Annotated in this window: 45 protein-coding genes and 1 tRNA gene (2 of these 46 cut by a window edge); 10 read left to right on the forward strand and 36 right to left on the reverse strand. The window is 41.8% G+C overall.

All coding sequences use genetic code 11. The features are described 5' to 3' along the window. The 3 genes from gyrB to KTR06_RS08585 form a co-directional block, all read right to left on the reverse strand. A protein-coding gene (gene gyrB, locus KTR06_RS08575) for a DNA topoisomerase (ATP-hydrolyzing) subunit B (RefSeq protein ID WP_004315406.1) crosses the window boundary here: on the reverse strand, positions 1 to 784 show its beginning. Its footprint begins 1175 nt before the window's first position; 784 of the gene's 1959 nt are visible here — the first part of the coding sequence; its start codon is at positions 782 to 784; the stop codon falls past the left edge of the window. A 198-nt stretch (positions 785 to 982) separates the two neighbouring features. Further along, positions 983 to 1237, reverse strand: a complete 255-nt coding sequence (rpsT, locus tag KTR06_RS08580) for a 30S ribosomal protein S20 (protein WP_217290205.1) — start codon at positions 1235 to 1237, stop codon at positions 983 to 985. 41 nt (positions 1238 to 1278) lie between these two features. Then, a tRNA-Glu gene (locus KTR06_RS08585) sits at positions 1279 to 1350 on the reverse strand. A 519-nt stretch (positions 1351 to 1869) separates the two neighbouring features. Here KTR06_RS08585 and recO point away from each other — a divergent pair. The 3 genes from recO to KTR06_RS08600 all read left to right on the forward strand — a co-directional run bounded on the left by recO (position 1870) and on the right by KTR06_RS08600 (position 4889). Further along, positions 1870 to 2598 (forward strand): DNA repair protein RecO, encoded by a 729-nt coding sequence (recO, locus tag KTR06_RS08590; protein ID WP_008770428.1) that lies wholly within the window; start codon positions 1870 to 1872, stop codon positions 2596 to 2598. Between the two features lie 94 nt (positions 2599 to 2692). After that, the gene (locus KTR06_RS08595) at positions 2693 to 3640 is read left to right on the forward strand and encodes a hypothetical protein (RefSeq protein ID WP_217290206.1); all 948 of its coding nucleotides are present in this window, start codon (positions 2693 to 2695) and stop codon (positions 3638 to 3640) included. A 22-nt stretch (positions 3641 to 3662) separates the two neighbouring features. Further along, positions 3663 to 4889, forward strand: coding sequence for an acyloxyacyl hydrolase (locus KTR06_RS08600; RefSeq protein ID WP_217290207.1), 1227 nt, complete (start codon positions 3663 to 3665; stop codon positions 4887 to 4889). Positions 4890 to 4924: 35 nt separating this feature from the next. Here the strand turns inward: KTR06_RS08600 and KTR06_RS08605 are convergent, their stop codons facing one another. The 26 genes from KTR06_RS08605 to KTR06_RS08730 all read right to left on the reverse strand — a co-directional run bounded on the left by KTR06_RS08605 (position 4925) and on the right by KTR06_RS08730 (position 36017). After that, positions 4925 to 6664, reverse strand: a complete 1740-nt coding sequence (locus KTR06_RS08605) for an AAA family ATPase (RefSeq protein WP_217290208.1) — start codon at positions 6662 to 6664, stop codon at positions 4925 to 4927. Positions 6665 to 6900: 236 nt separating this feature from the next. Continuing rightward, positions 6901 to 8148 carry a C10 family peptidase gene (locus tag KTR06_RS08610; protein WP_049701642.1) on the reverse strand — a complete coding sequence of 416 codons (1248 nt, stop codon included), beginning with the start codon at positions 8146 to 8148 and terminating at the stop codon, positions 6901 to 6903. A gap of 19 nt (positions 8149 to 8167) precedes the next feature. Beyond that, positions 8168 to 8752: a hypothetical protein gene (locus tag KTR06_RS08615; protein WP_254306408.1), complete on the reverse strand. Its 585-nt coding sequence runs from the start codon at positions 8750 to 8752 to the stop codon at positions 8168 to 8170. Between the two features lie 157 nt (positions 8753 to 8909). Then, complete coding sequence (locus KTR06_RS08620; RefSeq protein WP_217290209.1) at positions 8910 to 9659, reverse strand: hypothetical protein; 750 nt, start codon at positions 9657 to 9659, stop codon at positions 8910 to 8912. A gap of 80 nt (positions 9660 to 9739) precedes the next feature. Further along, positions 9740 to 10465: a DUF5036 family protein gene (locus tag KTR06_RS08625; protein WP_217290210.1), complete on the reverse strand. Its 726-nt coding sequence runs from the start codon at positions 10463 to 10465 to the stop codon at positions 9740 to 9742. Positions 10466 to 10493: 28 nt separating this feature from the next. After that, a complete protein-coding gene (locus tag KTR06_RS08630) occupies positions 10494 to 11081 on the reverse strand; it encodes a hypothetical protein (RefSeq protein WP_008642761.1) in 588 nt (195 codons plus the stop codon). 54 nt (positions 11082 to 11135) lie between these two features. Next, positions 11136 to 12245 (reverse strand): S1 family peptidase, encoded by a 1110-nt coding sequence (locus tag KTR06_RS08635; RefSeq protein ID WP_217290211.1) that lies wholly within the window; start codon positions 12243 to 12245, stop codon positions 11136 to 11138. 94 nt (positions 12246 to 12339) lie between these two features. Then, positions 12340 to 13989, reverse strand: coding sequence for an MAC/perforin domain-containing protein (locus tag KTR06_RS08640; RefSeq protein WP_217290212.1), 1650 nt, complete (start codon positions 13987 to 13989; stop codon positions 12340 to 12342). A gap of 6 nt (positions 13990 to 13995) precedes the next feature. Further along, entirely contained in the window at positions 13996 to 15336 is a 1341-nt protein-coding gene (locus KTR06_RS08645) for a hypothetical protein (protein WP_004309501.1), read from the reverse strand. A gap of 55 nt (positions 15337 to 15391) precedes the next feature. Next, positions 15392 to 15760, reverse strand: coding sequence for a DUF3244 domain-containing protein (locus KTR06_RS08650; protein WP_004309503.1), 369 nt, complete (start codon positions 15758 to 15760; stop codon positions 15392 to 15394). Between the two features lie 160 nt (positions 15761 to 15920). Next, positions 15921 to 17615, reverse strand: coding sequence for a lipopolysaccharide assembly protein LapB (locus KTR06_RS08655; RefSeq protein ID WP_118219548.1), 1695 nt, complete (start codon positions 17613 to 17615; stop codon positions 15921 to 15923). A gap of 754 nt (positions 17616 to 18369) precedes the next feature. After that, positions 18370 to 18819 (reverse strand): GatB/YqeY domain-containing protein, encoded by a 450-nt coding sequence (locus tag KTR06_RS08660; RefSeq protein ID WP_004324390.1) that lies wholly within the window; start codon positions 18817 to 18819, stop codon positions 18370 to 18372. An 86-nt stretch (positions 18820 to 18905) separates the two neighbouring features. Continuing rightward, on the reverse strand, positions 18906 to 20216 hold the full coding sequence (ftsZ, locus tag KTR06_RS08665; RefSeq protein WP_004309506.1) for a cell division protein FtsZ: 1311 nt from the start codon (positions 20214 to 20216) through the stop codon (positions 18906 to 18908). Positions 20217 to 20341: 125 nt separating this feature from the next. Further along, complete coding sequence (ftsA, locus tag KTR06_RS08670) at positions 20342 to 21799, reverse strand: cell division protein FtsA (RefSeq protein WP_004315397.1); 1458 nt, start codon at positions 21797 to 21799, stop codon at positions 20342 to 20344. 99 nt (positions 21800 to 21898) lie between these two features. Then, positions 21899 to 22636 carry a cell division protein FtsQ/DivIB gene (locus tag KTR06_RS08675; RefSeq protein ID WP_217290213.1) on the reverse strand — a complete coding sequence of 246 codons (738 nt, stop codon included), beginning with the start codon at positions 22634 to 22636 and terminating at the stop codon, positions 21899 to 21901. 75 nt (positions 22637 to 22711) lie between these two features. Beyond that, the gene (gene murC / locus KTR06_RS08680; RefSeq protein ID WP_004315394.1) at positions 22712 to 24112 is read right to left on the reverse strand and encodes a UDP-N-acetylmuramate--L-alanine ligase; all 1401 of its coding nucleotides are present in this window, start codon (positions 24110 to 24112) and stop codon (positions 22712 to 22714) included. A 113-nt stretch (positions 24113 to 24225) separates the two neighbouring features. After that, the gene (gene murG / locus KTR06_RS08685; protein WP_217290214.1) at positions 24226 to 25344 is read right to left on the reverse strand and encodes an undecaprenyldiphospho-muramoylpentapeptide beta-N-acetylglucosaminyltransferase; all 1119 of its coding nucleotides are present in this window, start codon (positions 25342 to 25344) and stop codon (positions 24226 to 24228) included. 60 nt (positions 25345 to 25404) lie between these two features. Further along, positions 25405 to 26727, reverse strand: a complete 1323-nt coding sequence (locus tag KTR06_RS08690; RefSeq protein ID WP_217290215.1) for an FtsW/RodA/SpoVE family cell cycle protein — start codon at positions 26725 to 26727, stop codon at positions 25405 to 25407. A 32-nt stretch (positions 26728 to 26759) separates the two neighbouring features. Continuing rightward, positions 26760 to 28094: a UDP-N-acetylmuramoyl-L-alanine--D-glutamate ligase gene (gene murD / locus KTR06_RS08695; RefSeq protein ID WP_004298208.1), complete on the reverse strand. Its 1335-nt coding sequence runs from the start codon at positions 28092 to 28094 to the stop codon at positions 26760 to 26762. A gap of 186 nt (positions 28095 to 28280) precedes the next feature. Further along, on the reverse strand, positions 28281 to 29549 hold the full coding sequence (locus KTR06_RS08700) for a phospho-N-acetylmuramoyl-pentapeptide-transferase (protein WP_004315389.1): 1269 nt from the start codon (positions 29547 to 29549) through the stop codon (positions 28281 to 28283). Positions 29550 to 29638: 89 nt separating this feature from the next. After that, positions 29639 to 31087: a UDP-N-acetylmuramoyl-L-alanyl-D-glutamate--2,6-diaminopimelate ligase gene (locus KTR06_RS08705; protein WP_217290228.1), complete on the reverse strand. Its 1449-nt coding sequence runs from the start codon at positions 31085 to 31087 to the stop codon at positions 29639 to 29641. 29 nt (positions 31088 to 31116) lie between these two features. Beyond that, the gene (locus KTR06_RS08710) at positions 31117 to 33243 is read right to left on the reverse strand and encodes a penicillin-binding protein (protein ID WP_004315385.1); all 2127 of its coding nucleotides are present in this window, start codon (positions 33241 to 33243) and stop codon (positions 31117 to 31119) included. A gap of 72 nt (positions 33244 to 33315) precedes the next feature. Continuing rightward, the gene (locus tag KTR06_RS08715; RefSeq protein WP_004315383.1) at positions 33316 to 33672 is read right to left on the reverse strand and encodes an FtsL-like putative cell division protein; all 357 of its coding nucleotides are present in this window, start codon (positions 33670 to 33672) and stop codon (positions 33316 to 33318) included. A 6-nt stretch (positions 33673 to 33678) separates the two neighbouring features. Continuing rightward, complete coding sequence (gene rsmH, locus KTR06_RS08720; RefSeq protein WP_049702259.1) at positions 33679 to 34593, reverse strand: 16S rRNA (cytosine(1402)-N(4))-methyltransferase RsmH; 915 nt, start codon at positions 34591 to 34593, stop codon at positions 33679 to 33681. Next, the gene (gene mraZ, locus KTR06_RS08725) at positions 34580 to 35050 is read right to left on the reverse strand and encodes a division/cell wall cluster transcriptional repressor MraZ (RefSeq protein ID WP_004315379.1); all 471 of its coding nucleotides are present in this window, start codon (positions 35048 to 35050) and stop codon (positions 34580 to 34582) included. Before mraZ ends, rsmH begins: the two co-directional genes overlap by 14 nt. Before the next feature lie 463 nt (positions 35051 to 35513). Next, positions 35514 to 36017 (reverse strand): RNA polymerase sigma factor, encoded by a 504-nt coding sequence (locus tag KTR06_RS08730; protein WP_217290216.1) that lies wholly within the window; start codon positions 36015 to 36017, stop codon positions 35514 to 35516. A 258-nt stretch (positions 36018 to 36275) separates the two neighbouring features. Here KTR06_RS08730 and KTR06_RS08735 point away from each other — a divergent pair, with 258 nt between their 5' ends. Both KTR06_RS08735 and KTR06_RS08740 read left to right on the forward strand, forming a co-directional pair. Continuing rightward, a complete protein-coding gene (locus KTR06_RS08735; RefSeq protein WP_008642784.1) occupies positions 36276 to 37094 on the forward strand; it encodes a 1-acyl-sn-glycerol-3-phosphate acyltransferase in 819 nt (272 codons plus the stop codon). Positions 37095 to 37120: 26 nt separating this feature from the next. Then, on the forward strand, positions 37121 to 38137 hold the full coding sequence (locus KTR06_RS08740; protein WP_004315373.1) for a GNAT family N-acetyltransferase: 1017 nt from the start codon (positions 37121 to 37123) through the stop codon (positions 38135 to 38137). Here the strand turns inward: KTR06_RS08740 and KTR06_RS08745 are convergent. Beyond that, the gene (locus KTR06_RS08745; protein ID WP_008642786.1) at positions 38109 to 39455 is read right to left on the reverse strand and encodes a deoxyguanosinetriphosphate triphosphohydrolase; all 1347 of its coding nucleotides are present in this window, start codon (positions 39453 to 39455) and stop codon (positions 38109 to 38111) included. The genes KTR06_RS08740 and KTR06_RS08745 overlap by 29 nt on opposite strands. Before the next feature lie 124 nt (positions 39456 to 39579). Here KTR06_RS08745 and dut point away from each other — a divergent pair, with 124 nt between their 5' ends. From dut to KTR06_RS08770, 5 genes are read left to right on the forward strand one after another with little or no spacing between them, the layout of a single operon-like run. Beyond that, a complete protein-coding gene (dut, locus tag KTR06_RS08750; RefSeq protein ID WP_004309527.1) occupies positions 39580 to 40011 on the forward strand; it encodes a dUTP diphosphatase in 432 nt (143 codons plus the stop codon). A 24-nt stretch (positions 40012 to 40035) separates the two neighbouring features. Beyond that, the gene (locus KTR06_RS08755) at positions 40036 to 41808 is read left to right on the forward strand and encodes a tetratricopeptide repeat protein (protein ID WP_008024135.1); all 1773 of its coding nucleotides are present in this window, start codon (positions 40036 to 40038) and stop codon (positions 41806 to 41808) included. After that, positions 41805 to 42383 (forward strand): DUF4292 domain-containing protein, encoded by a 579-nt coding sequence (locus tag KTR06_RS08760; RefSeq protein ID WP_217290217.1) that lies wholly within the window; start codon positions 41805 to 41807, stop codon positions 42381 to 42383. The genes KTR06_RS08755 and KTR06_RS08760 overlap by 4 nt, the downstream gene beginning before the upstream one ends. Further along, positions 42380 to 43681, forward strand: coding sequence for a murein hydrolase activator EnvC (locus KTR06_RS08765; RefSeq protein WP_217290218.1), 1302 nt, complete (start codon positions 42380 to 42382; stop codon positions 43679 to 43681). The genes KTR06_RS08760 and KTR06_RS08765 overlap by 4 nt, the downstream gene beginning before the upstream one ends. A gap of 20 nt (positions 43682 to 43701) precedes the next feature. Further along, the gene (locus KTR06_RS08770; RefSeq protein ID WP_217290219.1) at positions 43702 to 47718 is read left to right on the forward strand and encodes a two-component regulator propeller domain-containing protein; all 4017 of its coding nucleotides are present in this window, start codon (positions 43702 to 43704) and stop codon (positions 47716 to 47718) included. A 121-nt stretch (positions 47719 to 47839) separates the two neighbouring features. On the opposite strand, the gene KTR06_RS08775 is transcribed toward KTR06_RS08770, so the two are convergent. The 6 genes from KTR06_RS08775 to KTR06_RS08800 all read right to left on the reverse strand — a co-directional run. Next, positions 47840 to 49525, reverse strand: coding sequence for an arylsulfatase (locus KTR06_RS08775; protein ID WP_022200115.1), 1686 nt, complete (start codon positions 49523 to 49525; stop codon positions 47840 to 47842). 37 nt (positions 49526 to 49562) lie between these two features. Next, positions 49563 to 50915, reverse strand: a complete 1353-nt coding sequence (locus KTR06_RS08780) for a sulfatase-like hydrolase/transferase (protein WP_217290220.1) — start codon at positions 50913 to 50915, stop codon at positions 49563 to 49565. Between the two features lie 240 nt (positions 50916 to 51155). Further along, entirely contained in the window at positions 51156 to 52097 is a 942-nt protein-coding gene (locus KTR06_RS08785) for a hypothetical protein (protein ID WP_212133890.1), read from the reverse strand. Positions 52098 to 52131: 34 nt separating this feature from the next. Next, positions 52132 to 53841: a RagB/SusD family nutrient uptake outer membrane protein gene (locus KTR06_RS08790; RefSeq protein ID WP_217290221.1), complete on the reverse strand. Its 1710-nt coding sequence runs from the start codon at positions 53839 to 53841 to the stop codon at positions 52132 to 52134. Between the two features lie 19 nt (positions 53842 to 53860). Next, a complete protein-coding gene (locus KTR06_RS08795) occupies positions 53861 to 56977 on the reverse strand; it encodes a TonB-dependent receptor (RefSeq protein WP_217290222.1) in 3117 nt (1038 codons plus the stop codon). Positions 56978 to 57009: 32 nt separating this feature from the next. Next, positions 57010 to 57671 carry the final stretch of a RagB/SusD family nutrient uptake outer membrane protein gene (locus KTR06_RS08800; protein ID WP_217290223.1) on the reverse strand. 1093 nt of this gene lie beyond the right edge of the window, so only the last 662 of its 1755 coding nucleotides appear in the window; its start codon lies beyond the right edge, outside the window; the stop codon is at positions 57010 to 57012.

Raw genomic sequence — 57671 nt, forward strand, 5'->3', positions numbered from 1 at the left:
TTCCCTGCTTTTCGGAGTTCAGATAGATCACATCGTTAATCAAGTGCTCGCGTGATGACTCGATAAAACGTACGAACTCTCTCAAACCTTCTTCTGAATAGAACTGTTCGCTCTTGAAACTTCCATCTTCGTTCACCACCCGACGGTCAGTCAGAGAGATGCGAAGACCGGCGTTCAGATAAGCCAATTCGCGCAGACGTGAAGCCAGAATCTTGTAGTCGTATACCGTTTCAGTAAAGATGGTACCATCCGGCCAGAATTGTTGGCGGGTTCCCGTAATGTCGGCTGTACCGACTTCCTTTACAGAATAAAGCGGTTTACCGATCTCGTATTCCTGCTGATAGATTTTGCCATTACGGAATACTTGTGTAGTCATGTGGGTAGACAGCGCGTTTACGCAGGACATACCTACACCGTGCAAACCTCCGGATACTTTGTAAGAACCCTTGTCGAATTTACCTCCGGCGTGCAATACGGTCATGGCTACTTCCAGTGCCGACTTCTTTTCTTTCTCGTGATAGTCAACCGGAATACCGCGTCCGTTGTCCTGTACTGTGATTGAATTGTCTTCGTTGATTGTTACTTCGATATGGTCGCAATAGCCGGCCAATGCTTCGTCGATAGAGTTGTCAACGATTTCGTATACCAAGTGGTGAAGTCCCTTGACGCTGATGTCACCAATGTACATCGCAGGGCGTTTTCTTACTGCTTCAAGACCTTCCAATACTTGGATACTATCCGCAGAATAAGACCCGTTATTGGGAGTGATTTGTTCTTCGCTCATAATTGCCTTTCTAACTTTAATAACAGAGCAAATATAGTGAAAATTGTCGACTTGACGAAGAATAATCAGTGAAAAATAAAGAATGCGGGCGGTTTCTCTGTATTCTTGATAGGCTTGATATTCAGTGGGTTATAAACAAGAAAGGCCGAACTTAAAAGTTCAGCCTGGATGCTATATAGAATTGTTAAATTCTTGTTATTAAGCGAGCTTGTTGATGTAAAGAGCCAACTTAGATTTCAGATTGTTAGCTTTGTTTTTGTGAATGATGTTCACCTTAGCCAACTTATCCAACATCTTTGTAATGTCTGGGTACATTGCAACTGCTTCTGCTTTATCAGTAGTTGCACGAAGCTTTCTAACAGCATTTCTCATGGTCTTGCCATAATATCTGTTGTGAAGTCTTCTTGTCTCTTCTTGTCTGATTCTTTTCAGTGATGATTTATGATTTGCCATCTCGACTAATCTATTTTTTAGTTCTTTATTCTTTTAACTTGTAGCCCGTGGGGGAATCGAACCCCCCTTTCAAGAATGAAAATCTTGCGTCCTAACCGATAGACGAACGGGCCATCCTGTTGTAGCATTTCTGCTTTTTGCTTTCTCGAATCTGTGTTTGTTTCTCGATTGCGGATGCAAAGGTAGGAACTTTTTTGAAACTGGCAAATGATTCATAGAAAAATTTTCAATGAATATGTGTTTTTTTCACAGATGTCTCTCTTTTTGGCTGATATTCAGTAAAATATATGGTTGTGATTTTTATATAAAAAAATCTCTCCTGTGAAAAACAGTAGGAAGCATGTTTTCTTACCACCTTATTATATATAGAGAAATAAAAAAGCTGCTTATTGGTAACTTCTTTTGTAACTAAATGATTCTTTAGGCGACTAACGGAACAAATACCGGAGACGATGAATGATAACAAAGAATTTATAGGCATACTGCTACAAAATAAGCGTATCATTTATAAGGTTTGTTTCATGTACGCACAAGATAAGGAAGTGGAAGCGATATTTAACGCCGTATGTCTCCGATTATTTTGTGTTTTTTTGTAGCTTTGCTTCGGATTGGAAACGAGATAAATATCGGTTATGCTGCAAAAAACGAAAGGAATAGTTCTTCATACATTGAAATACAATGATACATCTATCATTGTGGATATGTATACAGAGTTGTCCGGCAGGGCTTCTTTTCTTGTAACAGTGCCCCGTTCGCGGAAAGCGGCTGTGAAATCCGTACTTTTCCAGCCCTTGTCTTTTATTGAGCTCGAAGCCGACTATCGCCCCAACGCAACTCTCTATCGTGTGAAGGAAGCGAAATCTTTTTATCCTTTTTCTTCCATTCCATACGATCCGTATAAGTCTTCGATGGCACTTTTTCTGTCGGAGTTTCTTTACAGGGCTATCCGGGAGGAGGCGGAGAACCGTCCGTTATTTGCTTATCTGCAACATTCCATCATTTGGCTGGATGAGTGTGGAGACGGCTTTGCCAATTTCCATCTGGTGTTCCTGATGCGTCTTTCCCGTTTCCTGGGACTTTATCCGAATCTGGAGGATTATCATACCGGCGATTACTTTGATTTATTGAATGCCTGCTTCACTTCTATTCGTCCCCAGCTGCATTCTTCCTATATCAATCCCGAAGAGGCTGCCCGTCTCCGTCAACTGATGCGCATGAACTATGAGACAATGCATCTCTTTGGCATGAGCCGTGCGGAGCGTACCCGTTGCCTGACGATTATGAATGATTATTACCGCTTGCATCTGCCCGACTTCCCGGCATTGAAATCATTGGAGGTGTTGAAAGAACTGTTTGATTAATTAGTAACTTCTTGCGGGTTTGTATGCTGTTTCTGAAAATATATGTTACTTTTGTCCGTAGAGAACAAAAGAGAATGAACAAGCGAGAAACAATATGAAAAGATTCCTGTACCTGACGGTCTGTTTTCTTATCCTTGGGAAGTTTTATGGTTGTAACGGAGACGTGTTTGTCGACGACTTCCGTTCTTCCGATTCCGAACTGACGCTGGACGGGAACGGGGATGTTGCCACTATTCAATTTGCAGCTGCCAATTGGGATTGGATGTATATAGCCTTCGATTTTCCCATTCAATATAAAATATATGATGCGGACAATCGCCTGATAACAACAGACCAAGGTCCATCGCTGAATGGGTTTGGAAAGATTGTGTGCACCGGAGAGATGATTGATTTCACCATCGAACGCGTTCATCCCAAAGAAGTGAAGATAACGGTGGGCGAGAATGCCCTTTCCGCTCCTTTTCAATTCCAGCTCAGGGCGAGCAACGAGTATGAGTGGCAGGAAATACGCGTCGAGATTTCTCCGACAGACAGATATGTGATGGATAGCATCACTTATTCTTTGAATGCATATTCTTACAATCCGGAAAACAGGACAGAGAGGAAAGAAGGCGTCTCCTTTCATAACTTTACAGATGTTTTCTCTACATACACGTTTTCCCCTTTCGAGTCTTTTTACCATTTTATGAGATTCAAAAGCGATGTGCCCGAAGCTTTTCAACTACTGGGCGAAGCCGGTCTGACGGTGGAAATACCAAGCATGAAAGACGGATATTTAGGGATGAACGGCAAGCGGGCGCCGTTCATTTCTGCGCAACAAATGTTGCCTTGCTCCAGTACGGAGCAGGAAGAAGACATAATTCCTCCCCGGACTGCTCGAATCTATACCTTATGGATGGTGTATGATTGGTTGGAAACGCGGTATACCCTCTATGTTTCTCACCCCAAAACCAAGAAACAACGAATCGTAACCGGCACGTTGCATAGCGAAATGCCTGTAAAATATCACATAACACACAGGGATGTCTCTCTCAAAAACTAACCTTTCAACAACTAATATATCAATGATTGGAAATAGAAACGCCATACGGTTGCTGTGCCTCTTTTGCATCCTGGTACATCCGGCAATCAACGCAAATCTGGAAGCCCGGACAATCATCGGGCAACGGAACGACAGCGTCAGCCATCCCCTGATCCGCCATCAGCTTGGCTTCGACATCCGTCCGGGATATATCGTCTCCACCCATAGTTTTTTGCAAGGAGACAATGCGCAGCAAAAGAAAATCGACCAATCGCTTTCCTTCCATTTCAAGTACGCTTTCAGATTCAGCAAAGAATCCAACCTCGGCAGGCTCTTTCCCCATACCTATCAGGGTATTGGCATTTCCTACCATACTTTCTTTAGTCCCGCTGAATTGGGAAATCCCGTGTCGGTATACGCTTTTCAAGGGTCACGTATCGCGCAACTGTCCCCCCGTCTGTCGTTCGATTACGAATGGAACTTCGGGGCTTCTTTTGGCTGGAAGAAATATGATGAACTATCCAATCCGCAAAACGTGCTGATTGGCTCCAAGATCAATGCGTACATCAATTTCGGCTTTTTGCTGAACTGGCAAGTTCACAAGTACTGGAAACTGGCGGCAGGTGTAGATCTCACCCATTTTTCCAATGGAAACACGCATTATCCTAATGGCGGCCTTAATGTTATTGGAGGAAGAATCGGCATCGTACGTACTTTGGGCGTGGATGAGGGACCCGGTCCCATCACTTCCGGACGGCTCTTTATAAAACCTCACGTCAGCTATGACCTGGTGATCTACGGAGCCACCCGCAAAAGAGGACTGATTGGAGACGATGTGTCGAGTATGATTCCCGGTTCGTTTGGTGTGGCGGGCATCAATTTCGCCCCGATGTATAATTTCAACAACTATTTTCGGGCAGGGCTTTCTGCGGATGCGCAATATGATGAGAGTGCCAATCTTAAAGAGTATAGAGTGGGCGAGTATTACTCGGGCGATTTGAAGTTTCATCGTCCTCCTTTCCGCGAGCAGTTTTCCGTAGGTTTATCTCTTCGGGCAGAGCTGGTGATGCCTGTTTTCTCTATCAATGTCGGCGTCGGTCGGAACCTGATATACAGCGGTGATGATACAAAAGGGTTCTACCAAGTTCTGGCTCTCAAGACTTATGTCACCCGTCATTTGTTTCTACACGTGGGGTATCAGTTGAGCAAATTTAAAGACCCCAACAATCTGATGCTGGGGCTTGGATATAGATTCCATGATAAACGATGAAAGAGTATGATAAGGTATAGGGAGGGCTTAGCTGTTTATGCCTCTTCCACTTTCACCAGTTTCCAACCCTGAAATACCAATGCGATGCATTTCAATTCTGTCGTTCCCTTGTCATGCCTGATCCATTCGCTTGCCGCATACTGTTTCAGTTGCGTTTTTGCATCAGACAGTAGCTTTTTGATTTCAGCATCCGAAGCGTCCCGTTTGGCGTATTTCACTTCAATGCAGTAGCTGTATGCCATGTCGGGAAGCTGCATCAGGCGGGGGTGGAGGAAGATGTCGGCATATCCTTTGTTGCTTTCGTATTCGGGGCGTGCGATATAGTAACTATTTAGTCCCAGATAAGCGAGAATGAAAGCTTTCACGTGTGCTTCCCCCTCTATAAATTCACGGATGCTGCTTTGGTTGTTCAGGCGTTCGACGATATATTCGAAGTAAGGATTCCAATCACCTTCGTATGCCATTTCATACATCAGTATGTTTAGCTTTTCCACTTCCAAATTGAGACCGGAGCTATCTTTGTAGATGTCTATCATGTATCCATAGAGTTGCTCGCGCACCGTTTGGTTGGGGATGGAGAGTATATTCATCGGGCCTCTAGTGCCGTTGATGGTAAGCATACCATAATAATAGAGGAGACTCTTGAAGTATTCGGTTTTTATAATATTCTCGGCCGGGAAACTGTCGGCAATGATTCCGCTAGTGGCGCCCTTCTCTACTATTTCCTGTACGACACTTGCATTTTCTCCAAAAGTCTTGTCTACGCGGATAAGGTGGCGCAGTTTGTTATAGTCGGTACGGATGTTGGCATCGAGCATTGTGTTGGGTATGCGCATGTTTAGCAGATAGCGGTTCATGAAGTAGAGCACCATGTCCGAATTGTACATGGACGGTTCGTCCAGTGCTTCGGTGGAAAAGCAATAACTATCATACCACGGTTTCATGATTTCTATCAGTTCGTCTGTAGAGTGCGGTAGGTCCCGGCGTTCTTTGTAATAATCTATCAAATCGCGCACTTCGTATTCGTTGAAACCTATCATATTATTAAATATGGAGTTGCTGCTATAATTATCCGCAATGTTGAATCCGCTTGTCAGGTCGTCCATTGTCACAGGACTGACTCCCGTGAGGAAGATTCGCTCGATGACAGAGTTTGAATAATCCTTCACTACCTTGAGGAATCCGCGGAAGAATCCGTTGCCGTGGGTGATGCTGTGATAACGTTCATTGCCGTAATCTACCAGAATGTTATTGGCGAAGTTGTCATATTCGTCAAGGATAAGATATATTTTCAATCCTTTGCTTTTGGCGGACAAGCATAAGAATCCCAATATCTCGGCTGCGGTATCATATTTTTCCAGTTCTTCTGCGATATTTTTCCCTAATAGGTCACTATAATCTTTGGCAAAAGCACTCATCACCAGTTTACAATAGGTATTGAAAGTCTGTTTCAAAGTCTCCATATCGCTGGCTACACTGCTGAAGTTGAGCGTCAACACCAGATATTTGTTACGGTTGGGCGTGGGATGTTTGCCTATATATAATTCTCCGAAGCTTTCCTCGAACTTGTCTTTCTTGTTGATGTCGTAGTAAAGACCCAGCATGTTCAGGAAAAGACTCTTCCCGAAACGACGGGGACGGACAAAGAAAAAGAAACGGCTTATATTTTCTACTTTCTCTATATATTGGGTTTTATCTACATAATAATAACCATCACGGATGATAGACTCGAAGTCCGTCATCCCGTATGGTATTTTCTTGATTGCTGCCTCCATAATTGCCCTTTTTAATTATAGAGAACAAAGTTAGCTTATTTTCTTCTATCCGACAATCAAATAGAGACTTATTCCAGCGTTGGTTGTAAATTTGCCGAAGGGGAAAACTATTTCCCCTTCTTAGTTTCTATTGACTGTTCATCTCTTTCATCGCAGGATTGAGTATATATGTCTTGCAAATATAAAAAGTGATAAAAGAGGTGGACAACTAATGTGTAAATAACGTTGTTTTGAGTTTATCGGTTTCTTATATTAGCGATTATACCAAGATTTATGTCTCTATAAAAATAACCACCGGGCTCAAATACTATGCTTCCGTTATCATTAACCATGTAATAGCCATTAAAACTCTCATTCATACCAAAGTTACAATGGAGGTAAACGGAGTTTTCTTCATTAATGGCATATCCATCAACTAAAAAAGCGACTTTGTCTAGGTCACCTACGAAAACAGGATAAAGAGAAAGTAGGGATTTTTTTACAACTTCTAAATTCCAGCTTTGATCATTATCGCAAGTCAGTCCGCATTGAGAAGTATTTATTTGTCTTGAAATATTTCTTATTGGGGTTTTCACTGCAATAACAGAATTTACAATCTCGGTGGAAGGTCCAGTAGCAGTCCATTTATCATAATTATAACATTCTCCCCATACAGGATATGCACCAATTGTATTGTAGACATATTTTAGTAAAGTTGCGATCATTTTTTCATTGGATTGTGTCGCTTCTTTTTCCATGGTTAATATTTCCCAATTTATATTTATTCCGTCAATGTTTAAATAAGGTCTTAAATATGCCATAGCTTGGGCAATAGCAATAGAAGCTTGTCCTGTAGGATAGTTGCCATATAGAGCTCCTCCAGGTCTGTTAGGAGATATGCGTTCATAACGTTCTACGAAAGCTTGAGGCAATAGTTGGTTATATGGAGTAAATTGATGCCAGTTTGTTCTGCAAAATGGTACAATCATTACGCTTACTTCCCCAGGTATAGACTCTACTGGACGAGAACGTGTTGATGATGTATCTTTGTAGTTTTGAATTTTTTCCATTAAAATATTTTTGGCCATTTGCATCATTATGTTGGGCCCTAAAGAGACTTGATAAACCGAATCATTGAATGAAGGTATATATGCGAGTACTTTTTGGAATCTTTTATCTCCGGAAACAATAATTCTCCCATTCTTCGGACCGTTATTTATTTCTATTTCATAAATTAAGGGGAGTTTTTCACTTGATAAAGCTCTTGTTTTTTCAGAAGCGTGTAGCCTATATGTACTTTTTATACCAAATGCAGTATTATTATCTCTAGTTCGTGGTTCGGATGTTACAGATTCGTGAAACGTTTTGGCAATTGTAAGTGCCTCACTTTCTGACAAATCATAAAGACTACTATTAGTTTCTATATTAATCTCTTTGTCTAGTTCCTCTGTACATGCTGAAATTGATACAGCAAAAATGATACATATAAATATGTTTTTTCTCATAATGTTTTTGTTTACTTAATTATTCAATTGCTGATAGAAAACATTGGATTTTTGCACCTTTTACAGATGCATTCGGATATTTTGATTTATACTTTTCAGTAAAGTCTAATACAATGATAATTGTATGGTCGTTTACTACGGCGAATCCGTGTTTAGATATGTTGTTGTTAAAGTTTAAGGTAAGGCTGTCTTTATCCCACTCGTAGGTTCCGGCCTTTTTATTATTGTCATAGTCGGATGAAGAATAATCAATTTCCACAGCTTTAGTATCTTTATCAAAAGAGTATAGTATTCCCGTTCGGTTCTTGGCAATTTCTTTTAATTCGCTCTCTATTATTTCTCGAATGTGCAGGTCACCACCATTTATCCAAGTGCTGGAGGAATCTCCTTTTTCTATGAACTTTCCGGAAAGGTAGTCGGAAATAACTTCAATCTCTGCAAAATTATCAGGATTTCTTAAGTCACGCAGATATATGGAAGTGTTTCCTACACTGTTTCCTGTGATTAGGATTGCCTTACTATCATTTTGAGGTTCAACTGTTGCTATTCGAGGATTTTCAGACTGTAATCCAAGCCCCATTTGGAATTTTTCTAAATCAGACAATATATATACAATTCTTTTTCTCCTGCTAAAATATGTATGGAGTTGCTACTTAATTCAATGGGTTCACAATTTAGTTTGTCTTCGTTTGAGCAGCTAATTGTAAATATACAGAATATCAGAAATAACAGTTTCACTTGTCTATCTACTTTTGTATCGATCAAAATGTAAGCCCTCCTAATTGAATTATTTCATTATCCTTCCAGACATAATTAACTTTTACTTCTGTGATACCGGCATCAGGATATCGTTGCTGATATTCTGATGTTTTGTCACTCTGTAGAATATATCCGTGTGACATTCCTGTAGCAAATTTGAAGCCGAATTTCTCTGTTTTATCGTCATACATTAGGGTTAAAGAGGTAATGTTCCATTCGTATGTACCTTCTTTGAATATCCCCGAATCAGTTTTCATTGTGAACTTTTTGGTTTCTTGATTGAATGTATAAGTGGCACCGATGAATGGCTTTTCTTTTTCTCGTAACTCAATTTCTATCTCTGGAGGGATTCTTAGATCTATTGCTTTTATTATTATTCCCGGAGAACCAGGATGACCTTCGAGCGGAATTCCCCAATTGATAATTTCCGAGCTGTTGAAGTATATTACATATACGTAGATCTCACATACTATCTTATTATTGTCAGTATCAATAAGTCGTATCATGGTGCTCCCACTTTTGTATGTAGCGATGCATACGCCCATTTCGTCAAGAGTTGCAGTTGCAATTTCTTGATTTTCTGATTCTAACTTATAGTTGTGCTCTGTTAAGTCTGTTTCTATGATGACATGCCTTGTGTCTCCTTCCCATATAGAAACTGATTCCTTTTCAACTTCGTATGGTTGTTCTTCAGAGCAACCATACGAAGATGCCAGTAATAATACGAATAGTAAAAATCTATCAATTCTCATACTTTTAAATGTTTGTTGCAAATATATGCTAATATGGGTGATAATCCCTTTGTTTTACTGGCTAATAAAGTCTTTATTGCTTATTCCACGTGGACTTCTACGATCGTAAAGATATTGTTTGAACGGATATAAAGGTCAAATGTTCCATAAGGTCCGTTGACAATGTCAGGTGCTTTAGTTAGGGTTATTCTTAATTTGTTATTGGCATATGTTACATTTAATCCTTTTATACCTGCGCTATGTTCTTTCAAGAAAAACTCAATATCTTGGGGTAATGCTAATTCAACCGTTTCACCTATGCGGTAAAGGCTTCCAATATTATACCTATATGCAGGCAGTCCATTATTGTTAGGGAAAACAGATATATATTTTACAATTGCACCGATATTCATGTCACTATTTACTATTTTAGATACAACATAGGCTTGATAATAACTTGTTTCTACTTGAATAGCGTAATTGCCTGACGGAAAATCTATCAGTGTATTTTTATTAAAAATCTGATAAATATGCCCGGGTGTAACCGCCACTTCGTGTGTGAGGTTGGTTAACGAGGGCAGAATATTTGCTCCAACTCCTGCGCCATTTCCTACGTCAGAAATGAAATTTTTAGATGTGATAAAATTATTGGCTTCATTGATGTAAACATTTGATTCACCTAAATAGGTTTTTCCATTATGCTCATTAAGCATATTGAGTGTGATGGTGTCTGCCGGATCATCTGGTGTGTCATCATCACTACAATTAACGAAACACATAGTACAAAGGGATAATAAGAAAATCCCAACTATTTTCTTTGTATTCATTTTTTTAATTTCTTAATTTATCAGGAACTTAGTTTGACTTGTTGCTTAGAAATATTTTATCGATATAATAGTCAATACTCTTTGAAGTATTGCGGAATAATAGTTGAAGCTTGTATTTCCCTTTAGGATATTCTTCTTGAGAAGGTAAAAAGAACCTTATTTTGGCGCTTTCATGAGAAGGTATTAAATATCCAAGATCATTTTTTACATAATTATCCGGATAAACTAAAGGAATCCATGAATTATTACTTTCTCTATAGTGCAAGAAAGTATTGCTAATATAGATAATTGTATCGTTTGTATTATTAGTAATTTCTGTTTTCAAGAATCCGTCTTTTGAGCAGGGGGCTTTTAATAAAAAGCGCACTTTTATATTCTCATTTTCTCTTGTAATAAATTCTTCCCCCTGCATTTGTTTTTCTTCTACAATCGTTTCTCCTGGCTCGATGGAATTAATGAAATGTGATATATCCATTTTATATGAATTAAGAGAGTCGATACTATTTTCATATTCAAGGTTTACAGTGCTTTTAGAATTGCCTGTTTTATTATGACAACTGATTAGCATGAATAAAACAATTCCATTGGTTAGCAAAATCGATATTAATTTGAGCATAAGTTAAGTATGAAATGGATTGGATAAGTTACTTATCCAATCCATTGGTAATTATTAGTTGAAATGAGCATTTAGTTTTGATGCTATATTATCAACCTTAACAAATATAGATGTGAAAGCTGTGCTTCCTTTATGTATACCTATTACTTTTTTACTATCTGTAAGATATACTGGTCCCCCGCTATCTCCGAACGCACTTAAATATGTAGCTTCACCCATATCTGTATAGTATATTCCATCGGCATTTACATTTGCATTGGTACTTGTAATATAACCTTCAGATTGAGCTATAGTCTCTCCTAACTTGGTTACATTATCTCCTGCCCAAATATTATATTCTTCTCCAGTAAGATTTCCATTATTGGGAACGATGGAGAAATTAGTTATACTAATGAATGCTGCATCAACGGAACCACCTTGGATTGAAAAGTCACAATTACCGATTAGTGTGTTATTATAATATGCCGGGTCACCCGTGTTATAAGCATGTCCTGCAGTAACAAAACCGTCAGTGTTAAATCTAGTAGCTCTATATCCCATTGACGCAGTGCCTTTAGGTGTGCCTATAGAACTTCCTGGCGATAATGAGTGGTTTTGAAATTCTCTTGTGCATTGTTTAAATACAATTCCTGAAAAGTTCACTACTTCTGATTTAAACTCTTTTATTTCCATTTCATTAGATTTGTCAAGTTCTACCACGACACAGTTCTCAAAATCATTCAGATAATAGTATCTTATATTCTTGGCAATTTGAGAATCTTTATTACTGCTAATAAATGAAGTTATTTTGGTTAGAACATTATTCAGCTCCGTATAAGAATAATTGCCTTGTGTATATATGACATCATTCTCACCTATTAACCTTATAAGAGTGGCTTTGGTACTTTCTATTTCTCCTTTAAGAAAAACAACAAGTTTACCATCCCCGTTAATATAACTTCCCCCATAATAGTCCGGATAGTCACTAGTACTTAATGAACGAGTTTTTGTCATTCCAAATGATTCTAATAATCTTATACCAGCCTCACGAGCTTTTTCATTGTTTCTTTTTACAATGTTTGGCTGTTCGTTGTTTTCTCTTTGAAGTACATCGTCTGAAGAACATGATGATACGACTAATCCGAAAAACAGCAGAATGGTCAAAGGTAACAATAATTTTTTCATAAGCGGATAATTTGAATTAATAAATGATACGTATTTTACCTCTTCCTTAAAAGGATTGTCTTTTTTATTGGTGAATATCTATTAATGCTCTTCATTACAAACCGAATATTCTATATCGTTGATATAAAGTCGTCATTGAAACTGATTTTACAGGTATGCTGTTTACCCAATCTAAGATTCCGTATGCATCAAGAATATAATCATCGTCGTAGTATGCAAAACAATATAACGATGTCGGGTTGTAGATATACCAAATATTGGTGTTTGTGTTTTTAAACTTGTACATTCCAGCCTCATCTACATCGTTTATTGAAAATGATAATGTGGTTTGTAGGATAGGATTTATTACTTTATTCGGATTGGCTTTGATAGCTAGTTTATAATATTTGCTCTTTTCATTTTTAATAGCATTACTTTTTTCGGTAAAGGTTGCGGCAACACTGTTCGCTTTTAATTTTACATCGGATTGACTTGCAGCACTTGAGTTTGAGAAAATGAGCTTATCTCCTTGTCTTGTATTTAGCACAGGTACAATATCATATAATTTCTCTCCCGAGCTACTTTTGCGGACGTATACTTTCATTATTTCTATATACGGTTCTTCAAGTTGTTCTTGGTGCTGAAAATCCATGTGGGTGTCGTTATATCTTTGCTTAAAGTTTTCTTCCAAAATAAAATCCGATATTGGATAGAGCCCACCATCTTGAATGTCAATCATTGTATGTGTTCTTGAATCATTTAATGATTGAAGCCAACTCGTTAAATTAATGGATGTACTTTTAACGTCATAAGGAGGTGTTGCAACATTATAACCATAAGCACCGCCCAATGTTTTGATAGATACATGTAATTCGGAAAAAGATTTAGTCTCTGTAGAAGAATTGCCATCTTTTGTTCCAACAGAAAAATCTCCTGAAACAGAGTCCTTGTTCCATGAATAAGTTGCGTTTATTGATTTATCCATGTCGCGCTCTTTACTATTGAAATCTGTACTTTGTGTGTCAAGACCATAGTATAAAGCCGATGCCCGCCCACCTGTATAATAGCTTGTTAAGACAAATTCTCCGTAACTTTGAATTAATTCTACCATGGATGAATTATAAAGGGCATCTACAAATAATTCGTCCAAATAATCTGCCGAAATTCTTCTCAATGCACTAGGTGCTGTTTGTAAGGATATCATTCCATTAATAACTTCAACACTAAGTTCTCCGTGTACTGCTTGTTCGGAATTACTTGTGTTATGCTTGAAAATATCGGTTACAGTTTTCTTTCTTCCCAGTTTGAACGGACCAATATTTAGTGAGAATCCGGATTTGACAGTTTTAGTAAACGATGAAGTTGTTTCTAAGCGTTCGAAGCTGGCGTATGACATGGCTTCTGTTGACGTTGTCCTTAACTCTTTGGCAATTATATATGAAGGATATCTTTCAAGTAGCTTTTCCATATTAACAATTGGAAATCTCGCATTTGAAAAGTCCCCGATAATTGATGTTCCGTTTTCTATGGCATAAGAATTTCCAAGAAAATCAGTAGCATCGGTAAATGATGTCCTAGTACTGGGTCTGGGTGCTATCTTTTTAGACCAAACTTTTGGTAGATTCGGGTCACGTTCTTGCAAGATGATTTCTGATGTTGAATCATCCTGATTGTTTAGCGAAGCAGAATCACTTATTTCGTCTTCATTGTTACATGATGCTATAACAAACAATATGATACATGAAAATATAGTAAATTTTCTCATATAGGTCTATTTTTTTAATATGATTGGTGATGATTGACTTGCATTTCTGGTGTTCACTCTTCTTTTTACACTTTGTTGAGTATCCAAGTTTGTCTCTTCTAAATCAACATCGGATATTTCATCTACATGAATCCTTCCGCTCCAACGTCCAGGCAATTTGGCTATTCTAGCATCTTTATCTTTTTCTTTATATTCAATTGTGGCAACATAGTCTACTGATACATCATACTCTTTAAAATAATAGGTCACCGTGAGTTTTGTACGTGGAGAAACTTTGACAGGTTCTATATGCTTTAATGTATTTTCCATTACTCTGCGTACATTGGGCTGGTATTTTGTATCAATTGGTATACTTGCATTAGGAACAAGATCTATTTCTCCTAATGTAACTGTAGGGCGTGCAAATAGCATATCTGAAGCTGGAACCTTAAATGCTATTCCCTTTTCTTCTTTAAAATAGGAGTCCTCTTGTATAGCCTTTTCAAATACGAGGTTCTCTCGTATAAATTGGGATGAAGAGTTTGTTATGGCTCGTTTGATAGAGACATTCTCCCTTTGGGTCACAGTTGCGGAATATGGATTGATAAATTCTAGGCTTTTCAGTGTGAATACAGCATCAGGGGTGATAGTAAATTCCTGTTGGGCTCTTTGTGTATATTGGCTGAAACCAACATTATTAGCTTGTATATCTACCACATAATTGAATACATCCCACCATGAACCACTACTTCCTTGGCCAAGATATAGCTCATTTTGAAGGACATAAGTTCCTGGATTATTAGTAGCAGGTATAATGTCCCAGGAATCCATGGCTCCTGTAGTGGAATTACTGCTCATTGCAAGTAATATTTTTGATTCCGGATTACTAGTGTAATGTCCTACAGCTAGACGAGTTTTCGAGTAGTTTGAATAAATTAAATAGGGTATGCCGGTAATTGATGAGGGAATTTGGACATAGAATTTACCATAAGAGCCAGGATTATATCCCTCATAGGTCACTCTCTGTCCCCAACCAGTACATGATAAATATCCACCTCCAGTGCTAAGTGTGAAGGGTAACTCTCTAATAGCCCACATATTTTCTGAAAAATATTGGCTATAGTTACTTGAAGCTACTGATCGTGTCTTCGCTTTCTTTAGTTCATCTATCCTTTCTTTTAATGCTTTTAGCTCATCTGTCATTTCAGACAATTCATAACTTTCTAATTGAAGGCTATCCGATTCCAATCCTGATAAGTTCAGTTTTTCTGTAGATGACTGGATCTCATTTTCAATCTCACTTTCGCAAGAGTACAATAACAAGGTGATGCAAGGCAGCACCAATAAGAATCTAAAAATGTTTCCCATAATTATTAGTTTTATAGGGTTTATAAAGTTTGATATTTTTATTATTTATCGTTGATTATTCGATTTCAAACTCTCCAATGAAAGTTATGTCTTTTTCTATGTAGAGAAGTTCATAATGACCGACTCTGTAGCCTTTCAAATCAATCTTATAAGTTTTTTGCTCATTAGGAGTTAATATCACATCTTGGAAGATAATATTTCCCAGTTGATCTTTTACTTGGAAAGTAACTTGATCGTCGATGTCTTCAAGAAAACGAACTTCAATAGAGTTTTCGTCTTGGGTAGCTTCTATTGGGATAGAATTTGGTGTTTTTTGGCATTTATGCCATCTTATAATTTTAGTTCTTTGTGTTGATAGATTATTGGCTTCTATTATCATGAATGGAATGCCAATTAATAATAGTAAAATGCTTAGTTTTCTCATATCTTTGATTGTTTTTTGCAAATTTATGGAGATATGAGGGGGAATGCAAATAAAAGAAGTTTTTCAGCGTGGACAAACAGTGCTTGATAATCAGTCGCTTATGATGTTTTGCGTGGACATCCTTTTATGTTGCTGATTATTTCTTCCTAAGAAGAGGATATTAGTGCATGTTTTCAATTAAATAATCATACAATGTAGCATTATTATCTGGTAATATTATATTCAGTTTTTGTCTAAGTCTGAGTCTTTTTTTTCTTACTGAGTCGACTGTAATGTTTAGTAACTTTGCTTCTGTGTTAGTGTCAAACCCTGATATATATAAACAGCAATACCAAAAGTCTTGCTCTGGTAAATCTGGGCATCGACTATATATGTATTTACGTAAATTCGGATAAATATATGTTATTTCATCTGCAATGAGTTTCCATTGCTTGTCTGTTATTAATGGCTTGTTATTTCTGGGCTTATTTTGGTTGGCTAGGTGTATTAGTTCTTTATGTAAAGGTGAATTCTCTAGAATTTTATTTTGCAATTGTTTATAGTTGGTGGTTAGGAGACTTATTTCTTCCTGCATTTCCTCATAGCTCTCATTTTTCTCCTTAAATGTATCTAACAATCTTTTTTTCTTTTCCAGTTCTAAAGAAACATAAAGCAAATCTGTCTTTATTCGGTTCAACTCTTCTTGTTGTCTTTGGATTTTCTCTTTTGCTTTCTTTCGATATAGTAGATATCCTATTATTATTAATAATAGGATTCCAATGCATATAACTAAAACTATAATGTAGCTTTGCTGTTTAATTTTTAATCTATCTACTTCTTTGCTGATCTTTAAATGATTATATTTAGACTCTATGTTCAATATCTTAGATTGGTTATCAGCATATATGATTGAATCAGTTATTTCGACGTATTCTTTCAGATTAGTAAGAGCTTCTTTATAATTCTTTTCTTCATTATAGATTTGGTAGTATAAATATTTAATGCTGTATGTATACTTTGGATTATCTTGTGGTATTTTGGATAGTAGCTCTTGTGCTTTGTTAATAGCCCCCGATGCAATATATAAGTCTATCAGTGCCATATAATCGGGCATTGTTTCTCTTCCTACCAATGCTTTGAGAAAGTATTCTTCAGCTTTATCATATTTATTTTGCATTGCATAAATATTCCCTAAGGCATTGTCTATTGATGCAGTGACTTCGATATTTTTAGTATTACGTGCTACAGAATCAGCTATAGTTAGAATTTTTAAAGCGCGTGATAACGAGTCTATGCATGCATATTCGCGTCCTACATCTCTTAATGCGCAAGCATAGCTATCTGTATTATTTTCTTTTTTGAAGCATTCGGCAGCAGCCTTATATCTTTTGATAGCTTCTGTCCGCATGAATTTCTCTCCATATAAATCGCCTATATAGCTATATGTATATCCGGTGAGGTTATTAAGCTTATTCTTTTCTGCAATGTCCAGTGCATTGGTATAAATAGACATTGCTTTATCATAATCTCCATCAGCAAAATAGGATCGACCTAAATAAATCAAGATTTGCACTTGTTCGTCAGGGCTACCATGTGAGGAATACCAGTCATAGGCTCTTTCTAATTGGTAAGTTGGTAGGATGCTATTAAAAATTTCGTCTGTAATCTTTCCTGATAACATACACCAGCGTGCAAAGGTTTTGTTGTCTAGTTTTTCAGGAGATGATATACCTTTTAGTAGGTTGGATGCACTGTCAGGATTTATGGCAATGGCCTTTCCTACTTCATTTAGTAGTCTGTCAGATACGGATTGTTGTTTGTTGCATCCTGATAGCACTAATATAGATGTTATAATTATAGCAATACTCTTTCTCATTTGTCTGTCGTGGTTTAGTTTCATTGTAAAAGTAATCTTTATTTTCTATATTATGCTCTTTTATAGGGAGATTATTTTAGTTCGGGGAAATAATAATTAGTACTGTCTATATCATACATTAAATTAATTTCAAATCTGCTTTTACTTTATTAAGTTCATGTGATCTAATTTGATTATTTCCCAGCTATTAATAGACTCTTTCTTATTTATAGTGAGAAAAGTTCCTTTCTATTAATACCTAAATTACTTTACTATAATTCTAAACTTGTTTTTCATTAATCGCAATCTATAATTGCAAGTTGCAATTATATAAATGAAGCTTTTGATTTTATAAATGAAAGCTTTGTTTATAAAAACAAAAGCTTCATTTAGAGATTGCCTTTAATGTTAGTAATCTTTTCTATTAGTGAAAAGGAAGTTTGGCATCAATAGAGAATAAGTTTATATCTAATAGATTGGAATCAGTCTATTAATCAAAATTCGGCAGAAAGGTATAGTGAATCGGGTGAAACCTATGTGAAAGGCAGCCCTTCACCCGAAATCCCTTTATTCATTGATGTTTCAGAGTGGTGAAGGAGGTGAATGTCATGTTTAAAGAAAAGTTGCAGATGTGTGTAAGATAAAACATCTTGCACGCATCTGCAACGGTATCTTGCACAGGTTTATACTGCTATTAATCAAATAGATAAACTCTGGTTAGTGTAAGATGCAAGATAAAATCGAACACTAAAAGGTTCTGTGGAAGTTCCGGAAGTTATCCCAAAAGCTCTTTTACTTTTGCGGAAATGGCACGTCCTTCTGCAAGTCCTGCCAGCTTCTTGGAGGCAACTCCCATGACCTTACCCATGTCTTTACCGCTCGTAGCACCTGTCTCTGCGATGATTTCCTTCAAAGCAGCTTCCAGTTCTTCGGCACTCATCTGTTTCGGCAGGTATTTTTCCATAACGGCTACCTGACCCAATTCTACGTCAGCCAAGTCCTGGCGACCCTGTCCGATATAGATTTCAGCAGAATCTTTTCCTTGTTTTACAAGTTTCTGGATAATCTTCAAAGCGGCATCATCTGTCAATATATCGTTAGCTCCCGGAGCTGTCTTAGCTTCGAGGAAGAACTTCTTTATATTTCTCAAAGTTTCGAGGGCTACTTTATCTTTCGCCTTCATTGCGTTTTTAATGTCTTCGCTGACTTGATCGAATAAATCCATACTATTATAATTATAAATTGAAGATTAAAAATTAGATCTGAAGCCTGATGCTGTGGGACTATAATTTTCGTTCTTAAACTCTTTGTTTAGAATGTAATTACGCCGTTATCATCCGTAGCTTCTTCTGTTGCCACTTCTTCTTCCAATGCAGCTTTTGTCCGGATTTTAGTAAGAGTCGTCTTATCACGCATGTACGTGGGAGAATCTTCTACCATGGCGATGATATCGTCGTTGTCCAAATCTTCCGTGTTGAAAAGATAGATGTGACGGCGTTTGCGGAGGCTCTTGCTTCCGATATTGCTGGCACTTTCTCCGTATGCCTTGCGGATACGTTCTTTGTTCTTCTCTTTCTCTTCTTCCAGTTGCAGTTGGCGTTCTTCCTCTTCCTGGCTGCGTGCAGCGTGCAGGCTGTCCATTCCGGGGACGTCTTCTACACCGAATCCGGTTGCCAGTACGGTGATCTTTACTTTTGTATCCAGTGAGTTGTCGATGGCAACACCCCAGATCACTTCCACTCCTTCGCGGAATTTGCTCATGAACTCGTGTATCTCGTTCATCTCCTCCATCATCAACTCGGATGACGGGCAGAAAGAAACGTTCAACATAACCTTCTTGGCATTGAAAATATCGTTGTTGTTGAGCAACGGAGAATGCAGGGCATCGTCGATTGCTTTCGTCACACGATTTTCTCCTTCGCCGAATCCGGTACTCATGATCGCTACTCCGCCATCTTTCAGGATGGTTTTCACATCGGCAAAGTCGAGGTTGACCGTACCACGCATGGTGATAATCTCGGCAATACTCTTGGCAGCGATGGAAAGAGTGTCATCGGCTTTGCCGAAGGCATTCATAAAGGTAAGGTCGGCGTATATTTCGCGCAGGCGTTCGTTGTTGATAACCAATAGGGCATCAACGTGCTGGGCGATACGTTCGACGCCGTCCAGTGCCTGGATGATTTTCTTTTCTCCCTCGAAGATAAAGGGGATGGTGACGATACCGACAGTCAGAATATCCATTTCCTTCGCAATGCGGGCGATGACCGGGGCAGCTCCTGTTCCGGTTCCTCCTCCCATTCCGGCGGTGATGAATACCATCTTGGTGCCGTCGTTCAGTTGTGCCTTGATATCTTCTATACTTTCTTCAGCGGCGTCGCGTGCCCGTTCGGGACGGTTGCCGGCTCCAAGCCCTTGCGTGATGCTACGGCCCAGTTGCAGTTTCACCGGGACAGGTGATTCGGCCAATGCCTGGTTGTCCGTGTTGCAAAGAACGAACGTTACATCATGGATGCCTTCCCGGTACATGTGGTTTACAGCGTTACCACCACCACCACCTACACCAATCACTTTGATGATTTTCGGTGAATCTGTCGGGAAATCGAATTGTACTATCTCGTCCATAATAATATGATTTCTGATTTATGATTTCTGGTTTCTGAACTCTGATTTTTGAATCTTGATTTATAAGTTATGATTTATGATATAGCGCGCAGCCAACTCATAAATCATAATTCATAAATCATAACTCACTTCATATCGTCGTCGGAGAAGATTTCTTTCGTCAACGAGTCGATCTTGCGCTGAATCCAGCTCGGACCGGCTTCTCTTTTCCGTCTTTCCTTCTCTTCCTTTTCCTTTTGCTTGCGAAGTTTTTCCGCTTCTTTGGCAGCTAACTTGGCTTCACGCTCTTCTTCCTCTTTCTTGAGGCGGGCGAGGCGGGCCTGTTCCTTCAGCTCCTGGTCGTCTTCAAATATGTCTGCGGTCCTATGCACTTCCGGCTCCGGTTTGGAGACTGGCGGTACAGGAGCAGCAGCTTGCGGGGCGGTTTCAGTCAGGCAACAGTTTTGGTTCCCTTCAAACAGTAGACCGAACAATGTGTTCTGTGAACCGTCTTTTTTTAGTATATTGTTGGGGGCATGGACCGTATTGCGTGGAAGTTTCGCCATCCGTATCTTTTCTATCTTGCTGCGTTTGCGCAAGGTTTCGTCCAAGTTCTTCAGGTTGGCGGCTCCTCCTGTTAGGATAAGTCCTGCCAGCAGTTTGTCTTCGTAGCCGGATAGCTGAATCTGGTTCCATACGTTGGCAACGATTTCTTCGGCACGGGCTTCGATGATATTATTAAGGTCTGCCACTTTGATGATACGGTTGTCATCCTCCAGTTTGCAGGTAGCTTCTTCCTCTTGTTCGGGATCTTCTTCGTAGAGGGCGTCACCATAGGCTTTTTTCAGGCGTTCGGCTTCTTCTTCCTCCATTTGCAGGGTGGTGATGTCACGCGTGATGCTGTTGCCTCCCAAAGGTAATACGGTGAGGAAGCGGAGAATGTTATTCTTATATACAGAGATGGTAGTCGTATCTGCTCCGAAGTCGATCAGTGCACAACCCGAACGGCGTTCGCTTTCTGTCAGTACGGCATTGGCTGTTACTAGCGGGGCGATCAGTTGGTCGGCAATGTCGATTTTTGCCTGCTGGAAGCAATGCTCCAGATTCTTGCGTACGGAAGCACGGGCAACGATGTTGAGGAAACGTCCTTCGATGTGGCTTCCTACCAGACCTACCGGGTTGGCTTGCAGATTATTGCCCACCTTGTATTCTTGCGGAGCTACGTCCAGTATATCCATATCAACCACCGGGATGGCAATGTTCTCATCACCGATAGCGCTTACAAGTTCTTCGGATATGATGGCTTCTTCTTCCAGGTCGCGGCTTACTACATTGCGGACTGTGCGGAGTGATTGTCCGCCGATGCCTACATATACCTTGGCAATTGAGTTTTTCAACTCACCTTCCAGTCTGTTGATGATCGAGGTCAGGCTTTGCGCTGTTTTGTCCAGATTGAAAATAACTCCTTTACGAATAAACGTAGAAGAGTCTTCCTGGGCATACGCTAATACCTGCATACTTCCGTCACTGTTCTTTCTTCCGGCCACACCGGTTATCTTCGATGAACCAAGTTCAATAGCGGCGATAAATTCTGTTGTTGCCATATATATTTATTTACGATTTTACGATTTACAATTTACGATTGAAAAAAGATTGTTCACTCCTCATCTGTCAACTATCAATTATCAACTATCATTTATTATCTATTCTCGTTTGGTGCAGATAATCTGGTTGTTGAATTCGAGATTGATACGCGAATATTTGTTCCAGCCTACCCGGTTGAGTCCTTTCTTGTAGAACTCCTTCAAACGTGCCAGTTTATCTTCAAAGTTTTCCAGTTTTCCGAGATAGACGAGATGGTCTCCCACACGCGGCACCAATTCGATGTTCTGGTCGGGCAACACATGAATCTGTTCTATCTGGGCGTCCCAGAATTTATTATTATGCAAAAATACACCAAACTTATATAAATCCTTCATTGCAAACGACTTTTCTACGTTTCCGGTGACAATTACCCGGTGAGCGACGCATTTTGCATCCGGTGGCATGACGGTTCCTTTGTTGTCAAGGTAGTAATTCTGACCGTTGGAGCTCATCACCCGAAGAATAGGGATACGTTGTGTCACTTCCACGCATACTTTGCCGCTGGGTGTTTTGTAACATTCGGCTTCGTCAATCAACGGATGTTTGCTTAGCTCCCGTTCCAGTGACTTGGTGGAGATGCGCTCCATCTTCTTCCCGATGGGGTAGATCCCTTTGTGCTGAAGGATACCTTTCAGCTCTTCTTTGGTGATGAAGCCGGCGTATGCGGTATCCTTGATAACCAATTCCATGTCACGGCAAGTCTGGTCGGCAGACTTGCGGTTGAATGCGGTGATAGCTACGGCGAGGTAGGCTATAAGCACCAGCATGACGATGGATAGAAGGATTCTCTTTACCATAGTTTTTTTATTAATGAAGAATTAAGAATGAAGAATGAAGAATTGCTGCGCATCAATACGCTGGATAGAGATTCTTCATTCTTCATTATTCATTCTTAATTTTTTTGTTTCTAATAGTTCCTTTATTTCAGGGACATAGTTGTCGATGTCTCCAGCCCCCAAAGTGATTAATACTTCAATGTTTTTATCTTTCAGAATGTTCAGTATATCTTCCTTTTTGCACATACTTTTTTCAATGCCCGGACGGAGATTGTCATAAATCAGTTTGCTGGTGACGCCCGGAATCGGTGCTTCACGTGCTGGATAGATGTCTACCAGAATCACTTCGTCGAGTAGCGACAGGCTATCGGCAAAATCTTGATAGAAGTCGCGGGTGCGGGTGTAGAGATGCGGCTGGAAGATGGCTGTGATCTTCTTGTCCTTGTAAAGTTCGCGCATAGACAACACGCTCTGTTTGATTTCAGAGGGGTGGTGGGCGTAGTCACTCAAAAAGACGATACGGTCGTTCTTGATCTTGAAGTCGAACCGGCGGTCTACTCCGCGGAAACTTGCCATGCCTCTTTTTATTTCTTCATCGGTCACCCCGTTAAGGTGTGCCAATGCCATGGCGGCTACGCCGTTTTCTATGTTGATGCTAACTGGAATTCCCAGTTGAATATCGTTGATACGGGTGTCCGGGGCAACAAAGTCGATGAATATTTCTCCGTTTCCGATGCGGATATTTTCTGCATGGAAGTCGCCTTCGTCACGTGAGTAAGTATAGACACGAACACCCGGCTGCACTTTGGGTTGCAGGGAGATGCCTTTGCGGATAATCAGTGCGCCACCCGGTTGGATAAGCGTGGTATAATGCTCGAAACTTTCCAGGTAGGCTTGTTCTGTGCCGTAGATGTCCAAATGATCGGGGTCGGTAGATGTAATTACGGTCATATAGGGCGACAGCCAGTGGAAAGAACGGTCGAACTCATCTGCTTCAATCACCGTGTAAGGGCTTGTTTGAGAGAGTAGCAGGTTGGTGCCGTAGTTCTTCGAGATTCCTCCGAGAAAAGCGGTACATTCCACGTGCGATTGATGGAGCAAATGGGCTGTCATTGTCGATGTGGTTGTTTTTCCGTGAGTACCTGCCACGCATAGACCTTTGCTCGAATGGGTAATTGTTCCCAATACTTGGGCGCGTTTCTGTATTTCGAATCCGTTGTTGCGGAAATAAACGATTTCTTCATGTTCCTGCGGAACGGCGGGCGTGTATATGACTAACGTGCTTTCTTTGTCTTTGCAGGCTTCGGGAATCAGGTCGACGTTTTCTTCATAATGTATTTGTGCACCTTCAGCGATCAGGGTTTCAGTCAATGGAGTAGGGGTACGGTCGTATCCGGCCACTATCTTTCCTTTGAAGAGGAAGTAGCGTACAAGTGCACTCATACCGATGCCGCCGGCACCTACGAAATAGACTGATTTTATCGTTTCTATATTCATTTCTTCTGTTTTTTATTTTAGTACGGATTACGTCGTTTGATCCCGGAGCTATACCGCTACTTCAACCTGTGTGTAATCCGATAATCTATTTATCTGTTTTTTGCTTCTGTTTATCAGCTCTTTGCTTCCGCCAGTTTGATAACCTCCTGTGCGATGATTCTCGCAGAATCGGGCAAAGCCAGCTTGGCGATATTCTCTGTCAGTTCTTTCAGTTTCTGTTCGTCATTGACGGTGGATAATGCTACATCCATCAAGGTTGTTTCCGCTTCACTATCTTTGACGTAGATAGCTGCCTGTTTGTTCACCAATGCTAAGGCATTCTTAGTCTGATGGTCTTCCGCTACGTTGGGCGAAGGCACTAAGATAACAGGTTTATGTAACAGGCAGAACTCTGAAATAGAACCTGCCCCTGCACGGGAAATCACAAGATCGGCTGCTGCGTATGCGGCTGCCATGTCTTTGATGAAATCCGTTACATATAGGTTCGGAAGTGTACCTGCAGCTTTCACGGCTTCTTTCACTTGCGGGTAGTAGTATTTGCCCGTTTGCCAGATGAATTGCACGTCCGTGTTTTCTTTGATGGTTGCCAGTCCGGCTGTCAGCGTATTGTTGATGGTACGTGCACCCAGACTGCCGCCTACAATCAGAATCGTTTTTTTGCCTGACTGTAAGTTGAAGGAGCGCAATGCTTCTTCTTTAGACGGCATATCCTTTGTCAGGTTTTGGCGGACAGGATTCCCCGTCATAATAATTTTGTCGGCAGGGAAAAACTTTTCCATTCCGTCATAAGCTACACAAATCACTTTTGCTTTCTGTGCCAGGAGCTTATTGGTCACTCCGGCATAAGAGTTTTGTTCCTGGATTAATGTCGGCACTCCCATCATTCCGGCAGTCTTCAATGTAGGTCCGCTTGCATATCCGCCTACGCCTACCGCCACTTGTGGGCGGAAGTCCTTGATAACTTTGCGTGCTTTCCACTGGCTGCGCATCAGTTTAATCAATACAGATACATTTTTCCATAAACGTTTGCGGTCGAATCCGGCAATCGGAAGCCCGATAATACGGTAGCCTGCATCGGGAACCCGTTGCATTTCCATACGTCCTTCAGCACCTACAAAGAGAATTTCTGCGTCGGGGCGTAGCTCTATTATAGCGTTTGCGATAGAGACGGCAGGAAAGATATGCCCTCCTGTTCCTCCACCACTGATAATAATTCTAAGTTCTTTTTTCATCCTAATTCTTTTTTCTATCCGCTGTTCAACGTTTTTCGTTCACCACTCACCGTTCATCACTTACCGTTTATCAATATCATGCTCATCTTCAAACTTGGCATCGCTGTTCAGAATCTGTGCTGTCGGTTCGGCGGCAGTCTGTGCCTCGGAACTTGCAGCTGCATCTGCCTCTAATTGCAGTTGGAGCTGTGCATCGTGCGCTTTTTGTTCTTCCAGATGGGCGGTATATCGGCTTACACTTAATATCATACCGATATAAGCGCAGTTGATTAACGTACTTGTACCTCCTTTGCTGACCAAAGGCAGGGGCTGGCCGGTGACGGGGAATAATCCGACGGCAACCATCATATTCAGTATTGCTTGCGACACCAGTAGCAACGCAATGCCCATAACGAGAAAGGCGGGGAAGGTTCGCTCGCATTTCTGGGCGATTCGTCCGGCTCGCATCAGCAGCCATAGATAGAGGAACACCACAAATATTCCTCCGATCAATCCCATTTCTTCAATCACAATCGCAAAGATAAAATCGGAGAATGCCTGACTAAGGAAGTCACGTTGTATCGAGTTTCCCGGACCTTTGCCGACTACATGGCTGGTAGCAATAGCGATGCGTGCATGCGCCACCTGTGCATCTTTGTCAATATCAAATTTGGCAGCCGGCACTTCCTCCTTCTCAAAGAAGCCGGAAACACGATTCTGCCACGTTTCGAAACGGTGAAGTCCCGGAGTGTTATGCAGTGTTTTAGCGGGAATAGCCATCAGTATACCTACGGCAACACCGCCCACAAGTGCCAATATTCCCAACATTCCGAATAGCTTTTTTGCTGACACCCGGCCGATAAACATCATCATGCATACTACTCCGAAAAGCAGCATGGCTGTCGAAAGGTTTTCCGGTGCGATAAGCAGGAATACCAGTCCGGTGAGGATCATGATATATTTGAAGGCGTTCGGGTTGGCTCCGTATTCGTCCTGCCTTTTGGACAGGATGAATGAGACGGCAATGATAACCGCCATCTTTGCCAATTCCGAAGGCTGGAACTGTAATCCCATAAAGGTCATCCAACGGGCTGCCCCGTTGACACGGTCCCCTGTGATGATACCCATCAGCGTGACAAATGCCAATAGAACCAGGGAAATCGGATACAAAAAGACCGGAAATACCTGGAACCATTTGTAGGGAACATTATGCAGAAACACTACTACCACAGCACCTACCATCAGGATGATGGAGTGTTGTGTAATCGGTCCCCAATGGTCGCCACTTTTGTAAGTCAGTGTCGACGCTGCCGAGAACACCTCGATAATAGAGATGAGGCAGAGACAGAGGAAGATAATCCAGATTACCTTGTCACCTTTGAATATGTTCTTTAATAAATCCAATCTTGTAGCAATTAAAAATTAATAATTAGAAATTAAAGGGCACGGACACATTCCTTAAACTGGTCGCCACGGTCTTCATAGCTCTTGAAGAGGTCGAAAGAGGCGCAGCAAGGGCTCAATAATACTGTTTCACCTTTCTTTGCCAGTTTGTAGGCAGCTTCTACGGCATCCTTCATTCCGGTTTGTACGTCTGCTACGGGCAGGCCGAAACGATCGAAGAATTCGTGAAGTTTTTCGTTGTGAAGTCCCAGGTATACCAGTGCCGAACACTTTTCGCGTACAAGGTCTTCAATTTCAGTATAGTCGTTGCCTTTATCTTTACCACCGAGGATCAACACCGTTTTGGTAGTCATGCTTTGCAGGGCATACCAGCAGGAGTTGACATTCGTTGCTTTAGAGTCGTTGATGAAATCAATTCCGCGGACACGTGCCACCTTTTCCAACCGATGCTCTACTCCCTTAAAGTCGGAGAGGGCTTTACGGATGTTTTCTTTGGCGATGCCGGCAAGGTTTGCCGAGATACCGGCGGCTAAAGAATTATATAAGTTATGTTGCCCTGTCAGAGCCAGTTCTTCCTGCTCCATGTTGAAGGCAATCGGTTCGGTGATTTTCACTTCGTGGTCTTCTACGTATGCGATAGCTCCGTCTTCTTTTACAGCGGCAAAAGGATAAAGGTGAGCTTTCAGACCATGTTTCGCCAGTTCTTGTCTGATGATCGGGTCGTCATTCCAGAAGATGAAAGCATCGTCCGGAGTTTGGTTTTGGGTAATGCGGAATTTAGCGTCGATGTAATTCTGCATACAGTGGTCGTAGCGATCAAGATGGTCCGGAGTGATGTTCATCAATACGGCGATGTTCGCACGGAAGTTATACATATTATCCAGCTGGAAAGAGCTAAGTTCGATAATATAATAGTCATGGTAATCTTCGGCTACCTGCAAAGCAAGACTTTTGCCGATGTTGCCTGCCAAACCTACGTTCAGACCTGCGCTTTTGAAAATGTGGTAGATCAGGGAAGTTGTTGTAGTCTTTCCGTTAGAACCTGTAATACAGATCATTTTGGCATCAGTATAGCGCCCGGCAAACTCAATCTCGGAGATCACCGGTGTGCCTTGAGCTTTCAGTTTCAGGATGATTGGGGCATCATTCGGGATACCGGGGCTTTTGATAACCTCGTCGGCATTCAGAATGAGCTCTTCGGTATGGTGTCCTTCTTCCCAGGCAATCTGATGGCTGTCGAGAAGTTCCTTATATTTGTCCTTGATGGCGGACATGTCCGAAACAAACGTCTCAAATCCTTTTACTTTTGCGAGTACGGCTGCACCTGCACCGCTTTCGCCAGCTCCTAAAATTACAATTCTTTTCATCTACAATAATGTGCCCTTGTTTTCTAATCGATTGATTTATCTATTAGCTGCGCACATCTTTTAAAAGTTAATAATCGGGTTAATGCTCTCTATATTTTTAATGAAGGCACGGATGACGCGGATTTCACGGTTTTAAGGGATAATGCAGTTAACACTGCGTTAATCTGTGTAATCCGTGCCTTCATTCTATCTTATTTTTAGCGTTATAATTGTTATTGCCGCCAATACAATCGTTACAATCCAGAAACGGACGGTAATCTTTGATTCGTGGAACAGCTGGTCGGGCTTGGTGAATTTCACCGTACATCCCGGCTCGATCAGACTCATTGAAGTACGGAAATGATCGTGAATCGGTGTGCGCTTGAACAAACGTTGTTTTACACCTTTCCGCTTTCCTGCCTTATAATAAGCCCGTTGCAGGATTACCGACAGATTCTCTACCAGGAATACACCGCAAAGAATCGGTATCAGCAACTCTTTGTGAATGATGATGGCGAACACTGCGATGATACCGCCAATGGTGAGGCTACCTGTGTCTCCCATAAATACTTGTGCCGGATAAGCATTGTACCATAAGAAACCGATAAGCGCACCGATGAAGGCACAGATATAGATTACCAGTTCTTCCGAACCCGGAATATACATGATGTTCAGATAGCCTGCGAATTCGATATGCGACGATACATACGCCAATATCCCCAGCGTTGCGCCGATAATGGCCGAGTTTCCGGCCGCCATTCCGTCCATACCGTCATTCAGGTTGGCACCGTTTGATACGGCGGTAACCACGATGATTGTGACGATGACGAACAAAATCCATCCGGCTGTTTGCGCATGCTCGCCCATGAAAGAAACCAAATCGGCATAATCAAGGTTATTGCTCTTGAAAAAAGGAATCGTTGTCTGGGTCGATTTCAAATCATTGGTTCCGTGTATCACTTCCATCTCCTGTCCCGGATTATGAACTTCGATATTCTCACGGATCACTACGTCCGGGCTTAGATACAGAGTCATTCCGACAATTAAACCCAAACCGACCTGACCGATAATCTTGAACTTGCCATGCAAACCTTCTTTGTCTTTTTTAAAGATCTTGATATAGTCGTCTGCGAAGCCGAGCGATCCCAACCATACGGTGGTTATCAGCATCAGTATCATATATATATTATGCAGTTTACCCAGCAACAGACAAGGAATCAGGATGGCTACGATGATGATAACACCTCCCATGCTCGGCACGCCTACTTTGTTGACGCCGAACGGGTCCGTTTTAGCATCACGCTGCGTTTCTGTGATTTGTTTCCTTTTGAGTAGGTTGATGAACTTGTCTCCCCAGATACTTGAAATAAGTAACGCGAGGATCACCGCCATCAAAGCACGGAATGAAGTATATCCGAACATTCCCGCTCCTGGAAAATTGAGCTTTTGCAGCCATTCAAATAGATAATATAACATAAATAATTTGCCAATTTATTGATGTGTTGCTATGTCGCTTCTGCCGGATGAATACCGGAGCCAGTCGGCATATTAGCACAATCTATTCATTATTTAAAAATTTCTTTGAGTACTTCTTTATCGTCAAAATGATGTTTTACTCCTTTTATCTCCTGGTAATTCTCGTGTCCTTTTCCGGCAACGAGAATCACATCTCCTTTTTCTGCCAGCATACAAGCCGTGCGAATTGCTTCTTTACGGTCGGCAATGCTTAGTGTTTTCTTCATATCCTCCGCATCCAGTCCGGCAAGCATATCGTTGATGATGTCTTGCGGCTCTTCGAAGCGCGGATTGTCTGAAGTGATGATGACGCGGTCGCTGGCTTTAGCAGCTTCCTTTGCCATGATGGGACGTTTGCCCTTATCACGGTTGCCGCCGGCACCCACCACTGTAATCACTTTTCCTTTTCCTTCAAGTACTCCATGTATGGCATTCAATACATTAATAAGAGCATCCGGAGTATGCGCATAATCTACAATCGCTGTAACTCCCTGTGGAGAACGGACCGCATCGAAACGTCCGGCTACCGGATGAAGCGTGCTAAGGGCCACAAGCACCTCTTCTTCTTTCTTGCCCAACAGAACGGCTGCCCCGAATACTGCCAGCAAATTGGAAGCATTGAACTTACCGATAAACTGAACTGCCAATTCATGGTTGTTGAAGTCGAGCAACATTCCTTCAAAATGAGACTCCAATACCCGCCCTTTAAAGTCACAAAGGCTTCTCAATGAATAAGTATAGACCTTAGAACGTGTGTTCTGTGTCATCACCAGTCCGTTCTTATCGTCCAGATTAGTCAGGCTGAATGCGCTTTTCGGCAGATCGTCAAAGAACTTCTTCTTTGCTTTCAGATAATTCTCTACTGTTTTATGATAGTCGAGATGGTCGCGGGTCAGATTGGTAAAGATCCCTCCTGCATACTTTAATCCGCTGATACGTTTCTGTGCAATGGAGTGTGAACTGACTTCCATGAAAACATATTTGCATCCTTCATCCGCCATTCGTCCCAATAGACGGTTCAACGTGATGGGATCGGGCGTGGTATGCTCTGTCGGGATCGGTTCATCGTCGATATAATTGCAAACGGTAGAAATCAATCCTACCTTATATCCGAAATAACGGAATGTATTATATAATAAGGTGGCGATTGTTGTTTTTCCGTTCGTTCCGGTAATACCAACCAATTCCATCTTGGAAGTGGGGTCGCCGTAGAAAGTAGTAGCAATCTTTCCTACTGCATCTTCACTGTCTTTGACTTGTATATAAGTGATCCCCGCAACAGGCTCTTCCGGCATATCCTCGCAGAGGATAGCAGTCGCTCCTTTCGCTATGGCAGCAGGTATGTAGGCGTGGCCGTCGGCTTGTGTGCCGCGCATTGCCATGAACAGTTGGCCGGCTTCCACTAGACGGGAGTCAATATTGACTCCGGTGATTTCTATGTCTGAATCTCCGGCTACCTCTACCGGTTGGATCGCTTTCAGTAACTCCTTTAATAACATCACTCTATTTAATTTTTAATCTTTAATTTTTACTTTAGCGTCAGCGTCACCGTCTGTCCCTTCTTTACGATGGTTCCATTGGCTATCGACTGGCTTTTCACTTTGCCTACCCCGACCAGATTGACTTTCAATCCTTTGCTTTCCAACAAGTAGACAGCATCTTTCGCTCCCATACCTATCACGCTCGGCACAAAGTTCTGCATATTGCTTCGGCTTTCAAGAACCACAGCTTGCGGAGCAACGTGCGTATTCCCCCACACTTCTTTTCCTGAATCGGCAACTTTACCTTGTATATTAATCTCCAGCTCCTCCAATACCCGTTGAGCTTCGCGCATCTCTCCGGCTTTTACATTCGGAATGACTACGGAATTGGTGTCAATCGCATTGGTAAGCGGCAACCGCAGGTCTTTGGCATACACTCTTTCTGCAATCTTGCTGAATACACTACCTGCCATCAAACCTCCCGAAGCCGGCAAGCCCGGTTTCTGGATAGAGACAATCATACTATATTTAGGTGCCTCTGACGGAAAATATCCGCAGAAACTAACCAGGTAATTCGTTCTTCCCGTTTTGTATCCGGCTGCCCCCTGTGAAATCTGCGCCGTTCCCGTTTTGCCTGAAACGTGGAACTGCTTACTCCCTGCAGGCTTGGCAAGTCCCTCACCAACCACTTTCCGCAGTATTTCACGAATTTGTGCCAAAGTCTTATCCGAACAAATCTTAGGATTGATAACCTCTGTCGGATATTCTTTCACGACTTCCCCGTCTTTCACGGCAGCTTTGACAAATTTCGGACGTACACTGACTCCATTGTTGGCTATTCCGTTGTAGAACGTCAGAATATTGATTGGTGGAACCTGTGTCTCATATCCGATACTCATCCACGGCAAAGTGGTCTTTGCAAAATAACGTTCTTTCGGACCACGGATATTCGGCTTCCCTTCTCCTGAAATCTGTAGGTGGAGCGGTTGGTCGATACTCATCCGTTTTAACCCGTCTACGAATTTCTGTGGATTGCTACCATAGAAATGATCTATAATATAAGAGGTACCGACGTTGGACGAAACTCCCAGAATTTCTGTAACAGTCAGCTTCCCATATCCTCCACGGTGCCAGTTGTGGTCTTTCATGACACGTCCGTACATCGGCATCTGTCCGTTGCCGGTGTCTACCACATAGTCCGGAGTAATCTTGCCGTCTTCGAGAGCTACCATAATAGAAGCCGTCTTGAAAGTGGACCCCGGCTCAAGCATATCACTGATGGCATTGTTACGCATTTCGTAATACTCGCCGTCCTTACCTTGCATCATGTTGACGATCGCTTTCACTTCTCCGGTAGCTACTTCCATCAATACCACCACGCCTACGCTGGCATTCAGCTCTTTCAGCTTGTCTACCAATGCTTTCTCGCAAATATCCTGCATGCCTACGTCAATGGTACTAATCAAATCGCAACCGTCAACCGGCGGCACATCGACAATGTTCAGGTATTTGTTCATCACTTTTTGGCGGTGCGTCAGTCCGTCCCGTCCTTTCAGGATAGTGTCGAAAGCAAGTTCGATACCATTTCTGGCTCCTTTGGCTGTATCTGCATACACATCTCCCAGCGTACGGGCAGCCAGTGAACCGAAAGGTTTCTTGCGCTGATTGTATGCTAATTCTTTAAATCCGCCTTTATACCGGTTCAAACAGAAGACGGGCAGTCTCTTTACCTCTTTATATTGTATATAGGAAATACGTTTCGGATAAATCAGATAATTACGGCTTTTTGCCTGGCGTCCTTTCTTGAGGTGTGCTTTGAATTGGGCTGCACTCCTGTCCGGGAATATTTTGTGAAGTCCGATACAGATGGAATCCATATTGGCATTGAGGATGGAGTCCCGGCGTGCCTGATCTTTCCGTCTGCGTTTTTCGTCCTTCTCACCGGACATAAAGTCCATATAGATTCTGTACTCGGGTAGCGAACTGGCCATCAGTTTACCGTCAGAAGAAATAATGTTTCCGCGATTAGGTTTCACCGTCACATTCTCTTTTACGAAACGATCAGCCACATCCTGCCAGTATTGTCGTTCGGCAAACATGGTGATGCCTGCTTTTACAACAATAGCTATTCCTATCAACGCCATCAACAGGATGACGAAGAAGTAACGGGTCATTATGTTCTTTTTATTAACTGCCACAGTATTTGTCTTTTAAAAACTCTCAATTCTCAACTCTCCACTCTCCACTTATTTAATAAGGTAAGGAGGATGGGTTGATGTTTGCAAATCGCTTTCCTTATTTGATATATAATCTTCAATGCGTGACTGGCGGCTCTTCTCCATCAGTTCCGAGCTGCGCGTCAGTGCGTCGTATTTAATGTCTATCAATTCCTTTTTCAGCCGGTCTATCTCGATCTGTTGCTGTTGACTGGCATAACGATTGTGAATGTAGAAGATGATGAATACCATGATAAGTACCAGCAACTTCGTTTGACGGCGGAAAAAATCGGTAGCCAGAATGTCTCCACCCAGAATACTCTTCAGCGAGGTGCGGTTTTTCTTCTTGCCCTCTTCTGTTTTCTTATTTACTACTTCTTCTTCCATATCTTTCTATTTCTTTTCTGCAATTCGTAATTTGGCACTTCTCGACCGTGGGTTCCGTTCTATTTCTGCCTCGTCGGGAACGATTACCTTATTATTGACAAGGCGGAAAGGCGTTTGCAGATTTCCGAAGAAGTCGGATTCTGCTTTTCCTTCTACGTTGCCCGTCTTCATGATGTTTTTCACCATGCGGTCTTCCAATGAATGATAAGTGATTACCACCAGTCTGCCGCCCGGCTTTAATGCTTCCGTAGCTGCCAGCAACATCTCTTTCAGCGCTTCCATCTCTTGATTTACTTCGATCCGCAGTGCCTGGAACACTTTTGCCAGCTCTTTCTTTTCGCGTTCACGACCGAAAAGCGGTTTGATGATTTCCAGAAACTCACCGATAGTCCGGATGTACTGCCCGCTTCTGGCTTTAACGATGACAGAAGCCAGTTTGCGGCTATTCTTCAGCTCTCCGTACAGGTAGAGGAGGTTTGCAAGACGTTCTTCCTCGTAAGTATTCACGATGTCTGCTGCCGTAATTCCGGCACGCTTGTTCATACGCATATCCAGCGCTCCGTCGAAACGGAAAGAAAAGCCGCGTTCGCTATCATCGAAATGATGGGATGATACGCCGAGGTCGGCCAGGATTGCATCCACCTGCTCGATGTTGTGATAGCGCAGGAAATTTTGCAGGTAACGGAAGTTGCTGCGCACGAAGATGAAGTGAGGATCGTTGACAATGTTCCGTTCAGCGTCCTCGTCCTGGTCGAATCCCAATAAACGTCCGCCTTCTCCGAGTCGTGAAAGTATCTCGCGCGAATGTCCCGCTCCTCCGAATGTAACGTCTACATACGTTCCGTCCGGTTGGATATTCATCCCGTCAACGCTTTCTTTCAGCAATACAGGTACATGGTATGTCAATTCATCTTTCTCCATCTTGTCTATTATCATCGTTCATAATTTCTTCTAATGCTGCACCGAACTCTTCAGGCGACATGAAAGGCTGTTCTGCCCGCTCTTTCGCCCAGATCTCTATCTTATTGTCGATGCCGATAAAACGTATATCTCCATGAATACTGCAAATCTGCAAATATCGTTTGGGGATTAATATACGTCCGTTGCTGTCAGGTGTCACCACTTCAACGTCGCTCACAAACTGTCTGAAAATGAGTTGGTGTTTGCTGTTCCATTTGTTCAGCCTGCTGCGAAGCTCGTTCAACTCCTCGTTCCACACGCTCTCGGGGTACAGGGTCAAACAGTCCTGAAATACGTCTTTACGCATAATAAGCCTCTCTTCGGAAGCTGCTTGTAGTTGCTTCCTGAAGGTAGCGGGTATGAACACCCTTCCTTTGGCGTCCGCCCTGGCTTCAATATTTCCTAAAAAACGTATCATTACCTTATTATAATAAGCGACCGTAAAAGTATGAAATTCCCCACAATTCCCCACAACTTTCCATAAAAAACTTTCAGAGAAGTTTTCAACAGAATGTTAAATGTCTATTTGCTTGAAAATGATGCGGCTTTGAGAATGCTTTACTGGTGGGGAGCTTGTGACGGTGAAACGAAAAAAATGTCTGTATAGGTAAAATTTAAATAATGTGGTAGCGGAGACTTCTTTTTGATGCAATAGGAACTTGTACGACACCCGGGTGTCAGGCATACTAAGACCCGGGTGTCATACATACCGAGACCCGGGTGTTGTGCATGCTGACACCCGGGTGTCGTGCAACTAATCCTAGTAATAAAAGAAAAGGCAGAATATACCGGAGTATTTCTGCCTTTTAATCATTATCACAACTGAAAATCTGTATTAAAGAAGTATGTGATCCGAGATCACCAATTTATATAGTTAAGGTCTAGCGGAAGTCTTTCAATTCTTCCTGTAATTTCTGGCGCGTGAAGAAAATACGGCTTTTTACTGTACCTAGCGGGAGGTTCAGCTTTTCCGCAATCTCACGGTATTTGAATCCTGAAACGTGCATGGCGAACGGAACTCTGTATTCTTTGGGGAGTTTGTTGACTACACGGTGCATCTCTTTCAGGTCGTATGCTCTTTCTGTGTTTTCTGAACTTCCGTCCTGTGGTAAATTCAGATGATAAAGATTATCCGTCTGATCGACGAATGTCTGGTCGCGGACTACCTTGCGGTAGTTGTTTATAAATATGTTGCGCATGATGGTATACATCCATCCTTTGAAATTTGTATCAGGGGTATATTTATCTTCATTATCTAATGCTTTTAATGATGTCTCCTGCAACAAATCGTTTGCTTCTTCACGGTCAGTTGTCAGTTTATAAGCGAAGCGTAGTAATTCATCTTGTACTCCTACTAAATCTTTTCTGAAGCTTAAACTTTTCATATGTGTTGCTTTTTAAAGGTGAATATTCGTTTGTTATTTTCGATGTTGCAAGTTTACGTGAATTTCTGGAACCTGATAGGGGTAAATCCGACGTTTTTATGCCCGAAAACTATCCGCGGATAGTTTTTAGGTTGTTTTTGATAGTTTTTGGGTGGTATTTTTTTATCTTCTGAACTTAAATCCTGCATTTTCTACCAAATTATTGCGATTAATAAAAAAGAACCGTTAATTTTGTGCCATCATTTTTATTTGAAAAGAATGACTGATGACTCTTTATTTTTGATTGATGTCGATAAGATACTTCGGACAAAGGCTCCGAAGCATTATAAGTACATCCCTAAATTCGTGGTTTCTTATCTGAAGAAAATTGTTCATCAGGATGAGATTAATGTATTCCTGAATGAGTCGAAGGATAGATTGGGTGTGGACTTTCTGGAGGCATGTATGGGCTTTTTGGATGCGAAAGTGGACGTAAAAGGCATTGAGAATTTGCCTAAGGATGGATTGTATACTTTTGTGTCCAATCATCCGTTAGGCGGACAGGATGGTGTTGCGCTTGGTTATGTGTTGGGAAAGCACTATGACGGGAAAGTGAAATACCTGGTGAATGATTTGTTGATGAATCTACGCGGATTGGCTCCCCTTTGCATACCTATTAATAAAACCGGCAAACAGGCAAAAGACTTCCCGAAAATGGTGGAAGCCGGATTTCAGTCGGATGACCAGCTGATAATGTTCCCTGCCGGACTGTGTTCGCGTCGTCAGAATGGAGTCATTCGTGATCTGGAATGGAAAAAGACATTTGTAGTAAAGAGCATACAAGCAAAACGTGATGTAATACCCGTGCATTTTGGAGGCAGGAATTCTGATTTCTTCTACAACCTGGCAAATATTTGCAAGGCATTGGGTATCAAGTTTAACATCGCTATGTTGTATCTTGCGGATGAAATGTTTAAGAATCGCCACAAAACTTTTACTGTCACTTTTGGCAAACCCATACCCTGGCAGACTTTTGATAAATCGAAAACCCCTGCGCAGTGGGCTGAATATGTAAAGGATATTGTTTATAAACTGTAACTGATAGAACAACTATAACAAGGAATATGGAAGAGATTATTAAACCGGTAAGCAAAGAACTGCTGAAGGCAGAATTGACGGAAGACAAACGCTTACGAATGACGAATAAGAGTAATAATCAGATTTATATTATTACTCATCAGAATGCTCCTAATGTAATGAGAGAGATTGGTCGTTTGCGTGAAATAGCTTTCCGTGCTGCTGGTGGAGGTACAGGTCTGTCAATGGATATTGATGAATACGACACGATGGAACACCCCTACAAGCAGTTGATCGTATGGAATCCGGAAGCGGAAGAAATTCTGGGTGGTTACCGGTATCTGCTTGGTACGGACGTGCGTTTTGATGAAAAAGGCGCGCCAATTCTGGCTACTTCCCACATGTTTCATTTTTCTGATGCTTTTATTAAAGAATACCTGCCGCAGACAATTGAGCTGGGGCGTTCGTTTGTTACGCTTGAATATCAGTCTACCCGTGCCGGAAGCAAAGGATTGTTCGCTTTGGATAATCTGTGGGACGGGTTGGGAGCGTTGACCGTGGTTATGCCGAATGTGAAGTATTTCTTTGGTAAGGTGACCATGTATCCTAGCTACCATCGTCGTGGCCGTGATATGATTCTTCATTTCCTCAAGAAACATTTTTATGATAAAGAGAAACTTGTTACTCCGATTGAGCCTCTGCAACTTGAGACTTCCGAAGAAGAGTTGAACGCATTGTTCTGCAAGAGTACTTTTAAAGAGGACTATAAGATATTGAATTGTGAAATCCGTAAATTGGGCTATAATATTCCTCCGTTGGTAAATGCGTATATGAGCTTAAGCCCTACGATGCGTATGTTCGGAACAGCTGTCAATTACGAGTTCGGTGATGTGGAAGAAACCGGTATCCTGATTGCTGTAGACGAAATTCTTGAAGATAAACGAATTCGACACATCCAGACGTTTATTGAAAGCCATCCGGATGCGTTGAGATTGTCTTCTTGTGAAGGGGAAGAGGTTTTTACTCCTAAAGTGGTTACACCGCAGGCAGACTGTTCCCGTTAATTTTACGATAAAGATCAAGAGCAAAGACGTCGGTCATTCCCGATATATAGTCAAGTACCGCCTGTATTCTTTCATAGAGTACGGGCGAATTTATATTGTATTGACTGGAAACCCGGTCGATCAGGAGTTTGGAATAAGCCTTTTCGGGTGAGGTTACGGCGTCTATCATCAATTCGAGTAAGGTACTAATGATGCGGAATCCCGCTAGCTCGATATCCAGCACGTCCCGTGAACGGTAGATTTTATTGATAGATACTTCGACGCTGTGTTTGTAGGCTGCTGCCGGACGTTCGGCTATGCGCTTGATTAGTGATCCTTCGAACGTGCCGGACAGTATTTCTTGTTCATGATCTAAAAAGACACGGGTACACTCCCGGATCAATAAACCGATGACGGAAGAACGCAGGTAGGCGATTTGCTCGTTGACATCGTTGACAATCAGGAATGTTTTCCGGAGATGTTCCTGCCGCTCTTCGCTGAAATAGGTCATTAATAGTTCTTTGGTTTCTTCAGTGGTGAGAATCTTCAGCTTATATGCATCCTCAATATCCATCATCTGATAGCAAATATCGTCTGCCGCTTCCACTAAATAGACTAGTGGGTGGCGTGCATACTTCAAAGGATGCTCGTTGAGCAAGGTCAGTCCTAATTCAGTTGCTATTTTTTGGAAACTTTCTTCTTCGCTGACAAAGAATCCAAACTTTGATTTGGTTCCTGCAAGGCTCGATGAAAAGGGATATTTCACGATAGAAGCCAGAGTGGTATATGTTAGGACGAATCCGCCTTTGCGACGTCCTTCAAACTGATGTGTCAGTATTCGGAACGCATTTGCATTTCCTTCAAAATGTGTCAAATCTTCCCATTCCATCGGAGAAAGTTGCTCGCCGTTCGGCTGCTTTTCTTTCAGGCGAACTCCTTTTCCTTCAGAGAAAAAAGTAGAAATAGCCTTTTCACCTGAATGACCGAAAGGCGGATTCCCCAAATCGTGTGCCAGGCAAGCGGCCGAGACGATAGAACCGATCTCCGGCAGGAAAGAATCTTGAAGTTCCGGATGACGTTCCAGAAGTGCTTTGGCAACATCGTCCCCGAGTGAACGCCCAACGCTGGCTACTTCGAGACTGTGCGTAAGTCGGTTATGTACAAAAACGCTGCCCGGAAGAGGGAATACTTGCGTCTTGTTCTGTAATCTGCGGAAAGGAGCCGAAAAAATGAGACGGTCATAGTCCCGTTGGAATTCGGATCGGTTTTCCTGTCGTTCTTCATGGAATTCTTCCATCCCGAAACGTTTCGCTGATATTAGTTGTTTCCAATTCATCATTTTATTTACGATTTGACTATTTACTATTTACAATTTAGGGAACGGTACATTATTTAACTGCAAACTTAACTATTTTTCAGTTCAAAATGTGTATTTTCGCCCGTTAAATAGTAAACATGCATTTATGAATATTCAAGTTATCAATAAATCGAAGCATCCGCTTCCGGCTTATGCCACCGAATTGTCCGCAGGAATGGATATCCGTGCTAATCTTTCTGAACCTATCACACTGGAACCGTTGCAACGTTGTCTGGTGCCGACAGGATTGTATATCGCTCTGCCGAAGGGATTTGAGGCGCAAGTTCGTCCGCGTAGCGGGCTGGCGATAAAGAAAGGTATCACAGTACTTAATTCTCCGGGTACGATTGATGCGGATTATCGTGGAGAAGTTTGTGTCATTTTAGTCAATCTCTCGTCCGAGGCTTTTGTTATTGAAGATGGCGAACGTATCGCGCAGATGGTGATAGCAAAGCACGAACAGCCTGTATGGCAGGAAGTGGAGGTGCTGGATGAAACGGAACGCGGAGCCGGTGGCTTCGGACATACCGGAGTATGATGAATGCTTAATCGAAAAAATAGAATGAAGATAAAAATAGGATGGCTGTTCGTGACGGTGTTAGTGCTCACTTCGTGTGGGGGAACCCGCTCTATGCGTACAGCAAAAACAGCAGTGAAGGCAGATGCATCCTTTTCGGTAAAAGAATCATTGCTTCCTGCTGAACAACAGCGTAAATATGACTACTTCTTTTTGGAAGCCATGCGGATGAAAGAAAAGAATGAGTATGATGCGGCATTTGGCTTGTTACAGCATTGCCTGGATATCAATCCGAACGCTTCTTCGGCGCTTTATGAAATATCGCAGTATTATATGTTCCTCCGCCAGGTGCCGCAAGGTCAGGCGGCTTTGGAGCAGGCGGTGGCTTTTGCTCCTGATAATTTCTGGTATAGCCAGGGGCTGGTCAGCCTGTATCAGCAACAGAACGAGTTGGATAAGGCTGTAACGTTGCTTGAGAAAATGGTAACCCGTTTCCCGTCAAAGCAGGAGCCTTTGTTCAGTCTTCTTGATATTTACAGTCGTCAGGAGAAATATAACGATGTCATTTCTACATTGAACCGTTTAGAGAAACGCTTGGGTAAGAATGAGCAGCTTTCTATGGAGAAATTCCGTATTTATCTTCAGATGAAAGATGATAAGAAGGCATTTCAGGAAATAGAAAGTCTGGTACAGGAATATCCGATGGATATGCGTTATCAGGTGATATTGGGAGATGTGTATCTTCAGAATGGAAAAAAGCAGGAAGCATACGATGCATATCAGAAGGTCCTGGCGGTAGAGCCTGACAATCCGATGGCTCTTTTTTCAATGGCTTCTTATTATGAACAGACCGGTCAGAAAGAGTTGTATCAACAGCAGTTGGATACTTTATTGCTGAATAAGAAGGTGACTTCGGATACCAAAATCAGTGTTATGAGACAGGTGATTGTGGAAAACGAACAGTCGTCTGCTAAAGATAGTACTCAAGTGATTGCCTTGTTCGACCGGATGATGAAGCAGGATATAGATGATCCGCAGATTCCGATGCTTTATTCTCAATATCTGTTGTCGAAGAATATGGAACAAGAGGCTGTGCCGGTATTGGAGCAGGTGGTTGATCTGGACCCTACCAATAAGGCTGCCCGATTGATGCTGGTTAGTGCGGCGGTGAAGAAGGAAGACTACAAGCAAATTATCAAAGTCTGTGAACCGGGTATTGAAGCCACTCCCGATGCGTTGGAACTTTATTATTATCTGGCTATTGCTTATCATCAGGCAGAACAGACGGATAGTGTATTGAGTGTTTGCAGCAGAGCATTGGAACATGTAACTGCCGATACTAGAAAAGAAGTCATTTCGGATTTCTATTCAATCATGGGAGACATTTATCATACCAAGAAACAGATGGCGGAGGCTTATGCTGCTTACGATTCGTCTTTGGTGTACAATCCTTCCAATATTGGCGCATTGAACAATTATGCTTATTATCTGTCTGTGGAACGTCGTGATTTGGACAAGGCGGAGGAGATGAGTTATAAAACGGTGAAAGCCGAACCTAATAATTCGACCTATCTCGATACTTATGCATGGATTCTTTTTGAAAAGGGAAACTATGCCGAAGCCCGTATCTATATTGACAATGCAATGAAGAACGATGGCGAGAAGAGCGATGTGATTGTGGAGCATTGCGGAGATATTTATTTTATGACCGGCGATGTGGAAGGTGCGTTGAAATATTGGAAGAAGGCACTGGAAATGGGTAGCGAGTCGAAAACGTTGAAACAGAAAATAGAGAAGAAGAAATATATTGCGGAATGAAAAGAATCATTTATCTACTGTTGTTGGTGGTAGTGGTGTTGGCCGGCTGTAAGAGTTCGAAACACTTGGCAACTTCGGAAACTAAGACTTCAACAAAGGCTCCGACATCCAGTTACCTGGCTTCCAAGCTTCAGTTGACTATTCCCAGCAAGAAGGGAAGCATGTCTGTAGGGGGAACCATGAAGATGAAAACTCATGAGCGGGTACAAATCTCCTTATTGATGCCTATTCTGCGTACGGAAGTGGCACGTATAGAAGTTACTCCCGACGAAGTTTTATTGGTAGACAGGATGAATAAACGCTTTGTTCGTGCCACTAAAGCTGAATTGAAAAATGTATTGTCGAAGAATGTGGAGTTTTCCCGTTTGGAAAAGATATTGATGGATGCCTCTCTTCCTGGTGGAAAGACAGAGCTGACAGGAAAAGATATAGGAATTCCTTCATTAGAAAAGGCTAAAGTCCAACTTTATGAGTTCTCCACACAAGAGTTTTCGATGACTCCGACGGAACTGACGTCTAAATACAACCAGATTCCTTTGGAAGAATTAGTAAAAATGCTGGTAGCTTTATTATGATGAAACGTTTCTTTGTTATTCTAATCAGTTGCCTGTGGTTGGCAGTTCCTCTTTTCGCTCAATCGAACAAGTTGATTCGTGAGCTGGAAAGTAAACGCGGTGCGCTGCAAAAGCAGATTGCCGAATCGGAATCTATATTGAAGGATACAAAGAAAGATGTGGGAAGCCAGTTGAATAGTCTGGCTGTGTTGACCGGACAGATTGAAGAGCGGAAACGCTATATCATGGCTATCAACAATGATGTGGAGGCTATCCAGCGTGAGTTGGCTTCATTGGAGCGTCAGTTGCACGGGCTGGAGAAGGATTTGAAAGATAAAAAGAAGAAATATGAAGCTTCTGTCCAGTACTTGTATAAGAATAAGTCGATAGAGGAGAAGCTCATGTTTATTTTTTCGGCAAAGAATCTGGGGCAGACTTATCGGCGTATGCGATATGTTCGTGAATATGCCACTTATCAACGTCTGCAAGGGGAAGAAATCCTAAAGAAACAGGATCAGATACGCAAGAAGAAAGCGGAACTTCAACAGGTGAAAATTGCCAAAGAGAACTTGCTACAAGAACGTGAGAGCGAAAAGGTGAAGTTGGAAGAGCAGGAAAAAGAGAAACGCACGTTGGTGACTAATCTGCAAAAGAAGCAGAAAGGATTGCAGAATGAGATAAATAAAAAACGTAGGGAAGCCAATCAGCTGAATGCCCGTATCGATAAATTAATTGCGGAAGAAATAGAGCGTGCCCGTAAGCGTGCGCAGGAAGAAGCTCGTCGTGAAGCGGCTGCCCGTAAGAAAGAGGAAAGCAAGGAGGGAAAATCTACTGCAACGGAAACGGCCGCCAAATCGAAACCTCTTGAGGCTTATACCATGAGTAAGGCGGATCGGGAATTATCAGGTAACTTTGCCGCGAATCGCGGGAAATTGCCAATGCCTATATCCGGCGCTTATATTATCACCAGCCGTTACGGACAATATGCCGTAGAGGGGTTGCGCAACGTGAAACTGGATAACAAGGGTATTGATATTCAGGGAAAACCGGGTGCACAGGCGCGTGCCATTTTTGATGGGAAGGTGGCGGCTGTGTTCCAATTGAACGGATTATTTAATGTCCTCATTCGTCATGGCAATTATATTTCTGTTTATTGCAATCTTTCTTCTGCCTCTGTCAAAGCCGGTGATACGGTGAAGACGAAGCAATCCATCGGTCAGGTCTTTTCTGACGGTACGGATAATGGACGGACGGTATTGCACTTCCAGTTGCGTAGGGAGAAAGAAAAGTTGAATCCTGAACCTTGGCTGAACCGATAATTGAATAAAAAACACGTAGAATGAAGTTAACTAAAATACTAATATGCTTACTGATCTTCTGGACCGGAACACTATCCGCGTCTCCTTATTTTTCGTTCAAGAAATATCAGGTAGAAGATGGATTGTCTCATAATACCGTGTGGTGCGCCCTTCAAGATAGTTATGGCTTTATCTGGTTGGGTACCAGTGACGGACTGAACCGTTATGACGGGCGGGGCAATAAAGTGTACCGGAATGTTCTCAACGAAAAGTTCTCATTAGAAAACAATTTTGTAGAAGCCTTGATAGAGGTGGACAAGAATCTCTGGGTTGGAACAAACTCCGGACTTTATATTTATGACCGGGATACCGATCGTTTCTCTTACTTTGATAAAACGACGCAGTATAATGTGTATATCAGCAGTGAGATTAAAAAGATTATCAAGACGGAAAACGGGCTTATCTGGATTGCGACTTTGGGACAGGGATTTTTTATTTATGATCCGAAAACAGAGGTGCTGACTCAAAATAGTGTTCAGACGTCTTTTGTATGGGACCTCTGTCAGAGCGCTGATCGGAAGAGGGTCTATATATCTTCCTTACAGGAAGGACTTTTGTGCTTTGACGAAAACGGCAAGTTTCTTCGGACGTATGAAATCTCATTAGATATAAATGCTTCCGATAGTTATAAAGTGAACTGTATTCAGAATATCGATGGAGATATTTGGATTGGTGCGGGAAGTAATCTGTTGAGCCGTTTGGATGAACGAACTGAAGCTATAGACAATTACAGTGGTTCGGCGTTTAATTTCGGAGCTGTTCATTGTTTGTTGAAGTATACGGATAAAGAGCTGTTGGTAGGAACGGATAACGGGCTTTATCTGTTCGATCAAAATACAAACACATTTCAGCGGGCGGATAATCCCGCCGATCCGAGAAGTTTGAGCGACCAGACTATCAATGGAATGATGTGGGATGCCGAAGGGGCTCTTTGGGTGTTGACCAATTTGGGTGGGATCAACTATATGTCCAAGCAGACTAAACGTTTTGATTATTATTCGCCTGCCTATCTGTCCGGAGTGCCGGGAGCGGGGGAGGTCGTTGCGCCTTTCTGTGAGAATAAAGATGGGAATATCTGGATTGGAACTCAAAGCGGTTTGTATTTTTTCAATGCTGCTACTCGGGAGCTTTCTCCTTATGCAATAGGAGGAGCTAAAAATCAAAAGTATGACATCCGTTCTTTAATGCTGGATGGCGACTATTTATGGATCGGTACTTATGCCGGAGGAATACGGGTTATCAATTTACGCACAGGGGCAGTGAAAGCCTATACTCATTCTCGTGGAATCCCCAATACGATTTGTAGCAACGATGTGTTGTGTATTTATAAAGGACGAAAAGGAGAAATTTATGTAGGAACGAGTTGGGGATTGTGTTGTTATGACCCGGTTCGAGATAACTTTATGACCATCACAAGCATCGGTTCAATGGTTTCTGTTGTCGATATCTATGAGGATATGTACAATCATCTCTGGATTGCGACTTCCAATAGTGGTGTGTTTTCTTACAATACAATGAATGCTCATTGGAAACATTATCAGCATGAACGGGAAGATTCGACTACGATCACCAGTAATTCGGTCATTACTTTATTTGAAGATGCGAAAGGAACCATGTGGTTTGGAACGAATGGGGGAGGACTGTGTTCTTTTGATGCTAAAGAGAAAAGATTCATTGAGTTTGATCCGCATAATACTTTATTACCTAACAAGGTTATTTATGCGATTGAGCAAGATCAGGGAGGTGATTTCTGGGTATCCAGCAATGCCGGAATTTTTAAGATTAATCCTGTTACCAAAGAGCATTTCCGCCAGTTCACGATTAATGACGGCTTGCAAGGGAATCAGTTTATAGCTCGATCTTCATTGAAATCATCCGAAGGAAAATTGTATTTTGGTGGGATCAACGGCTTTAATGTATTCCAGCCGGAACAGTTTGTAGATAACAAATATATTCCTCCGGTTTATGTGACCGATATCCGGTTGCCTTATCAAACCGACGAGCAGGAGGTGAAGAAATTGCTTCAGTTGAATAAACCGCTTTATATGGCTGATAAGGTGACTTTATCTTATGAAAACAATAGTTTCTCCATCCGTTTTGTCGCTCTTAGTTTTGAAGATCCGGGGAAGAACCGGTATTCTTACATACTTCGGGGAGTGGACAAGGAGTGGATTCTGAATACTGATAATAATATGGCTTCTTACACCAATTTACCTCCCGGTGAGTATTTGTTCGAAGTCAGAGGCTCTAATAATGATCGTCAGTGGAATGAGAATACTATCACTTTAAAGGTGGTGATTACTCCTCCCTGGTGGCGTAGTACCTTTGCTTACTTCGTTTATGTCCTCATGCTGTTGGGATGGATCGGTTGGATGGCTTGGCGATGGAATCTCCGTGTTAAACGCAAATATAAGCGGCGGATGGAAAAATATCAGATTACCAAGGAACAGGAAGTTTACAAGTCGAAGATTAGCTTTTTCATCAATCTGGTGCATGAAATACGTACTCCGCTTAGTTTGATACGGCTTCCTTTGGAAAAATTATTGGAGAAAGAACGTGAAGGAAAAGATCTCAAGTATTTGTCTGTGATAGATAAGAATGTAAATTATCTGCTGGGGATTACTAATGAATTGCTTGATTTTCAGAAAATGGAGAGTGGTACGCTGCATCTGAATCTGAAAAAGAGTGATATTAAAGAACTTGTCAGTGACGTTTATAATCAGTTTACAAGCCCTGCTGAATTAAAAGGAATTGATTTGCAACTGATCATGCCCGAACAAGAGCTGGTGTCTACGGTGGATAGGGACAAATTAAGTAAGATTCTTGTCAATTTGATGGGAAATGCCATCAAATATGCGCATGCGCGTATTGACTTGAAGCTGCTTGTCACTGATGGGGGATATGAGATACAGGTGAACGATGATGGTCCCGGAATACCAAATGAACAGAAACAAAAGATATTTGAGGCTTTCTATCAACTGCCTGACGATAAGGTGGCCACAGCAGTAGGCACTGGCATCGGATTGGCTTTTGCAAAGTCTTTGGCAGAGGCTCATCAGGGAGATTTGCGTCTGGAAGATAATGTTGGAGGTGGTTCTTCGTTTATACTGTCTCTTCCGTTCAAAGAGTGGGAGACGGAAAAAACGAGTGATATTGTAGAAATATCCCCGGAGCATGCGGATGCTTCTGAAACGATTTCTTCGGAGTATTCAGGGAAGAAGTTTACAGTTCTGTTGGTTGAGGATAATGTTGATTTGCTGAATCTGACTCGTGAGTCATTGGCAGAGTGGTTCCGTGTGTTGAGGGCTTCCAACGGTCGTGAAGCACTTGAAGTGCTTGCGAAGGAAAATGTGGATGTGATAGTGAGTGACGTAATGATGCCGGAGATGGATGGGCTGGAACTTTGCAGCAAGGTGAAGTCTGAAATCTCTTATTCACATATTCCGGTTATTTTGTTGACGGCGAAAACCACTTTGGAGTCTAAAGTCGAAGGACTTGAATGTGGAGCGGATGTATATGTTGAGAAACCATTCTCTGTTAAACAGCTCCGTATGCAGATCGAGAATCTGTTGAAGTTGAGGCAGTCTTTCCATAAATTGATGGTGAGCTTGGCAGGAGATACGGTTGCTGTTTCGACAACGGATTTTGCGATGTCTCAAAAGGATTGTGAGTTTATAGCTAAGATACAGGGAGTGATAGCCGAACAGTTGGCAGATGAGAACTTCTCGATAGATACCCTGTCTGAACAGATGAATATGAGCCGTTCTAATTTCTATCGGAAGATAAAGGCTTTGTCCGGAATGTCGCCTAATGATTATTTGAAGACACTTCGTATGAATAGAGCTGCTGAACTGATAATGGGCGGTACCCGTATTTCAGAAGTGGCAGTGCAGGTAGGATTTACTTCTTCCTCTTATTTTGCGAAATGTTTTAAAGCGCAATATGGCGTACTGCCTAAGGAATATACAGGTCAGCCTCCGATTTCAGGTGAGGCTTGATAAAGAATGGATAAAAGCATATAAAAAAAACTCCTGTCGTGCAATATCATTGGATATTTTCCGACAGGAGTCAAATATAAAATAATTAATCGAGTACTCTTTCTAATTAATTGAGTAGGCTTTATTTCTTTTTTTGTCCCGGGTAAGGCTCTACCATGCAACGTTTAGCCCATGCTTCATAAGCCTTTGTCATTTCAGCTACTTTTTCAGGGTATTGTGCTGCCAGATTATGCATTTCGCTCCGGTCTTCATTCAGGTTGTATAATTCCCATTTAGCGTTTTCTCCCGGACGAACCAGTTTCCAACCGTCATTAGAGAGGAATGCACGTTCATTATAATGTTCGAATCCAAGGTAGTTATGTCCTTCACGATGTCCGGTCTTGAAGATAGGAACCAAGCTTTTACCTTCCAATGGGATGATGTCATTTCCTTTATATTTGGTAGGATAAGTGGCGCCTGCCATATCGATACAAGTAGCCATGATGTCCATCACATGTCCGATTTCAGGGGTCATCTTGCCGACATTCTTCTTGATACCTTTCGGCCAATGAGCAATCATCGGAGTACAGATACCTCCTTCATAAGATTTGGCTTTCCAGAAACGGAACGGTGTATTGGCTACGTTTGCCCAGCGTGCTCCCAGTGAAGCATAAGTTGTTTCCGGGCCAGGCAGCACTTCTTTGTTATGAGGATAAACCATTTTCTCCCCTTTACGTGTCATATCAGGACGGTCGTTTTCTCCGGGAGAGTAGTTCTGACAATCTTCATTGCTGCATCCATTGTCGGAAAGGAATAAAATCAGTGTATTTTCAAGTTGTCCTGTCTTTTCCAGAGCATCGATTACTTGTCCTATTCCCTGGTCCATACGGTCGATCATGGCAGCATGAACAGCCATGGCACGAGCATCCCATTCAGCATGTGGGTTATCTTCCCATTTATCTTTGAACTGTCTATCAGACAGGAAATTATCCATGTTAGGGAATATACCCAGTTGTTTCTGACGTTCGTAACGGGCGTTACGGATAGCTTCCCAGCCTACTTTATAGGTATCCTTATATTTTTCAATATCTTCCGGCAGTGCATGCAATGGCCAGTGTGGTGCTGTGTAAGCCAGGTACATAAAGAATGGTTTATCGTCTTTGGCATACTCTTTCACTTCTTTCACTGCACGGTCTGAAAGCGCCTGTGTGATGTAATATCCGTCGGGTACTTCTTTCACGGGTACTTCACCTTCTACCAGACTGAATGGGTCAAAATAGTCTACTACTCCGTAGATAGTACCATAGTGGTTATCAAATCCGCGATTCACCGGATAATGACAAAGATCAGAATAGGTTTCGTGGTATACGTGATGTGCGAGCCATTCGCGTTGGTCTTTGCGTAGTGGAGTTTCTGCGATGTGCCATTTACCTACCATGCTGGTAGCATATCCTGATTCTTTCAATACCTCTGCGATGGTAACGGCATTGCGTGAGAGTGTTCCCCGGTAACCCGGCAGGTGGTCATCGAAGGTCATACGTCCGATTCCCGCCTGATGTTGATAAAGTCCTGTCAACAGGGAAGCACGCGTCGGACAACTCCGGCTGGTGTTATAGAAATGATTGAAACGTACTCCTTGTTTTGCCAGTTTGTCCAGATTAGGTGTGTGGATTTCACTACCGTAGCATCCCAGGTCGGAATAGCCTAGGTCATCTGCAAGAATTACCAGGATATTGGGTCTTTGATCGGACTTTTTTCCTTTGGCCTCTGCTGCAGAATGTCCAGCAACCATCAAGGCGGTTGGTAATAGTAAAAATTTAGAATTCATAAGTTTAATGTTGGTTTATAATTTGTTTTTCACTGTATTACTCTTTTCCTTTGTCTTTGTTTTCCTCATACCATTTACATACTTTCTTGCTCAACTTGGCAACCAAATCAGGATGCTCATTTGCGATATTATTCTTTTCGAACTTATCCTTTTCCATATCATATAGTTGCGCATCGCTTCCGTCACCGTTCACTAATAATTTCCACTTTCCACTGCGTATAGCTAAATGGGGGCTTCTGTCATAAGGGTTCCCAGGAAAGCCAAAATGTTTGTTTCGTCCGAAATCCCACATTAAATCGGTTTTACGTTTGGCTTCCGATTTACCGAGAAGAACTTTTGAATAGTTCTGCCCATCGCCTTTGTAACCTTTTTCTGTTTTGATTCCGGCTATAGAACACAAAGTCGGATATAAATCTACTGCGCATAATATAGACTCGTTATTTACCTGTCCGGCTTTAATTTTCTTTGGATATCTAACGATAAACGGCATACGGATTCCCCCTTCATAAAGACTATTTTTAGTTCCTCTCAAATAAGCGGAACGTACAGATTTAAAGCTGGGTGCAGGACCATTGTCGCTAGTGAAAATAATGATTGTATTTTCTCCCACTCCCAGCTCATCCAGGGTTTTGATGAAACGTCCGAGTTGTTTGTCCATTTCTGCAAGTACAGGAGCAAATGCTTCTTGTGTTTCCCAGCTTTTTCTTTCCTTTTGTTTGAATTCCGGTACCCAAGGGGTATGCATATCATCCGGCCATAGATTCAGGAAAAAAGGTTCGTCTTTATGCTTTTTTACAAATTCAATACTTTTGTCTACAAAGTATTCGGTACGTCTCCAACGTTTTACACTGTCTTTATCCGACCAGATCCATTTGGTTGCAGTGATTGTTGGATCCGGATCCGGGCTTTCGTAGGTTGATATGTATTCGTCAAAACCGTAATTTTTAATAGAAGGAGCATTGTGCACGTCACGTCCGCCTCCCATGTGCCATTTTCCGATGTGTCCTGTTGAGTAACCTGCATTTTGGAAGGCACGCGCCATGGAAGGCAACTTATCATCTAGGAAATTACGTTGTTCGCATCTCTTGTTCGCAGCTTTGTCGTTCAGGAAAGTGTTGATTCCCACTTCAAGAGGAAAGAGACCTGTGGTTAATCCACAGCGGGATGGAGAGCTAACCGGCGCAGAAGAGTAATATTGGTTGAATAATAGTCCGTCCTGTGCCAGCTTGTCAATATTGGGAGTAGGAACGAATTTACCTCCATAACAACCTATGTCACCGATACCCATATCATCGATATAGATAATTACTACATTAGGTTTTGTTTCTGCTTGTGTATTAGCAATGGGGAGTAGGGCTCCCAGCCAGGGTAAATGTTTTTTCAGATTCATAATTATTGTGATTTAATTAACTTCAGTTTTTCATGATGACTTTTCGCAAAAGTAGGGAAGATATCAGAGAAGGAAGGAAAAATACTAATCAATAAAGGAAAAAAAATGGTAGAATGATAGATTTTTTCTTTCTTCTATTGGGAAAACAGGAATAGAGAAGCTCGTAGAAAACGAGAACTTCTCTATTCTTCTAATTATTCTATGATACGATCATTGGAGAAAGTATCTTGAATGGGAGCTTTACTTCGCCACGGTTTTAGTCAGTAATTGTACCCATGAGTATTTAGTGTTTTCTACCCAATTATCCGGTGAGACTTCGATAGTACCAGTTTTTGCTGTTATTTTTTGTATGTAAATCAATCCTTTCTTTCCATTGGCAGTTTTGAACAGGTAAACTTTATCTGCCTGAATAGCTAAGACTTCGGAGGTTGGATCTGCCAGATTTTCTATCGGAGTTGCATCTACCTGGGAGATTGCATTAAATTCTGCTTGTGATAAAGAGGTTTCAGCAAATAATGTGTGTTGTAAACCATTAATTGTCATCAAGCCATAATCACTTCTTTTAGCAGGTGAAACAAGAGCAGGTACAGCTTCGCTTCCTGAAGGCAAGATAATATCTCCGAGTGAGAAATCGACTTCGTTTGTATATTTCATGGCATCAGCAGCCATATAGGTGCGTCCAAGAAGCCATGTTGCATAATAACAACCATAATAAGCTGAAGCTGTTTCTACTATTTCTCCATCTTTTCCGTAATCCGGATCGGAGAATAAAACAGAAGGAGTAATCTCTACCAATAAGTTACGTTGGTACGTATGGCCGTCGGTACCTAGAACGACTACTGTAATACAGGCATTCTCTTTTAAAGAAGTAAACTTGTAAGTTGTTTCGTAATTAGTCGTTCCGTCTGCAAATGACTGGGCAGTTTCTTCTATCAGACTTCCCTGCATTCCGGTTTTGGAGTCTGCCTGATAAATTTCAAAACTCATGATTTCTCCCTGTACTTTGACGGTTGCCGTGTATTCAGCAATCCCTTTCGTTAATGATACTCTATTATTCTGATCGACACCCGCAAATTCGATTTTGACAGGTGCTTCATAATCAACTTCATATTTATCTGCACAACCGAATAATCCAAATAAACTGATTGACAGAATTAATGCAATTATACTATTTGTTTTCATGACTTTATTTTTTTAAGTAAACATTCTATTTAGATTAGTATCCTGGATTCTGGTAGATATTCGGGCAGTTATTAACTTCATCCTGTGGTATTGGAGCCAAGTTCATGCGCTCGTTATAGTTTCGTGTATCTAAAGTTACCCGTTGATATTCACCGTTAATTTTCTTTATTCCGACAGCCGGTAACCTCATTACCTCTTTTGCTATCAGCCATCTTCTTATATCAAAGAATCGATGATCTTCAAAACAAAGTTCTACACGGCGTTCTTTGCGTATGCGTTCCCGAAGGGTTGCCTGATTATAATCTGCGGCCAGTAAGTCTGTCGTGATACCGGCACGACGACGTATCCTGTTAAGCTGGGCTATTGCTTTTTCTCTGGCTGTATTCGTATCTTCAGCCTCATTCTCGGCTTCTGCATAATCGAGCAGGATTTCTGCATATCTCATCATTGGAAAGTCCATGTAAGTGGTACCACCTTTTCGATGATCGATACGGTCATCCAGGAACTTTGTCAGGAAGTATCCGCTTCCCCATCTATATGATTTTGACAGGTCTATTGCAGCTGGCTTACCGTTGACTAAAGGCCAGGTAGCACCATCACATAGAATACTCTGCGCCAAACGAGGATCCCTGTTAGCATAAGGAGAATTTACATTGTAACCGGAGTTTGGGTTGATGATGGCTTTCGTATTTGATTCATAACCGAGAATGGGCTGTGAGCCGTCGAGCATATCATAACAGTCTACCAGCCATTGGTTCGGACAAGTCAGTAGTTCTTTATTTACGTTCCAGGGGTCAAAGGCAGGCATCATTCCGTAAAGGTCATTTGCCGGTGCACGGAGAAATCCCATGATTACCTCACCATTGGCACGGGTATTGAATAATCGTGTGTAGCTCTTTTCGGGAGTGGTCGGATCTTCATATAAACGATAGAAATCTCCATTGTCAGCATATTCAATCATATCGTAGGCAGCATCAGCCGCTTCTCTCCAAGTTACTCCGGACGCATTGTGTAAGGGACTTGCTGCATAAAGTAATGTGCGTGCCAGATAGCCTAGGGCTGCTCCCCGGGTAGCTCTTCCGTAATCTGCTGCATCGTATTTGTCGGGCAATACTCCCGGCTCTGCAAGTTCTTTGAATTCATTAGCAATCCAACGGACTGTGGTTTCTAACGATTCACGTTTGATTTCGTCATAAAGTAACGGATCGAGTTCTTTGTCTCCGATTACTAATGCTCCGTAGAAACGAAACAGTTCGTGGTGATACAATGCACGCAGAAAGCGTACTTGGTTTTTCAGGGAAATCTTCTCTGCATCCTCCAATGGTGAACGGTCTACGTTGTTCAGGAATGTGTTTGCAGAACGGATGGCCTTATAGTAAAATGTCCATGGATGGTCACCGCCAATCAAACCTTTGGAAGCATCAATTCCCCCTTTGATAAATTTCTCGAGTTCGGGAATAACTGCCCCTCCGGCACGGGTTGTATTTCCGGCTCCATCGTCTGTTGCGTTGTCAAGCATACAAGGTGAACCACCAATGTTTGCCAAAAAACCAAAACTGCCAAGGCGGTCTCTCCCCATGCGCATACGTGCATACAAGTCGTATGCAACTTTGCGGGTCAATGTAATGTCCGAATAAACTTTCTCTGTATCCGTAAGATCCAGTTCGGTTTCTTTCATCAGGCTATCTGCACTACAACTGGCAAGCAGGACAGCCGTTACAAAGGATATAAATAGTTTTCTCATAAATTATTCATTTCAAACATTAGAAATTCAGGTTGATACCAAAATTTATTACTTTTTGTTGTGGATAGAATTGTCCATTACTATTGTTCGATGATTCAGGATCTACCTTCTTTACGTTATCCCATGTAAAGAGATTGTAGGCATTCGCATATACTCTAAGTGAACGTACTCCGAATTTTTTCAATAGTTTGCGAGGTATAGTGTAACCTAACTGAATGTTTTTCAGACGCAAGTATTTGGAGTCTTTCAACCAATAGTCAGATTTATAATAATTAGGATGCGCGGCAGTAGCTGCCTTAGTGAAACGTGGGTACGTTGCTGTTGCTGCTGTTTCCGGTGTCCATCTTCCGATATGCTCTTCGTAATAATTACCCCAGAAATTATCCCATGCAATATCCTGTTGCAGATAGATGGATGAACGGGCAGCTCCCTGAAGCAATATACTAAAATCAATTCCTTTCCAGTTCAAACCGGCAGCAAGAGAGAAAGTCATTTCAGGGACCGGATTATAGCCGATAGGAGCTTGGTCGTTAGAATCGATCACTCCATCATGATTCAAGTCTTTATATTTAATATCTCCAGGTCGGCTTACTTGTCCGAATTGAACGGGAGAACTTGCTACATCTTCATAAGAGCTAAAGAAACCGTCGGAAATATAGCCGATAAACTGTCCGATAGGATTTCCCGTTTGTGACATATAGGCATAGGGCTTTACAGATTCACTTTTCTCTACAATTTCATTGTGTGCATATCCATAAATCCCTTTTATAGAATATCCAAAATCTCCTTTTTGATCTTGATAGCCTATCTCCAAATCATATCCCTGATTTGTTACGACACCATAGTTTATGGGAGCCAATCCGTTTGAACCGGCTGCTTGAGAATATCTTTCCGGTTCACATAGGATATTACTACGACGTTCTTTAAAAAAGTCGATACTGGCAGATATTTTATCTTTCAACCATTTGGTCTCAAGTCCTAAGTTATATTTCCGTGCAACTTCCCATGTGATATTTTCATTGGCGCTTTTTCCTTGAATCAGACCTTTAATCGCAGGATTATGTGTCTCTCCAAAAGTGTAGCCTAGTCCTTCATCGTATCCTGAACGATAATAGTAAGAGAAACCTCCCAGCTTGTCATTACCAACTTCACCATAAGAGAAGCGTAGTTTAGTAAAACTTAAGATAGGGTTTTCTTTAAAGAAAGGTTCGTTAGTCAGTACCCATCCCACTGATGCTGCAGGAAAGAGCTGATAACGGTGTCCTTCCGCAAAACGGTTTGAGCCGTTATAGCCTGCGTTAACTTCGAATAGATAGCGATTCTCATAATCATAGTTAACACGTCCTACTAAAGCCTGATAGATATGAGGTACATAAGAATAGCGTCCACCGGGAGTGGAAGTGTAACTCATATTATAAAGTACCAATCCAGATATATTATGTCCGGAGAAGGATTGCTTATAACGAACTGCCGCTTCAGCATACTTCCGATGTGTAGCTGCCGTTTTATTGGTGGCTTTTGTTGGCAACACCATTTCAAGTCCTTGTTTATAAGTCCCGTTTACAGGATTATATTGATAGATATTGGGACGCTGCTGTATGCTTCGGTTATTGCTCCAGCCTGCATCGTAAGAGAATTTTCCGTCTATACTTAATCCTTTTAACAGTTTCCTTAGGTTATATTTAAAAGCAAAATCTGTCTCAAGTTTGTTATTGAAATTAAGGAAAAATCCTGAATAGCATAATGTCACGAGTGGATTCTGTCTCCATATACCATCGGCGGCGGCATAAGTCCCATTCGCATTTAAGATTGGGAATGCTTGAGGAGAATTGCGGTAGAACATGCCGAACAGACGCAGTGCTTCCTGTCCGTCAGCATCATAGCCATAGGGGCGGTTCTGACTTCCGAAACGATAAGCAAGATTCACGGATACCTTGAAATCTTCAGTTAGGTTGATATCAATATTCGAACGAGTGGTGAGCCTGCTGTATTTATATTCCGAATTATAACCTTCTTTGTATAAGCCTTTTGCTACATCGGGTGAGGCTGCTAAAAGAGCTTGTATTGTCTCATGTTCTTTAATTTTGTCTACGTCTGTCTCAAACATACCGGTTTGAGTGAAGTATCCCACAGAGACGAAGTAACGTACTGTTTTATTTCCGCCCGATAGGTTTACATTGTATTTCTGTTGGAGACCATTTTTCGTAAACATATCTACAAAGTCATTGTCCGGGTGTGTAAACGGACTTTTCTGGGTACGATATAGATAGTTGTCATATTCTGACAGGAAAAGACCGCGAGTATTACCGGTATCGGAAGGGTCAAAGCCATCATTGATAGCACCCTCACGCATGAATCTTGAAACGGATTCTGAATTTAGGGTTTGGGATATGCGATTGAAGGAAGTAATACCAAATTCAGATGAGAAAGAAATTTGAGTTTCTCCTTCACGACCTCTCCGGGTAGTTACCAATATCACACCATTTGCTCCTCGTACACCGTATACGGCTGTTGCAGAAGCATCCTTTAACACGGAGATAGTTTCAATATCATCAGGGTCGATTTGCGCCATAGGTCGTTCTACCCCGTCAATCAGTACTAAGGGGCTAGAGTCGTTCAATGAAGCACGACCACGAACAAACATCGTAGCCTGATCACCGCCGGGACGTCCGCTCTCTTGTCGGGTTACTAGTCCCGGGATGCGGCCACCTAAAGCGTTTGTGACACTTGATACAGGCATGCTTTTCAAGTCTTCAGTTCCGACATTAGAAATTGAACCGGTCAGAGATACTTTTTTCTGTGTTCCATATCCCACCACAACAACTTCATCTAATTGTGCAATGTCTTCTTCCAAAGTGACATTGATAAAAGGATGATTCTTTTTTATGGCAATAGATTGTTCTATAAAGCCGATCATTGAGATAAGAAGTGTTTGCTCTGCTTCGTTGGACAATGTAAGAGTAAATTTGCCATCCAAACCAGTCACTATTCCATTATTAGTCCCTTTCTGAAGGACAGTAGCGCCAATCATCTCCATTCCTTGGGAATCTTTAACAATTCCGCTAACTTTGGTTTGTGCACAGACATGCCAGATGGAGCTGGTTAAGCATATGAATAATATTATTATCTTTTTCATGTTTTCTATCTATTAAATAGTTTTGATGCCCGTTACCAACCTGGATTCTGTTGGATGGAAGGGCTTTCCTTGATTACTTTCAGAGGAATAGGATGATAATACATGTAATCTTTAAAATTGCGTGCTTCATCTACTGTAATGCGTGTATAATGAAGCCCGGAAGCATTTTCTTCTACTTTCATTCCGATAATAGATTCTCTAAGTTGATTGCCATCCATCCAACGTCGCAAATCGAAGTAACGATGTTCTTCAAAACAGAGTTCGATACGGCGTTCTTGCTTCACTTTTTCCATAAAGTTGTTATCTGTCACCCCATTAAGAAATTTATCATTTGTTCCGAATCCTGCTCTGGTACGTATTTTTTGTACGGCTTCTATTGCTGTCAAACCATAGCCTTCTGGATCCGCATTCATGCCGTAAGCGTGATGCATGGCTTCTGCGTAGGAAAGTAGGATATCAGATAAGCGAATCATAGGGAATAAGTGGAAAACGGTACCCACATTGGCCTGTCCGAAGTTCAGTGTTTTGTCCAGGAATTTAGCTAAATAATATCCCGTATTGGTCGAACGGTTCTTCACTTGGTTGAGTCCGTCTATGGTTGTGTTATCACTAATTCGCGTATAAATGGTATTCTTTCCATAAACCGAACCGTCATATCCGATAATTGCTGTCAAACGCGGGTCTCTGTTAGTAT

The sequence above is a fragment of the Bacteroides sp. MSK.20.12 genome (genome assembly GCF_019052435.1).
GTDB lineage: Bacteria > Bacteroidota > Bacteroidia > Bacteroidales > Bacteroidaceae > Bacteroides > Bacteroides xylanisolvens.

What these genes read in the sequence shown, in the direction of transcription:
- rpsT (WP_217290205.1), bottom strand. Translation starts at nt 1,237, where the DNA reads ATGGCAAATCATAAATCATCACTGAAAAGAATCAGACAAGAAGAGACA.
- recO (WP_008770428.1), top strand. Translation starts at nt 1,870, where the DNA reads ATGCTGCAAAAAACGAAAGGAATAGTTCTTCATACATTGAAATACAAT.
- KTR06_RS08595 (WP_217290206.1), top strand. Translation starts at nt 2,693, where the DNA reads ATGAAAAGATTCCTGTACCTGACGGTCTGTTTTCTTATCCTTGGGAAG.
- KTR06_RS08600 (WP_217290207.1), top strand. Translation starts at nt 3,663, where the DNA reads ATGATTGGAAATAGAAACGCCATACGGTTGCTGTGCCTCTTTTGCATC.
- KTR06_RS08605 (WP_217290208.1), bottom strand. Translation starts at nt 6,664, where the DNA reads ATGGAGGCAGCAATCAAGAAAATACCATACGGGATGACGGACTTCGAG.
- KTR06_RS08610 (WP_049701642.1), bottom strand. Translation starts at nt 8,148, where the DNA reads ATGAGAAAAAACATATTTATATGTATCATTTTTGCTGTATCAATTTCA.
- KTR06_RS08620 (WP_217290209.1), bottom strand. Translation starts at nt 9,659, where the DNA reads ATGAGAATTGATAGATTTTTACTATTCGTATTATTACTGGCATCTTCG.
- KTR06_RS08625 (WP_217290210.1), bottom strand. Translation starts at nt 10,465, where the DNA reads ATGAATACAAAGAAAATAGTTGGGATTTTCTTATTATCCCTTTGTACT.
- KTR06_RS08630 (WP_008642761.1), bottom strand. Translation starts at nt 11,081, where the DNA reads ATGCTCAAATTAATATCGATTTTGCTAACCAATGGAATTGTTTTATTC.
- KTR06_RS08635 (WP_217290211.1), bottom strand. Translation starts at nt 12,245, where the DNA reads ATGAAAAAATTATTGTTACCTTTGACCATTCTGCTGTTTTTCGGATTA.
- KTR06_RS08640 (WP_217290212.1), bottom strand. Translation starts at nt 13,989, where the DNA reads ATGAGAAAATTTACTATATTTTCATGTATCATATTGTTTGTTATAGCA.
- KTR06_RS08645 (WP_004309501.1), bottom strand. Translation starts at nt 15,336, where the DNA reads ATGGGAAACATTTTTAGATTCTTATTGGTGCTGCCTTGCATCACCTTG.
- KTR06_RS08650 (WP_004309503.1), bottom strand. Translation starts at nt 15,760, where the DNA reads ATGAGAAAACTAAGCATTTTACTATTATTAATTGGCATTCCATTCATG.
- KTR06_RS08655 (WP_118219548.1), bottom strand. Translation starts at nt 17,615, where the DNA reads ATGAGAAAGAGTATTGCTATAATTATAACATCTATATTAGTGCTATCA.
- KTR06_RS08660 (WP_004324390.1), bottom strand. Translation starts at nt 18,819, where the DNA reads ATGGATTTATTCGATCAAGTCAGCGAAGACATTAAAAACGCAATGAAG.
- ftsZ (WP_004309506.1), bottom strand. Translation starts at nt 20,216, where the DNA reads ATGGACGAGATAGTACAATTCGATTTCCCGACAGATTCACCGAAAATC.
- ftsA (WP_004315397.1), bottom strand. Translation starts at nt 21,799, where the DNA reads ATGGCAACAACAGAATTTATCGCCGCTATTGAACTTGGTTCATCGAAG.
- KTR06_RS08675 (WP_217290213.1), bottom strand. Translation starts at nt 22,636, where the DNA reads ATGGTAAAGAGAATCCTTCTATCCATCGTCATGCTGGTGCTTATAGCC.
- murC (WP_004315394.1), bottom strand. Translation starts at nt 24,112, where the DNA reads ATGAATATAGAAACGATAAAATCAGTCTATTTCGTAGGTGCCGGCGGC.
- murG (WP_217290214.1), bottom strand. Translation starts at nt 25,344, where the DNA reads ATGAAAAAAGAACTTAGAATTATTATCAGTGGTGGAGGAACAGGAGGG.
- murD (WP_004298208.1), bottom strand. Translation starts at nt 28,094, where the DNA reads ATGAAAAGAATTGTAATTTTAGGAGCTGGCGAAAGCGGTGCAGGTGCA.
- KTR06_RS08700 (WP_004315389.1), bottom strand. Translation starts at nt 29,549, where the DNA reads ATGTTATATTATCTATTTGAATGGCTGCAAAAGCTCAATTTTCCAGGA.
- KTR06_RS08705 (WP_217290228.1), bottom strand. Translation starts at nt 31,087, where the DNA reads ATGTTATTAAAGGAGTTACTGAAAGCGATCCAACCGGTAGAGGTAGCC.
- KTR06_RS08710 (WP_004315385.1), bottom strand. Translation starts at nt 33,243, where the DNA reads ATGACCCGTTACTTCTTCGTCATCCTGTTGATGGCGTTGATAGGAATA.
- KTR06_RS08715 (WP_004315383.1), bottom strand. Translation starts at nt 33,672, where the DNA reads ATGGAAGAAGAAGTAGTAAATAAGAAAACAGAAGAGGGCAAGAAGAAA.
- rsmH (WP_049702259.1), bottom strand. Translation starts at nt 34,593, where the DNA reads ATGGAGAAAGATGAATTGACATACCATGTACCTGTATTGCTGAAAGAA.
- mraZ (WP_004315379.1), bottom strand. Translation starts at nt 35,050, where the DNA reads ATGATACGTTTTTTAGGAAATATTGAAGCCAGGGCGGACGCCAAAGGA.
- KTR06_RS08730 (WP_217290216.1), bottom strand. Translation starts at nt 36,017, where the DNA reads ATGAAAAGTTTAAGCTTCAGAAAAGATTTAGTAGGAGTACAAGATGAA.
- KTR06_RS08735 (WP_008642784.1), top strand. Translation starts at nt 36,276, where the DNA reads ATGACTGATGACTCTTTATTTTTGATTGATGTCGATAAGATACTTCGG.
- KTR06_RS08740 (WP_004315373.1), top strand. Translation starts at nt 37,121, where the DNA reads ATGGAAGAGATTATTAAACCGGTAAGCAAAGAACTGCTGAAGGCAGAA.
- KTR06_RS08745 (WP_008642786.1), bottom strand. Translation starts at nt 39,455, where the DNA reads ATGATGAATTGGAAACAACTAATATCAGCGAAACGTTTCGGGATGGAA.
- dut (WP_004309527.1), top strand. Translation starts at nt 39,580, where the DNA reads ATGAATATTCAAGTTATCAATAAATCGAAGCATCCGCTTCCGGCTTAT.
- KTR06_RS08755 (WP_008024135.1), top strand. Translation starts at nt 40,036, where the DNA reads ATGAAGATAAAAATAGGATGGCTGTTCGTGACGGTGTTAGTGCTCACT.
- KTR06_RS08760 (WP_217290217.1), top strand. Translation starts at nt 41,805, where the DNA reads ATGAAAAGAATCATTTATCTACTGTTGTTGGTGGTAGTGGTGTTGGCC.
- KTR06_RS08765 (WP_217290218.1), top strand. Translation starts at nt 42,380, where the DNA reads ATGATGAAACGTTTCTTTGTTATTCTAATCAGTTGCCTGTGGTTGGCA.
- KTR06_RS08770 (WP_217290219.1), top strand. Translation starts at nt 43,702, where the DNA reads ATGAAGTTAACTAAAATACTAATATGCTTACTGATCTTCTGGACCGGA.
- KTR06_RS08775 (WP_022200115.1), bottom strand. Translation starts at nt 49,525, where the DNA reads ATGAATTCTAAATTTTTACTATTACCAACCGCCTTGATGGTTGCTGGA.
- KTR06_RS08780 (WP_217290220.1), bottom strand. Translation starts at nt 50,915, where the DNA reads ATGAATCTGAAAAAACATTTACCCTGGCTGGGAGCCCTACTCCCCATT.
- KTR06_RS08785 (WP_212133890.1), bottom strand. Translation starts at nt 52,097, where the DNA reads ATGAAAACAAATAGTATAATTGCATTAATTCTGTCAATCAGTTTATTT.
- KTR06_RS08790 (WP_217290221.1), bottom strand. Translation starts at nt 53,841, where the DNA reads ATGAGAAAACTATTTATATCCTTTGTAACGGCTGTCCTGCTTGCCAGT.
- KTR06_RS08795 (WP_217290222.1), bottom strand. Translation starts at nt 56,977, where the DNA reads ATGAAAAAGATAATAATATTATTCATATGCTTAACCAGCTCCATCTGG.